Genomic DNA, 54757 nt, shown 5'->3' with positions numbered 1-54757 from the left:
CGACGACACCAACACCCACATCAGCCCAAGCCAGACCCACACCCCACCCACCAGCCCCCACACACAGACCAGTGACACCCCAACGCAGATTCGCAATAGCGGAAGTTCACTCCAGGGCGTCGATCGCGGCCCGGATGAGGTCGCGGGCGGCGTCGCCGTAGACGGCCATGGCCGCGAGGCCGGCGAACGCCTTGGCGTAGTCGGCGAGTTCGCGCGGCTGCTTCACCTTGATCTCCGCCGTCAGCGTCTCCACCACGGCCGTGGTGTCGTCGTGGAGGTAGAACGCCTCCAGCGGCCACACGGTGCGCTGCGCGGTGAACGGGATGATCCCCAGCGACACCGAGGCGAGCGGCATCACGGCCAGGAGGTGGCGCAGCTGCCCGCGCATCGCCTCGGGGGCGGCGGTGCGGTAGCGCAGGACGGATTCCTCCATGAGGACGACGTAGCGGTGCCCGCCCTCGTAGAGGAACCGGGAGCGGGCGATGCGGGCGGCGACCGCAGAGATCAGCACGCTCACCCGGGACAAGGTCCACCGCTCGTTCGGCCAGCCGTGGGACACCGCCCCGCGCAGCAACTCCTGTTCCAGTACGGCGAACTGCTCCTCGCTCACCTTCGGGCGCTTGGCCGGCCCTGAACAGTGAAGGCCAGCGATGCCCTTCTCTCTCCATGCCCGCCTCCAGCGTTCGACGGAACGCAGGCTCACCCGCAACTCCTTGGCGATATCCGTGTTCTTCTCGCCCCGCTCGAAGCCCTCGGCTGCCAGTACCGTGACCCGTTCCCGGGCCACTTGTTCATGGGGCCTGAGTCCACCCCCTTGCGCATACCGCATGACATCGGCGTAGCGCGAAGCACCCGCCGTGTCACCCCCGACAACTCTTCGGGAAGGTCAGTAGTCGCCATCGTCAGGGATGGCTGTGTCTTTCGGCTTGACTTCTCGCGCCCGCTGCGCGGCGAGCGCGAGAAGAAGTGTCACGCCTACGACGATCGGGGCCAACGTCAGGAACAGTTCGGCTGCTCCGTTCCCGCCGTCCGGTTCGACGCCGAGCCTCTCCTCAATCCATTGTTCTGGGAGAGCCCCCAGCAGCGCTCCAAGAATGATTAGCCATACTGCCAGGACCGCCAGCAACCGTGGCCTCAACGTGCTTCCCTGCCCCGCATTTGGCGTGCGTATGACTGTGAAATCACCTCGCATTCATATCTGGTCAAGACACTCTGATAACACGGATCGCAACGTTGTTACTGATGCCAGTGCGGGTGTAGTCGACGCGAATGCCGCCACCGCCTCGGAACGCGTCGCGCAGTACGTCCAGCATGCTGCGGTGGGCGGGTTCCTTGGCGTCCTGCCGAAGCTGGAAGCCGAACGCCTTGCGTGGATCAGCGTCAAGCCGGAAGACAACCTCGGCGTCGATTCGGTCGGTCGGCGGGCCGAACATGCTACCTCGCTCGTGTGCTCGAAGCTCGGTCACTCTGCCTTCCATGGCCAGCACGCTTCCTAGCGGCCAGTCTGTGTCGACGTCGAACGCGCCCCTGCCATAGGTCCCGGCCCGGAGTACGCCCGTGATCGGGTGCGCCAGGAGCCTGCGTATATCAGCAGCGGCGGGCATCCCGTCGATGTACGGCCGCCAATGCCAGGTCGTCCCACTGTCATTCGACGTGCCGTGGTACACGCCGCCTTGGACGAGGCCGACGAACAAGCTGAGCCTTCTCATCCGGTCCAGGGCGACTGTTCGCACCCGCGCGCCGCTGGGGAGGTTAGAGGTGATGTCTCGCGCAATCGCCGTGGATTCGCCGACATTCAGGCGGAAGACGCGGCCCGCGCCGTCGGCGTTGAAGGTCGCGAACATCGCGCCCGGTGTGTCGACGTCGAATTGAAGGTCAGTGACGACAGGGGAGCCGCCGCCCGGCACGGACTCGGCATAGCTGAAAACCCGGGCCCAGTCAGTTCCGGACGGCCCTGCGAACAATTCTCCACGACTAGTCCCGGCGACGTATAGGTCAGTCGCGGGATCCACTGCCGAGCGGGTAACGCTTCCGCTACCTGGTTCGAACACTCTCTTCCAGTCCCCCGGAGGCGCCGACGTCGTGGTGCGCCACAGAGCACGCCCACATGAGGCGAGCAGGATGGTGGGGATCTTCGGGTGGACGAGGAAGGGCATATCGAAACAGTCGGTCCCAATGGGTAAGCCCTGGGAGATTCCCTGAAAGCTACCGCCGTCCTTCGAGCGGGCGATGCTGCTCGCGTATTGCCCAACCCCGAAGAAGATGGCTTCATCGGTCGGGTCGATCTCAACACCCGCGCCATCGCCGCCGCGAATCTCCTTCCATGTGGTGTCCGGGCCCAGGTATCGGATCGTCCCGTTGTCTTGAGTGCCGCTGATGAGGATTCGCGAGTCGGTAGGCGCATGGGCCAGGTCGTACATCTCGGTGATGGCCATTCCTTGACCGATGAACGACCAACTGCCGCTCGAGCCGTGGTTGCTCGACTTGTAAATACCTCCATCGCAGCCGGTATAGATGATCTTTGGGTTGGTCGGATCGGTGGCGAAAGCGTGATGATCGACGTGCGGTCCGGATGCGACTGAGAAGGTCATTCCGCCATCGGTAGAGACGCGGAAATTCGTGCCGGTGGCGTACACGAAGTCGGAATCGGCCGGGTCAGCGTAGAGGAAGCTCCAGATGGTGCGCCCGACCTCAGGTCCGGCCTGCCAGCGGCGTTCCCAAGCCTGCTCAGCTCGGCCCCCCACTATGCAGCCGACTCCGGTCGTGCGGTAAAGGATCCAGTCGTCGTCCGAGGTTTTGAACGCGGCATACATTCGGCTCCCGGACATCGCCAGCCGGACCGTGGTTCCCATGTTGGCGTTGGGAAGCCGCTGCCCCGGACAGCCGGTGAGCCGGTCCCAGGTCGAGCCGCTGTCGCGCGTGGCATACAGGCCGCCGACGCCGCTGGTAGAGCCCAGCACTCCGGCGTACAGCCGTTGCGGGTTGGACCGATCCATCACGAGGTCGGTGATCACACCGCCTGCCTCGTCCAGGACTGGGTTCCAGGACACGCCCCCATCAGAGCTGCGGTAGACAGCATCGCGACCAGCCATGTACATCACACTCGCGTTAGCCGGGTCGATCAGCAGGGTGCGGCCGTTCAAACGCGAGTCGGTGGTGACCTGTGTCCAACCCGAGCCACCGTTCTCCGACAGGTACAGCCCTGCGCCAGCCCGGTCACGGTCAACTATCGCCGCATAGACCCGCGAAGGGGCGGTCGAATCGATGGCGATGTCGGCCACCTGCAGGCTCGGAAGATCGTCCGCAATCGGATTCCAGCTCGCGCCGCCGTTTGTTGTCTTCCAGACTCCGCATCCGCCAGGCTGGTCGCGCTGGGAGGAGAGCGATCCCGCATAGATCGTGGAGCGGTTCGTAGGATGCACGGCGAGGCACATGATGCGTCCGGTGGCCCCTAGCCCGTCACTGATGATCGTTGGCCCTAGGGAACGCCAGCGGCCGATCACAGCGTTTCCCGCGCGTGAGGGCTGGTCAACCAAGGTTCGTCCAGGTCGATGACGCGCGCGTCGCGGACCGCCGCAACGTGATCGTCGATGAACCGGCCCAGGGCCTGTGATGTCGTACCAAGTTGCCGGAACTGTGCCCCCTTCGAGGCGAGGTAGAGCGCTTCGGTGAATCGCTCGCATCCATGCCAGGCCACAAAGCCGCCGATCACCCCGACGGGTTCAGTCAACTCGAGAGTCTCGAGCCGTCGCAGGATTTCACTCAACCGGTTTGACGGTCCGGACCCTTGAGTGATGATCACTGCGGCGGCATCGTCGGAACCGCCGCGAAGGATGCCGGACACGCGTGTTGACTCGGCGAACACGGGTGGCGTCTCAAGATGGCGGCGACAAGCCCGCCACCATTGCTCGTATCCCGGAAGGTCGCTGGTGGTCCAAGCCGCCTCCTGCGACACGAAGCGCATCAAGAAAACCCAGTCACCGTCGGCGGACACGCCGCCGGTGCAACCCAGCCACCCCGACGCGCTCGACCCGACGTCGGCCGGCCACGCCAGGACCTGCTGGCGCACGGCATCCGGTCGGGCGGTGCGCGCTTCGACCTTGAGCACAAACATCGGTCCTCAACCTGTCCCTGGCCGGCGGATGCAAGTAGAAAGCCCAGAAGGACCCAACTCGGACGCGGTCACCCGTTGTACGAGTCGGTCATTTCAGCAAGATCACCCGGAGAATGATCCCGTTCTTCCTTCCCGCTTCGAGATCGATCGAGTACTCAATGCGAGTTTGGCATCCGAGTTGAAACGCATCACGCAACAGATCCAGCATGCCCTGGCGAACGGGACGATTCGCGTCGTTCCGGAGCTGGAAACCCATTCCCCGGTCGGGAACTGTGTCGAGTTCAGCGACTACCTCGACGTCAATCTGGTCGGCGGGAGGCCCATGTCTACTCCCCAACTCGACGACACGCAGTTCCTTCACCCTGCCTTGCGAAGCGATAAGTTTGCTCGCCATGCCTTGCTCCCACGGGTGACGGTGATCCGCGACCTGACAGCACAGTCCATCAGACTCCCTCAGGCCGGACCGTATCGCTGGATCAAGCGGTCGGGAACGCTTGGCACTGCCCGGGATTTTCTACGCTCCACACGCGGTGCGGCAGATGTACGAAAGAGAGCATGACGTACAAGGTCCGCTCCCAACCTCCTCCGTCATCTTCGATTTCGCTGTGCGAATCGTGGTAACCGATACTTAGGGCTTGCCGGGAATCAACACGTCGGTTTGATCTTGGTGTTGTCGGGGTGGCTGGAGGGCTATCAGGCCCTTATCCGCTGGCGGGCGGAGAACGAGATCACCGGCGTCTACGCCGTGCCCTACGACGTGGAGACCGAGGTCGGAGTCACGAAGGACTTCCCCCTCGGGCGGTGGGTGCACCAACTGCGGAAGGCGCTGCGGGCCGGGGGGCTGGAGGAACGGCGAAAGACCCTGCTGGACGCGCCGGAAGCCGGGATGGTCTGGGAGCCCGACGAAGCCGGTCCAGGCGTTCAGACAGGGCTCGCACAAGGCGGGCGCGGATTTGGACGCAGCGCACGGTGCCCTCCTGCGTTGCGGACAGACGGCCTCCCGCCTCTCGCAGGACGACGTAGCCGAGCGCCCGGTGGCCCCTGCGCTTCGGTAGTTGGTCGGCGCGTCGGCAGACGTCGGCGGCGATGGCGTGGGCGTGGCCGGTCAGTTGGAGGGCGATCTGCTCGTAGTTGTGTCGTGAGCATGTCCTCTGCGGTCCATGTGAGGACGGTTTTGACGAGGCTCTCGTACGCCTCGCGGTTGAGTGGAAGTTCCGCTTCGATCAGCCCGTCGAGGCGCTTGGTGACCTCCGGCGTCGGGTGCGAGTACAGCAGCCGGAACACCGGTTACCACTCCCGTACGCGGCCCAGCAGTTCCATCCTTCGCGTCTCGAGTTCGGGGCCACTGGGTACTCCGCCCCGCTTCGCGGCACCGGCGTACAGGATGCCGCTGGACGGGCGGTTCGCGGGATCAGGCCAACCGCAAGCTCATGCTGGGCCGAACGGCAACATATCAATGGGAAACCCCATCCTTCCCACCCTGTCACCCGCTTCCCGCATTGGCCGCTGGGGGGATTAGGGATCAGTTCACGAGGTATGACCCAATTTTCATCCTGTGCACGCTCTCTGTTGGGGGGATCATGGAAGCCCTCGCGCTGATCGCGACGGCCCTGGCAGCGGGGGCCGCCGCCGGAGTGCACGACAGCACGTCTGAGGCCGTAGGCAGTCTGTACGCCCGCCTGCGCCAGCGGATCCGGGAGCGGCTGGGCAGGCGGTCGGCCGAACTGGACGACGCAATCGCGGCCCAGCAGGACAGGGACACCTCCGCCCCGGACCCGGTGGCTCCCGAGCTGCGTCAGCTGCTGGAGGCTGTCCAGGCCGGGCAGGACGAGGAACTGCGGGCACTCGCTGACGAGGTGCTGCGGCAACAGCCGGGTGCGCGGGGCGGCAGCGTCTGGAACGTGACAATCGACAACAGCCCAGGCCCCACCCTCGGCGACGGAACGCGCCTGAGCCACATCTACTACAACACCTCGGCACCGCCGGTGACGCCTGAGGAGGGGCGAAGGTGAGGCTCCTGGGGTGGATTCTCGTCGGGCTTGTCGTCATCCGGGTGGGTGCTTGGGTTCTCGCGGGGGCGGGACATGTGTCCCAGGTGGCGGTGGCTGCCCTGGCAGATGCGCTGATGGACGTGGTCGTGTTCGTGGCCTGGGCGGTGGCCGCTCTGGCCGCCCTGGGGCTGTTTGTCGCGCTCGTGCACGGGGCTGACGAACTTCACGACCGGCGCAGCCGAAAGCAGCGGGCGGCTCGACACGTAGGTCCGGTCGCCGCATCTCCCTGTTCCGTCCCCGAGGAGGCGGCTCCGGCCGCCTCGCCGATGCCGGCCACCAGCGATACCGCGGCCAGGCCTGTGATCGAGGAACCTGTCCTGGGATGGCTGGAGTACCTGGCCGAGACCGGTGAGCTGCTCGACGACCGCGATCCCGGCGGGTCCGATCGTGACGACGGATGTGACGCCGGGCCGGTGATCGAGACAGCTCCCGTGGCGTTGTCGTATGACGAACTCGAGTTGAGCGGACCTGATCATGACGACGGGCCGGCGATCGAAACGGCTCCCGTGGCGTTGTCGTACGACGAACTCGAGTTGAGCGGACCTGATCATGACGACGGGCCGGCGATCGAGACAGCTCCCCTGGCGTCGCCAGACGACGAACTCGAACTGAGCGGCCCCAGTGAGGATCCGGCCGCACCGGACCCCGCGTTGCTCATCCTCGCCTGCCGTGGGGTCCAGATCGGCGACGAAAACGAGCAGTTCAACACGTACACGTATGAACTGCAGAACCCTACCGTGGACTTTGCGGAGGTTCTGGGCCGCCCAGCCGTGCGCGAGGCATTGAGCCGTCTGATCACGGACCCGGAGAACGGTGAGCTCCGCACCAAGGCGGAAGAGGCGTTGTGCGCGGGCGAATGGACCTTGAGAAACGACGAAGGGTTGCTCGATCTCGGGCCGGTCGGCAGGCAATCCCCGCACTCCGATGTCACCCGTGATCTCAAGGCGATGCAGGGGTTCATCACCGTGCGCAACTGCCAAGGAGTCCAGACGGGGAGCAGTTGCTACCAGCGGAACGACTTCATCTACGTCTGCCGTCGGGCGACCGTCAACACCTCTTCCCTCCTCAAGGCACATCCAGAGGTGGCGAGTTCGCTGGTCGAGGCCATGGTCATGCCATCCCAGAAGGGGTGGAAGGAACCGGGCGAGAAGCTGAACGCCGCGGTGCGTGCCGCGCTCAATTCACCCGAGTCACTCGAGGCGATCCCGGACCGGTCGATCAACGTCAGCCCCCGGAGCGCCGGTGTCGTACGCGACCGTGACGGGGTCAGCATCGGCGACAGGTGCCACACCGCCGACTTCAAAGCCGTCATGGTCGAGCTCAGGAAGCCACGTAACCTGCCCAAGTGCGTGGTCGAGGAATCCAGGAGCCTGCTCCGGCGACAGGCCTCTGGGAGGAGGGAGCCTCCTTCCCCGCCATCTGCGCCGCCTGCACCGCCCGGGCCGACCAGGCCGACCAGGCCGACCAGACCGTTCGGGCCTTCTGCGTACGCGCCGCGCCCGATCGCACCGGACGAACCGCGCCGGAGGTTCACGAGCGCGCCTGACCTGGACAGACTGCTGCCGCCCCCCGCACGAAGCCCGAACCGCAGGCCGGAACCTCCGTCGGGTCCCAAAAGCCCCTCGTCGGGACGCGGGTTCGGTCTCTAGTGCTGTGACTGCATGGGTTCGCCAGGTGGGCGGTCATGGCGATTGGATGTGCGGCGACGTCCGGTCTGGCCGTTGAAGGTGCGGTGGCACAGTTCCTGCGCAACCGGGCTCCCGGGACCCTCACGGTGGATTTCTTCCACATCGACACCGTGCTGCTGCGGCGCCTGTACAGCACGGTGGCCATGGCAATCTCTACCCGCCGAGTGCATCTCTTGGGCGTCACCGCCCATCCGACCGGCAGCTGGGCAGTGCAGCAGACCAGTGACCTCCTCATGTCATTGGACGACCACGTCGGCCGAGTAGGGATCCTGATCCGAGACAGAGACGCGAAGTTCATTGCCCACACCGTGCTCGACGGGATACACGTCCGTCACAGGCGCCGGTTTCAGCCACCACCTGTCGGACCACACAGCACACTGATGATCCTGCCGGCCCTCTGTGAGGTCCCAAAGGCCACGCATCTGTCTTCATCCCCCAGGCCCTTGGCCGCTCCGCCGCGTACTCCCCACGCCAACCGGGCGCATTCTTCTCGTAGTGCCGCAACTCCAGCGGGAGTTGAATGAGTGCGTCGCGCAGAAGGGGGGTGCTCTGTGATGGTGGCTGCTCCGGAGCTGCTCCTGGGTGACCCTTCGGTGTCCTCGGTCGGCGGTGATGTGGATGCGCCAGAGCACTCCTCCGGCTCCGCCGGGTGATGCCTCCGCAACACCTGCAATCTCCATACCCAAGGGCGGCGGCGCGATCCGTGGCATTGACGAAAAGTTCACCGCCACGCCCGCCACCGGCACCGGCTCCTTCAGCGTCCCGGTCGCCACCAGCCCCGGCCGGTCCGGCTTCGGCCCACTGCTGTCCCTGTCGTACGACTCCGGCGCGGGCAACGGAATGTTCGGGTTCGGCTGGAGCCTGTCGCCGTCGGCCATCACCCGCCGGACGGACCGGGGACTGCCCCGGTACGACGATGTTCACCCCGAGAGCGACGACTTCCTGTTCAACGGCGAAGAACTCGTACCCGAACTCGCCCGGCAGCCGGACGGAACATGGACCCGTCCCGTCGAGTACCGTCCACGCGAAGAGGAGCCGCGCTGGCGGGTGGAACGCTACCGGCCTCGTGTCGAGGGGAGCTTCGCGAGGACGGAGCGCTGGACGGACCTCGAGTCGGGCACCGCCCACTGGCGAGTGATCTCCCGGGACGATGTCACCACGCTCTACGGCAGCACGCCGGAATCCCGCATCTTCGACCCTGCGGACCCCCGGCGCACCTTCAGCTGGTTGATCTGCGAGAGCTTCGACGACCGCGGCAACGCGATCCTCTACCGCTACAAGCCGGAGGACAGTGCCGATACCGACCGCAACCGGCCGAACGAACGCAACCGCAGCCGGGGGACGGCCAGGCACATCAAGCACATCCTCTACGGCAACCGCACCCCGCGCGCCGCGGACGAGAACCTCGCGCAGCGCACCGACTGGATGTTCCACGTCGTCTTCGACTACGGCGAGCACGGTCATGACGCCCCTGATGAGCGGGACATCTGGCCACGCCGTGCGGATCCGTTCTCCACCTACCGCGCCGGATTCGAGCTCCGTACGTACCGTCTGTGCCGACGGATCCTGATGTTCCACCACTTCGAAAACGAACCCGGGGTGGGCAAGAACTGTCTGGTGCGCTCAACGGATCTCAGCTACGCGCAGGATGCCGTGGCCTCGTTCCTCACGTCGGTCACAAGCACCGGGTACGGTCCGGGTCTGGTGCCGCGCTCCTTACCGCCGGTCGAATTCGACTACAGCGTGGCGAGGATCAGCGACGAGCTGCGGGACCTTGACGCGGTCAGTGCACGCGCTCTGCCGGACGGAGTCGACGGCGGGCTCGTCCAGTGGACGGACATCGAGGGGACGGGTCTGTCCGGTGCCGTGCTCAAGCAGCCGGACGGATGGCTGTACAAGGCCAATCTCAGCCCTCTCGATCCCGATCCGCAACGCGCCGCGCTCGGGCCCGCCGTCCCGGTGGCGACCCGGCCGACGACGAGTGGCGGCATTCCCTTCGGAGCCGACGGCTACCAGTTCATGGACCTCGCGGGCGACGGCCGAATCGACCTGGTCCGCCTGGAGAACCCGTCGGCCGGCTTCCACGAACGCACCGGCGAGCGCGGCTGGACCCCGTTCACCGCATTCGACACTCTGCCCGCCCTCGACTGGAGCGCCCCCGAACTGCGCTTCGTCGACCTCACGGGAGACGGCACCGCCGACGTCATGCTGACTGAGGACACGGCCCTCACCTGGTATCCGTCCCTGCACGAGCACGGCTTCGCGGCTGCCGAGTCGCTCGCCCCGTCCTACGACGAGGAAGCGGGACCGACAGTCCGCTTCGCGGACGGCACGGAGAGCGTGTTCACCGCGGACATGTGCGGGGACGGGCTGCCCGCGCTGGTCCGGATCCGCAACGGGGAGATCTGCTACTGGCCCAGCCTGGGCTACGGCCGATTCGGTCCGAAGGTCACGATGGACGGTGCGCCCGTCCTTGACCCGCCTGACCGCTTCGACCCACGCAGAGTCCTGCTCCTCGATGTCGACGGGACCGGCGCATCCGACCTGTGCTACTTCTCCGACGACGGTGTGCGGCTGTACCTCAACCAGTGCGGTAACGGCTGGAGCGAAGCGAGGGAGTTGACGGCACTCCCGCCCGGGACCGACGCCGCCGACGTGACGGTGACCGATCTCCTGGGCAACGGCACGGCTTGTCTCGTGCTCTCCTCACCGTTGGCGGCGGATGCGACGCGACCGGTGCGCTACCTCGACCTCACGGGAGGGGTCAAACCGCATCTGCTGACCGGGATACGCAACAACCTGGGCGCGGAGACCACCATCACCTACGCCTCGTCGGCCAAGTTCGCACTCCTCGACGAGGCTGCGGGCCACCCCTGGATCACCCGACTCCCGTTCCCGGTCCATGTCGTGGAGCGGACACAGATGTACGACCGGATCGGCCGGTGCCGCTTCGTCAGCCGCTACGCCTATCACCACGGTCATTACGAGGACCGCGAGTTCCGCGGTTTCGCGCGGGTCGAGCAGTACGACACGGAGGAGTTCGACGTCGGGGGCCCGGCCGCCGACAACATCGATGCGGCCTCACACGTTCCCTCAGTACTCACCACCACGTGGTTCCACACCGGGGCATCGGTCGAGGGGGGCGCCGTCTCGCTGCGGCTGGCGCAGGAGTACTACCGGGAGCCCGGCCACTCCCCCGCCGATCTGCCCGACACTCCGCTCCCGGACACGGTCCTGGCTCCAACAGGGCGCCTGCCGTTCCCTCTCGGTCCGCCGGAGGAGCGGGAGGTGCGTCGGTCACTCAAAGGGTCGGTGCTGCGCACGGAGCTACGGGCACTGGACGGCAAGGCGATGCCGTACACCGTCACGGAGCAGAACTTCGGCATCGAGCTGGTTCAGCCGGTCGCCGGCGGCAACCGGCACGCCGTCGTCTTCGTCCGACCGCGGGAGACCATCGAACTGCACTACGAGCGCCGGCTGCGCGAAGTCGACGGGAAACAGGTCGCCGATCCGCGAGTCAGCCACACGCTCGTCCTCGACGTCGACGCCTATGGCAACGTCCTCACCTCGGTCACGACGGCGTACGGCAGGCGCCACGAGGACCCGGACCTGCCCCAGGAAGACCGGGCCCGTCAGGAACGCTCCCATGTGACCTGTACGGAGCGCAGGTACACCGACGCCTTCGACACGGATGACGCCCACCGTGTCCCGCTGCCGAGCGAAAGCCGTACGTACGAGCTGCTCAACGTGGCCGCCGGTGCCACGCCGCTCACCCTGGAGACGGTCGTGGAGCGGGTGGCGAAGGCCGGACAGGCAGCCGAGGTCCCGTACGAGAACCATGAGGCGAAGAACATCGGTCCCGGACCGCGGCGGCGCAGGATCGAGCAGGTCCGCACGCTCTACCGGGCCGACGACCTGTCCGGGCTGCTGCCGTTGCACCGCATGGGACGGATGGCGCTGCCCGGCGAGACGTACACCCTGGCCTTTACTGCGGGAGTGCTCGCCGAGCAGTACGTTCGAGGCACCGAGTCCCTCGTCCAGCCGGGCATGCTCACCTCGGGCGGCTACCGGTCCGGCTCGAGCCTGAAGCCTCTGTTCCCGCTCCAGGACGCCGACGACGACTGGTGGCTGCCTTCGGGCACGGTCTTCTACTCCACCGACCCCGGTCACAGCGCTCAGCAGGAACTCACCGTGGCGCGGCAGCACTTCTTCCTGCCGCTGCGCTTCCGCGACCCGTTCGCGGCCGACACGGTCGTCGCCTATGACACGCCGCACCGCCTGCTGGTGCGCGAGACCCTCGACGCGGTCGGCAACCGTGTCTCGGCCACCCTCGACTACCGGGTCCTGCTGCCGAGCGCGGTCACCGACCCCAATCGCAACCGCACGGTCGTCGCCTTCGACGGCCTGGGCATGATCGTCGCAACGGCCGTACAGGGCAAGGACGGTGAGGGCGACTCCCTGGACGGGTCGGTCGTGGACCTGCCCGGGGCCACGGTGACGGCGTACCTGAACAAGCCGCTGAACAGCCCGGCGGCCATTTTGAAGCGGGCGAGTACGCGCCTTGTCTATGACCTGTTCGCCTATCACCGCACGCGCCATCTCTCCGATCCCGCACCGCCGGTGGTGGCGCTTCTGACGCGGGAGACCCACGACGCGGACGATCCGGTCACGCGCGTCCAGCACCGGTTCAGCTATTCGGACGGGTTCGGCAGGGAGATTCAGAGCAAGGTACGTGCCGAGTCCGTGGGCTCAAGCCCCCAGTGGGTGGGGACCGGGTGGACGATCTTCAACAACAAGGGAAGTCCCGTCCGCAAGTACGAGCCCTTCTTCACCCCTGTGCACACCTTCGAGTTCGCGAAGGTCGCCGGAGTGAGTTCGATCCTGCTCTACGACCCCCTTCAGCGGGCCGTCGCCACCGTGCACCCCCACCACGCGTACGAGAAGGTCGTGTTCGACCCCTGGCACCAGATGACCTGGGACGTCAACGACACCGTGGAGCAGGAGGATCCGCGCACCGACCCCGACGTCGGCGGGCTGATCGCGCGCCTGCCGCAGGGCGATGTGCTGCCCACGTGGTACACGCTGCGCAAAGAAGGGGCCCTCGGTGGCCGGGAGCAGAGCGCCGCCGTCAAAGCGCTCGTCCACGCCGGCACGCCGTCGCGCGCCGACCTGGACGTGTTGGGGCGTACGTTCCGGACCGAGGCCCCCAACCGGTTCACCCGCAACGGCTCCACCGTCGAAGAACGTTATGTCACAAGGGAGATCACTGACATCGAAGGCAATGTCCGCGCGGTGCGCGACGCGCGGAACCGGCTGGTGATGACCTATGGCTACGGCCTGCTCGGCAACCGCATCCAGTCGGCGAGCATGGAGGCGGGTACGCGCTGGACGCTCAGCGACGTACTCGGCAAGCCGCTGTTCACCTGGGACAGCCAGAACCGCCGCCTCGAGACGCGGTACGACGCCACTCGCCGCCCCCTCGAAGTCCGGCTGCGCACCGGAACGTCCGGTCCGGACCGGGTGATCGAGAAGACGGAGTACGGCGAGTCCCTGGGTGACTCGGAGAACCTGCGGGGCAAGCCGCACCGAATCTTCGATGCCGCCGGGATCGTCACGTACGAGCGCTACGATTTCAAGGGCAATCCGCTCCGCAGCCACCGCAGGCTCTGCGCCGACTACCGCGAACTGCCGGACTGGTCGGGCAACCCGCCGACGGAGCCGGCGCTCCCAGCGGCCTCCACGATCTTCGACGCGCTGAACCGGCCGGTCTCGCAGACCACGCCGGACGGCAGCACGACCCTCCTCTCGTACAACGAGGGCGGCCTGCTCGAGGCCGTGTCGGTGCGGGTGGGCGGGGCCCCGGCCAAGGTGTTCGTGAGCAACATCGACTACGACGCCAAGGGGCAGCGCCAGAAGATTGTTTACGGCAACGGCGTATCGACGACGTACCGGTACGACAGCGCGACCTTCCGCCTCGCCGAGCTCAGGACCCGCCGCGACGCGGCTTCGTTCCCCAACGACTGCCCCAACCCGGCAACGACTCCCTGCGGGGTGCAGTACCTCACGTACACGTACGACCCTGTGGGCAACGTCATCGACATCCGGGACGACGCACAGCAGACCGTCTTCTTCAAGAATGCCCGTGTCGAACCGCATACCTCGTACACCTATGACGCCGTGTACCGCCTGATCGCCGCCGAAGGGCGGGAGCACACGGGCCAGTCGGGCGCTGCGCCGCGCCCCCCGACCGACGCGGACCTCCCGGTCGTGCCGCATCCAGACGACGGCACGGCGCTCGCCCGCTACCGCGAGGAGTACACCTACGACGCCGCCGACAATTTGACCCTGCTGGCCCACCGCGGCACCGATTCCGCGCACGCCGGCTGGACCCGTCACTTCGGCTTCGCCGCACCGAGCCAACTCAACGCCGCCGATAAGAGCAACCGCCTGTCGGCCTCCACCCTGGACGGCGTCACCGCTCCGGAGACCTACCGCTACGACGACCACGGCAACCTGCTCGAGATGCCCCACCTGTCAGTCATGCGCTGGAACCACCGGGACCAACTCCGAGCCACGGCACACAATGTGGGTCCGACCGGTGGCGTACCGGAGACGACGTACTACGTGTACGACGCGGCGGGCGAGCGGGTCCGGAAGGTCACCGACAAACAGCGCGCCAGCTCCTCGGCTGCCCCTGTCCCACTGAAGGAGCGAGTGTATCTGGGCGGTGTCGAATTCTACCGCGAGTACAACGCCGACGGCACGGCAACAACCCTGGAACGGTGGACCCTCCACGTCGCGGACGACACGGGGCGCATCGCCCTGGTGGGGCGCCGCACGAAGGGCACGGACGGCTCTCCGGCGGAGCTGACGCGGTATCAGCTGGGTAACCACCTGGGCTCGGTGTCAATCGAACTGGCTGACAACGGGACGGTGATCACGTACGAGGACTACGTTCCGTACGGCGGCGCGGTCTTCCGGTCGGCGGGGGCTCAGACGAAGCTTCCGAAGCGGTTCCGCTGCATGGCGATGGAGCACGACGAGGAGAGCGGACTCCGCTACCAGGGTGCCCGCTACTACGTTCCGTGGCTGGCCCGCTGGACGAGTGCGGACCCGACACCGCCGGCATACGGGGCCAATTCCTTCGACTACTGCGGCGGGAATCCCGTAGTGCTCGTCGACATCGACGGGAGGGCACCCAAGAAGTTCAACGTGAACAGCTCCCGCAATCGGCGTCAGCAGAATCTCGCCGTGGAGGCCACCGGAGCCGTCATCACGAAACGCGGTGACGTGGAGGTGGGGCGAGAGGTCGTTACCGGCCCGGATGCGCGCCTGGACAGTCTGTCCATTCCCGCCTCGGGCAAGGGACCCGCCACTTCCGACGAGACCACGACCATGAACGTCTCTCGCTACCTCAGCGGTGGCGAGACGGACGAGGCAAAGGTCCAACAACGGGCCGATCGAAAGACCGACCAGGTCGTGAAGCATGAGCAAAGCTCCGGCCTGATCGAAACGCTGCACGTGTGGCTCACCGGTAAGTTCTCCAAGAAGCAGGAGAACGTCATCAGGAAGGTCTGGACGGAGACAGCGAGCAAGAAGGGGATAAAGGTCAACGTCCGGGATCTCGCAGCATTTCTCACGTCTCAGAGCAAGACCAAGTCGGTGCTCACCGCACTCGCGTCTGCCTGGGCCTTCCTCTCGTCCGAATCGGCCCAAGCCGCCAAGCCGGGCTCGGAGTTAACGGGGCTCCTGGGGGAAGCACTAACCGACTACCTGGTGCCCGACACGGCAGCGCTACTGATGCAGGGAGCAGGTGCCGCTGTCGAAGGCGATCGTCTACTGGGGACACACAGCGCCCACATCACCATCATCGGTTCTCAAGCACGCAATCCCAACATGGTGCAGATCCACGGCCTTCCCCTGCTCCTCAACATTCAGACAGGCCATCTGTACGGCGTGGAAGATTCCACGCTTTCCCAGCACGAGGGGCTACCGGGACAGCTGTACGACCTGGGGGAACTCGACAGGAATCCCTTTGGCGTCCTCATAGGCGTCAGTTCATTCGAAAGCGCAGACCACGAATTCTATTTCTATTCTAAATCCGGGCAGTGGACCATGCGCGTCATGGGCCCCGACGGCTGGCAGGACGCCGTACCGAATCGCCGCTGAACGCGTAGGAGTCGAGATGAGCCAGGAACCGATGTCCGGCGATCAGTGGTGCGTCCAGGGCCGGATATCACTGCTCGCGGGAGCGCCGGTCCCCCATGCCCGGATCCGGGTGCTCGACGTGAATCTCACCGGCAACGTCCTGCTCGGCGAGGCGGCTACGGACGCCTCTGGGAAGTACACACTGCGCTATTCCCCGGACCGTCTAGGCCGCCGCGGCAAACAAGCCGCAGACCTCAAACTCCTCGTCCTCCCCCCGGACAGCGACCAAGTCCTCGGCGAGTCCCAAGTCCTGTACGGCGCCGGACCGGACGAAACCGTCGATCTCCAGATCGAGGCCGCCTCGTGGATGCCCTCGGCCTTCCACCGGCTGGCCGACACTCTCGCCCCGGCCCTCGGCCGCCGCCCCGCGCACGGGCTCACCGACGACGAGATCAACTACCTCGCGGCCAGCCTCAAGCTGGACACCGAGCACATCCGCAGGGTCCGGGAGAGCGCCGACTGGGCGCGCCGGACCGGCCTGCCCGCGGAGGTCTTCCACGCGCTGCAGCACGCCGGGTTGCCCGCCGACCCACTGGCCGTCGCGGCCGAGAACCGTGACCGGGTGGCAGACGCCATCAGGTCGGCGGCGCGCGCGAACGTCATCCCGTCCCATTACGAGGACGACGCCGACGACCTCGCGGACACCCGGTTGCCGGATCGCGCGGAGGACCTCCTGCTCGCCGAGGCACAGGACGACCAGCCCGCCTCGCTGGGCGACCTGCTCCGCAGGGCGTCACTCCCGGACACGGCGCAACGCACCTTCGCCAAGCTGGCGGCCAAGCGCCCCCAGGAGGGCGAGGCTTTCTGGAACACCGTCGGAAGGCAATTGGACCTCACCCCGGCCAGGCTCGCCGAAGTCCGCACCGTCCTCGATGTCGGTGCCCTCAGCGGCGGATTCCTGCCCATGGTCGACCGGCTGCTGAGCGAGCCGCTGCGTGCGGGCGTCCGGGACCTCGCGCACCTCGCCCCGGACGACTGGCAGACGCTCGTACGCGAAACGGGCGTACCGCCGGAGGTACTGCCCCGCGCCGACGAGCCTCGCCGCATCGCGTTCTACGCCGACCAGTTGCACCGGAGCCTGGAGGAGCGCTGCCCCACCGCGGTGATCGCGGCCCGGATCGGGCAGGGCGCCGTACCGGTGGGCCAGCGGGTCAAGCCGCATCTCGAGCGGTTCTTCGCCCAGAACACCGTCTTCGAGTTCGACGAGCACCACGTCACGGGCTTCCTCGCCGAGGGAGGCGGCGCCGATCTGCGAGGCATTCCCACGGCGTCCCGGCTGCCGCTGCGTCAGACTCTGCTGCGGCTCGACCGGGTGACACGGGTTGTGCCCCGTCAGCTCAAGCCGGGGCAGCCGCCGCGTTACGGCATCACGGCCGCGCTGCTGGCCGCCGGCTACGACTCGGCGTACAAGATCACCCGGGTGGGGGGTGCCGACTTCACCGCGGCGATGACCGACGCGCTCGGGGGCGATCGGGACCTCGCCGAACTCCTGTACGCGCAGGCCGAAGACGTCACCGCCCTGGCGTCCTCACTGGTCACGGGGTACGGCACCGCGGCCGGCACGCTGGGCACCACGGTGGTGCCCGCGACGTCCTCCGAGGCCCTGTCCGCGGCCTTGCCGAAACCCGGACTCGACGTCCCGGATCTGCGCACGCTCCTGGGTAACCTGGACTTCTGCGCCTGCGAGCACTGCCGCTCCGCCCACAGTCCGGCCGCCTACCTGGTGGACGCCCTGAAGTTCCTGGCCGACCGCCCACTGCCGGCGGGTACCGGCCCGAAGAACGCCCTGGAGGCCCTCACGGCGCCCGGCCGGCGCCCCGATCTGGCCGAGACCGAGCTCAGTTGCGAGAACACCAACACCAAGCTCGAGCAGGCCGACTTGGTGTTGGAGGTCCTCGAGAACGCCGTCTACCCCCGGCCCACCGGTCCGTATCCGCAGACAACGTGGACCGAGCAGGAGCTGCTCGCCAATCCCGAACATCTGCACGAGCCCGCATACGACAAGCTGCGCGACGCCGAGACCGTCTATCCCTGGACGCTGCCCTTCGACCTACGGCTGGCCGAGGTGCGCACGTACCTGGGCGAACTCGGCGTACCCCGCCATGAGTTGATGCGGACCCTCGACGAGCCCGCGTACAAGGAGCAGTTGGGACTCGCGCCGGAAGCGGCCCAACTGATCACCGAAGCCGATCCGGCCGCACCGTGGAAACTGTGGGGCCTCGACGAGACGGTGAGCGACCTGCGGGACGCACGCGACGGCAGTACGATCTCCGGCCCCTGGGTCACCGTGCTCACCGGGCGCATCTCGCTCCTGCTTCAGCAGTCCGGCCTGGACTTCGCTGAGTTGCGCGACCTGCTCGACACCCGCTTCGTCAATCCGGCCGGGCACCGGCCGACCGTCGAAGGCGCCGCCTGCGATCTCACCCAGCGCAGCGCCAAGTGGCTCACGACGCAGCACCTGACCCGCATGGTGCGCTTCGTACGGCTGGCGCACACCGTCGGATGGCACGTACACGAGCTCGACCGCGCCACGACCGCCTACGGAACAGCCGAGCTAACCCCGGAGTTCCTGCAGTGGCTCGCGCACACGCAGCACCTGGCGGCGGCGCTGAAACTGCCCGCCGCGGACGTGGTGGCCTGGTGGTCGAACATCGACACGCGCGGCTACGTCGACCACAGCGGCGCATCCGATGCCACCGCGCCCTCTCCCTACGACGTGCTGTTCCTGAACCGGACCGTGGTGAGCCCTGTTCCGCAGGCGCTGGCACTGAACGCCGACAGGAGCGAACTGGCCAAGCCCTACCGGGCACCCGACGGCACGGTCGCGAACCCCGGCGCGACCATCACCGCACACCGCGCCGCCATCGTCCTCGCGCTCGGCATCGGCACCGGCGATCTCGCCCGGCTGCTCGCCGCGGGACTGCCCGACGAGCTGGGGCTGACCAATCTCTCGGCGCTGCGCGGGGCCACCTCACTCGCCCGCGCGCTGGGACTGAGCATCCGTGACTGGCTGCGAGCCAAGGCCATGACCGGCCTCGACCCCTTCCCCGGCCCCCCGGTCCCGATGACCGCACGGGCAGCGGCGACGGTGCGCTTCGTGGCGGAGATCGGGTACATACGGGCGTCCGGATTCACCCTGTCCGAGCTGGACTACGTGCTGCGGCATCGGCCTGCCCCTGAGGTCGAGCGCAGCGCCGCGCAGCTGTCGGTGGTCCTCGGGGAGATCCGGGACGGGTTGCGGAGCATCGCCGCCCGTACCGCTGCCGCCCCGGACCCACAGGGTGACGCGCTGGGCGGGTTCCTGTCCCAACTGGGCTGGGACCCCGAGTTGATCAGCGGGGCCCTGGGCGCGGGAGCACTCGGCGCGGACGCGCGTACCGAGGTGCCCCTCGCGGGGCTGCCCAGCGGTGTCGTCTTTCCCGACCGACTGCCTACAGCGCTCAAGGACAAGGTGTCCTTCGGCGCGGGGGCTCTCGTGACCCTTGGTTCACTCAGGAAGTCCGAGCAAGACCAACTGCTCGACCTTCCCGCCGACAAGTCGACCCCGGAGTACGCGACATACGCCACGGCCGTCCAGTTGCTGCACTCGACGTCGCAAGCCCGTGCCGCCGGTCCGCTCGACTTCGTGACCCGGCGGATGCAGTCCCTGACGCTGCCCGTGTTCCGTTCGGAGCTGGTGTTCCAAGCGGACCTGCAACAGCTGCCGGCGGGAGTTGTCCTGCCCGACGATCTCCCGGACCGACTGGTGGCCAGGGTCACCTTCCAGAGCAAGAAGCTGCGCTGCGCCGGTCTGATGTCCGCGGGCGACCATGGCGCGTTGCTCGACCTTTCCGCAGCGGCCGAATGGCAGAAGGCGGTCGACGAGCTGTACGTCGGCCTGGGCATTCCCGCGACCCTGGCCCCAGGCTTCGGCTACGACGCTGAGAGCCGCAGCCTGTACTTCACCGGCTGGATGACGGACTCCCTGCGGGAGCGGCTGCTCGCGCTGTCCACCGCTCCCGCCTTCACCACGGCCGTCCGCGCCCTGTTTACCGCCTCCAACAACTATGTGGAGCAGGACCCTGGAAACTCGTTCCTGGGCGCTGCGACACCCGAGGAACCCGCCGCTCCGCTGCGGCTGTTCGAAGACGCGCGCAGCGCCGCCGACCGGTTCGGCATGGTCCTGGACCTGTTGCTGCCCGCGCTGCGCCGGCGCCTCAGCGCCGAGTGGGTGGTCGGGGCGCTGGCGCGGTCCCTCACCGTGCCGCCCCCGGTCGCCAAGGAGCTGGCGACCAGGGTGACCTGGCCGGGGCACCCGACGCAGAACGTGCTGTCCGCGTTCCTTGACCCGGTGTTCGTGGCCACGACCGGCGCCGTCTCCGAGAACGCCTGCCCGGACCAGTACAGCGCGTTCGTACGGGTACACAAGGCCGCCCTGATCCTGGCCAGGTTGCGGTGCACCGGCGAGGACGTCGGTCTGCTCCGCGAAGGCGACTGGGCCTTCCTCGCGGGACTGCCGGTCCACGAGAGCAGGGTCCCGGTGGGCTACGCGGACTGGCTGAAGCTCACCGGCCTCATGGCGCTGCGGGACCGCTTGCCCGGCCGCGGCACCACCCTGCGTGAGGTCTTCGCCCTCTCCCGCGCGCAGAACGTCACCCTGGCCGCCGTACTCGCGCGGCTCGCCAAGCTCACCGGCTGGGACGCGTCCGACCTCACTCAGGTGGCCGGCAAGCTGGGCGTTGCTGCGGCCTCCGACATCCGCGACGACGCCCGAACGACCCGGCTGGCCGACTGCGTCGAGCTGTTCCAGCGGCTCGGCTCCTCCGCCGAGCAGTGCCGGCGCTGGGCGGCGCACCCCGTCCAGGCTGCCGACGCGCACGCGGCCAGGCAGGCCGCACGGGCCAAACTCGGTGCCACGGCGTGGCTGGAGCGCGCCCGTCCGCTGCGGGACGAGCTGCGTGAGCGTCAGCGCCTCGCACTCGTCGACCACCTCGTCCATCGGGATCAGCTGCGCGACGCGGACGACCTGTACGGCCGGTTCCTGATCGATGTGCAGATGTCTCCCTGCGCCCTGACCACCCGGATCAGGCAGGCCATGAACTCGGTGCAACTGTTCGTGCAGCGCTGCCACATGAATCTGGAGCCCGACGTACCGCCCTCGGCCATCCCGGCGAACCAGTGGACCTGGATGAAGAACTACCGGGTCTGGGAGGCCAACCGGAAGGTTCTCTTCTACCCCGAGAACTGGATCGAGCCCGAGCTGCGCCGTGACAAGTCACCGGCCTTCGTACGCCTGGAGAGCGAACTCCAGCAGGGCGAGATCGACACCGACAAGGCCGAACAGGCATTCCGCGGCTACCTCGAGCAACTCGACCAGGTCGCACGGCTCGAGACCGTGGCGACCTGCGTGCAAAAGACCGGCGGCCGCGAGATCCGTCATGTGTTCGGACGTACCTTCAACACCCCGTACGCCTACTTCTACCGGCAGCGCGTGGACGCCGTGTGGGATCCGTGGCAGCCGCTCGACCTCGACATCGAGGGCGACCATCTGCTCCCGGTCGTCTGGGACGAGCGTCTCCTGTTGTTCTGGCTCAAGTTCCAGAAGAAGGCTGATGAGCCGAAGTCGCTGAAGCAGGCCGACTCCGGTACCCGCCCGAAGGAGTACTGGTCGGTACAGCTCGTCTGGAGCGAGTACCGGGACGGAAAGTGGTCCACGGCCCAGTTCCTGGACCCGCCGTTGAAGTCGGCAGGGGTCCAGTTCGCCAAGCCCAAGGACTTCTTCCTCGCTCCCCTGCTGGAGAAGGACGCACTGACGATCGCGGTCGGCTCGCCCGGGGACCCGGCCCCGGACTCCACGGCCTTCGACAGCGTCGTCTTCACGTACGACTGGAAGATGGTGCGGGCACCCCGCGGCAAGGGCCGACTCGCCCTCGGGGCGGACCGCGTCCAAAACGACTTCCCCCGTCCGTTCCGCATACTCACCCCGTTCACGGAGCTGAGCTTCAACGCCGTCCAGGAGTGGGACGGAACCGGACAGCGGCCGGTGACGGTACTCCCCGTGGAACCCACCGGCCCGGCGATCCAGGCCGACGAACTGCTCACCCGCCAGCCCAACGGCGCCCCCAACCCCTACCGGCTGACCTTCCCCGTCACCCCGGAGATGGTGACCAGGTACCCCAAGCTGACCGTGAGCTTCCTCAGCCGGCACTCCTTCTTCTACTCCGACCGGCGCAGGACCTACCTGGCGAGCCCGGTGACGTATGCGATCCGCTTCAACGTCCCGTTCCCGCAGTCGAGTCGGGGCATTGTCGCGCCCCTCTTCCGACTGCAGAAAGCCATGTACTTCGAGTCCCATTTCCATCCCTACGTCGCCCAGTTCGCCACCGCACTCACCAAGGGCGGCGTTCCCGGCCTGCTCTCCCTGGAGACCCAGCGCCTGAGCGACTCCGGCATCATCACCGGGCCATTCGGCCCGGCAGGCCCGGTGGACGCGGGAGCGGCGTTCGTCAGCGAGTACGCGCCCCGCTGGGACAACGTCTACCCCTTCGACTGGCCGAAGGAGACCGTCGACTTCTCCCCCGACGGCGCCTACTCCTCGTACAACTGGGAGCTGTTCTTCCATGCGCCGCTGCTGATCGCGACGCGCCTCGGAAAGAACCGGCGCTTCGCGCAGGCACAGGAGTGGTTCCACAAGATCTTCGATCCCACCCGCAGTTCGCCCGAGCCGAGCCCGGCCCGCTACTGGCGACTGCTTCCGTTCCACACCGCTGCCATCGCCCCTCCCATCCAGGAACTGGCGCGGCTGCTCGCCGACAAGAACACGCCCGCGAAGGAACGTCAGGAGATCGCCGCACAGGTACGGCGGTGGCGCGACCATCCGTTCGACCCGCATGCCGTGGCCCGGCTCCGTCCCAGCGCCTACCAGCGGGCCGTCCTGATGAAGTACCTCACCAACCTGGTGGAGTGGGGCGACCAACTGTTCCGGCAGGACACCACCGAGTCCGTCAACCAGGCCGCTCAACTCTACGTTCTCGCAAGCCAATTGCTCGGGCCACGCCCTGAGCAGATCCCCGCGCAGGCGAAGCCGAAACCGCTGACCTACCGAGAGCTGGAGCCCTCCCTGGACGAGCTCTCCAACGCGCTCGTCGCCGTGGAGAGCCTGCTCCCGCCGGCCACCGCCACTCCTGGCGTCGGCGTCGACCGGCCGGCCGGGGCGCAGGCCCCGCCCACCCCGCTACCGCTCACGCTGTACTTCTGCGTCCCGCACAACGACGCGCTGCTGCGGCAGTGGGACGTCGTCGCCGACCGGCTCTTCAAGATCCGCCACTGTATGAACCTCGCGGGGACCGTGCGCGAACTCGACCTCTTCGGTGCGGCCATCGACCCCGGAGCCCTGGTGCGCGCGCTCACCGGCGGAGCCGACCTCGACCAGGCGCTCTCCGACGGGGCGGGCAGCACACCCTGCTACCGCTTCGGCGCGCTGGCCCGCAAGGCCGCCGAACTGTGCTCCGATGTGCGGTCGCTGGGCTCCCAGCTCCTCGCCGCGCTGCAGAACCAGGACGCGGAACGGCTGTCCCTGCTGCGCTCCGGTCACGAGCTAACGCTGCTGGACGCGACCCGGGCCGTACGGGGCCTGCAGATCCAGGAGGCGCAGAAGCAGGCGGACGCGCTGGTGAAGTCCATGGCGATGGCCCACGCCCGATGCCTGTTCTACGTCGACCAGTTGAAGGCTCTGGAGACCATCACGATCCCGCCGCCCACCGGGCAGACACGCAGCCAGATCCTCAGCGCGCTGCGCGAAGTGGTCGACGGACTCCGGCCGCGTACACCCGCGTCGAAAATCACGGATCAGATCACCGCGCTGTTCAGGTCCGAGATGGACGGCATTCTCACCAAACTGGAGGAGGCGATCTCCCACAAGGACCAGGACGAGGGAACGAGCGAGGACTTCACGCTCCCGATGAACAGCTTCGAGCGCCGTCAGCTGACCGAGCTGAAGACCTCGAACGAGAAGCAGCTCCGTGCCATGGATCACGAGGTCGCGGCCCAACTGTTCGCCCTCATCCCCGACTTCACACTGGGGCTACAGGGCTTCGCGGCAAGCCCGGTCGTCCAGGCGCAGATCGGGGGCACACTCCTGTCGACCGCGGCTCGGCTGCACGCCAGCGAACTCAACTACGCGGCGAACGAGCATTCCTATCGCGCCAGCCTCCACTCCCTCCTCGGAGGATACCGGCGGCGCGCGGACGAATGGCTGCACCAGGCGGATCTGGCACGCCTGGAAGGCGAGCAGATCGGCACCCAGCTCGCCGCCGCCGGGCTGCGTCTCGCCATCGCCCGGATGGAGTTGATCAACCATGACACCCAGGCGGCCAACGCCCACGAGGCGGACATCTTCCTGCGGGACAAGTACACCAATGAGGACCTGTACGGGTGGCAGGTCGAGCAGATCTCGGCTGTCCATCACGCGGCGTACGAACTCGCCTTCGATCTGGCCCGCCGTGCCGAGCGCGCGTATCGCTTCGAACTCGGCATCCAGGACAGCGACTTCATCCGGCCGGGCCACTGGGACGGCCTCAAGCACGGACTCCTCGCCGGGGAGCGGCTTGCCCAGGACCTCCAGCGGATGGAGGTGTCCTACCTCGACCAGCACCGGCGCGAGTACGAGATGACCCGCCATGTGTCACTCGCCCAGCTCGACGCGGCGGCCCTGATCCGGCTCAAGGTGACCGGGGCATGTGAGGCGGAGATCCCCGAGGGGTATCTGGATCTCGACTGCGCAGGCCACTACGCACGCCGGATCAAATCGGTGACCCTCAGCGTCCTGGGCGTGGCCGGGCGCTACACGAGCGTGAACTGCACCCTGACGCTGCTGCGCAGTTCCGTGCGGGTCAGCCCCGATCCGAGCGGGGGCTATCCCCGGACCGGCCCCGGCGACACCCGCTTCGTCGACGATCTCGCCGCCGCCCAGTCCGTCGTGACCAGCCGCGGCAATGAGGACGCCGGGCTGTTCGACGGGCCGAGCGCCGCCGACGAACGGTACCTGCCCTTCGAGGGGTACGGTGCGATCTCCCGCTGGAGTCTCGAACTCCCCGCACAGTTCCGCCAGTTCGACTACGGAACAATCTCCGACGTCGCCGTCCACCTGCGCTACACGGCGCGGGACGGTGGCCGCCGCCTGGCCGACGCGGTCCGTGCGGCGCAACGCGCGGACCTCGGCGCACTGATGAAGTCGGCCGATGGGAAGGGTGGATTCACCCGGGTCCTCAGCCTGCGCCACGAGTTCGCCGACTGGCACCGGCTCACGGCGGCCACCGGCGACCGCGAGCTCACTCTCGAGATCGCGGACCGGTTCCCCTTCCTCTTCCGCGGCGGAACGATCAAGATCGACGAGGTCGGCGTGTTCATCAAGGCCCAGGATCGACTGGCGGACACTCACGTCCAAGAACTACGCAAGGCGACGTTCGACGGCAAGTCCCTGACCAACCTCAGCGGCTGGCTGCGCCGCACTGACGTTCTCCAAACCAGTATCTCCATCCCCGATCCGGGGTGGAATCCCGACGAGGGCAAGAAGATCACGCTCTCGAAAGTCTCGCCGGCCACGCTTCCGCGCATCGACGACATCTGGCTGCTCTGCCATTACACCTTCAAGATCGCAACGGTCTGAGGCTCGGCGAGCATCCTCACTCGGGTTGACCACAGATCCGCCGGATCGCCCGACAGGTCGTATCGGGTGCCCAGGGCGGCTCCGAGGTCCGACAGGACGTAGGAAGCGGTCGTTGTGGCCGCCGAGGTCGGATCGCTCGGTCGCAGCCCCGCCACCAATATGTAGAGGCGGATGGACTCCTCGATGTCAGTCATCCACGTCCTTTCGCCTCGTTCCTTTCATGGCGATCCCGCAGATGGCCAGCGAGCATGGTGCGCCGGGCCGCGAGGTCGAGAGTATCCTCGTCGGCCAGCGTCACCGCGCGCTCCCCGCTGCGGATGCATCCGTCCAGCGCCTCGTCTCACGGGTCGAAGAAGAACTGGCGCTCGTAGGCGGTGCTCGCGCTCTCCGCAACAATGCAACGGAACCAGGCCAGCGTTTTCGGGCACGCCGGATGGTCTCGAGCAGCGCCAACCAGGTCCGCGCGGCCTCAGGCCCGTCCAACGGCATGCTGCCTACCCGCTCCTCTGTCTCGCACGCAGTCCGGAAAGGCTCTTCGAAGTGGGGCGGAATCGTGCCGGGCAGCGCCCCCTGCTGCTCCTCGCCCTCCTGCCCACTCTCCGCGTCCTCCAGTCCTTTGACCACTCCGGTGCCGATCTCCCGGTGACGCCAGAGCAGCCTGAGGTGACCGGCAATTCGGTCCGCGTCCCCCTCCAGGGCTTCGGCGTAGTTGTGTGACGCCCGTTTTGTGATCATGCGAGGCCGAGGAGTGCGAGCGGGCGGCGGGGGTCACGGGCGTTGCGGCGAAGACCTGCCGCGATGTTCTTCGCTCCGGCTGCCCGGAGTGCCCCGATGGCGAGGTTGCGCCAGGTGGCCATCGCACGGGGCGCGTTGCCGGTCCGCAGCTGAGAGGCGTCCTCGGCGAAGGCGGTGTCGCGGACGTGGTGCAGGGCTTCGATCGTCCAGTGGTCGCGGACGAGTCGGGCGAGCTGGACCGGAGTGGCCTGCTCGGCGGTCAGGCTGGTGACGGCGTAGACCGTCTTGACGGTGGTCTTGCCGGTCCTGCGGTCGGTGCGCCTGCGCTTGATCTGGACTGCCTGGCGGGCTCCGGGGAAGAGGAGGCTGTTCACGGTGGCGAACTTGATCCGGCGGATCTCGGAGCGGCCGTGGCCCGTTCCCCGGGTGCGCCCCTGAAGCGGGATGTCCTTCCAGGGAAGGGACTTGAGTTGTCGGCGCAGCTTCTTCTGGTTGCCCTTGACGATCACGATGTAGTGGGCGGCCCGGACGAGGAGGTAGTCGGTGTGCTCGCGCTGGGTGTGCATGGCGTCGCTGGTCACGACGAGTCCTGCCAGGTCGGCGATGGTGTCCAGCAGAGGCTGGAAGCAGGTGGTCTCGTTCGTCTTCTCGCCGACGTCCATCTGGGCCAGGACCAGGCCGGTGGCGTGTTCCAGTGCGGCGAGCAGGTGGATCTTGCGGCCGTTCGCTTTTGCCGCGCCGCGCAGGCTTTTGCCGTCCACTGCGAGGCCACGCAGCCCGGTCGTCTTCGGGAGACGGTCGGCGAGCCAGCGTCCAACTGCCCGGTCCAGCGCGTCGCCGTCGACACGGGCCAACAGCCGGCGGACCGTGCTCTCGGCGGGCAGTACCCGCATGGGCAGGAGCGGATCGGGGTCCGCACCGACCTGTTCCAGCACATGCCCAGGGGCATCGGCGATCCATTCGCCGACCGCCAGCAGCGAGGTCGCTCCGGCCAGCACCGCGCACGCAGTGAGAGCGAGCACGACGGCCAGGCGGTGGCGCACCCCGCGTGGGTCACGCGGGTCCGGCACCTCGGCCAGCCGTTCCAGCAGACCCGGGACCTCCTCAGGTCCGACCTGCGGATTCTCGCGCAGTTGGTCAAGGGCAGGCGGGATCAGAGATGATGCGTCGGCAGGCATGGTCTTCCACTTGGATCACGGGCCGTAGAGAACTCCATGATCTTGGAAGCCGTGCCTGTCACGTTCCGAGAACACAGCCGCTGAGCTGACAGTCCGCCACGAACCAGGTGCCACGCAACTACGCCGAAGCCCTGTCATGAACCGGGCGTCACTTGACTACGCCGAAACCCTGGGCTCGAAAGCGACACGCTGACTCCACAGTTTTCGCAGGTGTACGCCGTTTGACAGATTATGGCCACAGGGTGCTGCATCAACTGTCGTAGGTTCTCGTCGTGCGCAGCATCCCGCTTTTCTGGCTGATACGCTGAATATCTTCGCATTCTGTGGCGCGGGAGCTATCAGGGGGAGCCGGTGCGCACGTTCGATCGGCTTGCCAGCCTTGTTCCCTTAATCTTCGCCATCTCCGGGACTATACAAGGTGCGGACTGGCGCCTGCTGTTCGTGGGACTTTTGCTGGGCGGTGCAATGCGGTGGGAACTCGCTGGCCTGCGCGACGTCTCACCTATGGGGATGATCGTTTACCGGGTCAGCCTGCTGTCAACGACAACTGCCGCGTGCCTCGTTTCACAGACTGGTGCTGCCGCATGGCTCGCCAAGACCGCTTTTCCAGCCGTCGAGGTCGTGGGAGGTATCGGTGGCGCGTGCGCCATGACGGTGATCGGCTGGCTGGCAATGGAGAAACTGGTTCCACTCCCCATACTGCCCATGGCAAAGCGCTTCTTTCTGTTGCTTGCCCCACTTGATTTCACCTTGCGACTTGCAGTCTACCTCTGTGGTCTCGTGCGTTGGTTGACGATGCGGGGGCAGTTGGTGTTCTATTCTGGGGCACTTGCATACCCGACGAAATGACTTGTCGGACTTTCCCTTGGAGTCGCGGCGACGGAGTATATTCTCGCCGCCTGCTCCGCTAGGGTATTGTCAGCGCAAAGAAGGCGCGAGAACGAACTGCTGTTTGTTAAGCACTGTCCGCCGGAAATGCGCGGGGCGCTTTTGGCGCTGTGGGCTGAGTTTCTCGTGCGAGACTTCCGAGCTTGGCGCAGTGCGCGACTTATAAACGACTGCATGTGGCAGGCAAGCCTCTCCCTGCGGCGCAACGACACCTGGGCAGGCAAGGCTCTGGGAGGGAGCAGAGCCTACGGCGAGTGGCTGGAGCTCGCCGACGAGGCGATGGAGGCTTTGCTGGCCGCCAATCGCCGGGCCGGAAACACACGCGATTTGTGGGTCGCGGAGGTACAAGCAGGCTGGGCCAGCCGGAGAGCAATGGCGTACTTTCTGGCCCGCCAGTGGGACCAGGCGGTACGGCTGCAGTGTGTCGCGATGGAACAGTTCACCCGGGCCGATATGAGGAACAATGCGGCACATGCAGGACTGCTCCTGGTCGACATGCTTGAGTCGGACCAGGTGAACCGCTTGGACGAGGCACAGGACACCCTCGATGCCGTCCGAGCCGACCCCGTTCTTCACCCGCAGCTCGTCCGCAAAGCACAGGAGTCGCAAGTGCAGCTGCTCCTGGCACAGGGGCGAGTGGAGTCAGCTCGGGCCTTCTGGGAGACGATCGAGCAGCGGCAGTCCTGCGACGACGGAGGGATAGGCGCTCTCACAGGAGAGAACAGGCTGTTCAAGGCGGGACGGTTCACCCGATGGATGGCGTCCTGGTTTGGCACCCGCCTGGAGGAGCGCATACGTTCCGGGTTTGCCGAGAGGCTCCAAGGCGCCAGGCCAGCCTCTGAGGGGCCCCTGACCAGACAGGAGCAAGAAGTACTGCAAGGAGTGAACTTCGGCGTAGCGGCGACCACCGCCGATGCGGACGCTCTGGTGAGGCTATATGTTCCCGAAGCGATCGGCCTTGAGCGACGTGTGTCGAGATTCATGATGCGCCGCGCTCTCGTCCGTGCCGGCCGGAGCGATTCAATGAAGAGCGGGCGCTCCTTTCCGGAGCGGCTTGTGGCTGGCGCGCAGGGGACCGCATGGGCGTGGGACATTGGCAGGGTCCAGGAGGACGCCTTCAGCCTGGCCCGGGCGGGAAGGATCACCGAAGCCGATGCTCTACTCGTCGACAAGGCGGCCGCTCTCGGCCTGCACGGCAACCTCTGGTTCGAAATTCCGAACAGAGTTGCCCGTGCCGGATTGGCCGTGCGGAACAACGACAGGCCTGGCGCCTACCAGCACCTGCTCGCGGTGTTCGTCATTCTCGAGCAGAGGCGTCTGCGCATCAGCGACCCGAGCTATCGCACCCAACTCGGTGTCGAAGATTTCGCGTTCGAGCTCGCGGTGGACTTGCTCACGCAGGACCTCGAGCTCCGAGAGATCCACGATGCTCCTGCCACGGAGGCGTTTCGTATCAGTGAACTCTCCCGCTCGCGGGCCTTGCTCGATTTGTTGTACGAGGCATTCGATGCCGAAGAGGCGCGCAGGCCCCCCGGTCCTGTGGAGCATGCTGCGGAAGCCTTCTCACCGTTGGGTTGCGCGCAGATCCAGCAGCTACTGCCGCAGGATCGGGGGGCGGCACTCGCGGAGTTCTTCATCGGCCACAATCATGTGGCAATCCTCGTGGTGCGGCAGAACGACGCTGAGCCTGTGGTCATCAGACACGACCTGACGCCAAGGGAGACCGCACTCGTCATGCGCAGGCAGTCAGAAGACGGGCCGACGGACGAGTCAGCCGCCGAAAAGCTGATGTCGCGGGTGCTGGGCGCGTTGCTACCGTACGTGAAGCCTGGCGAGCTGCTCTGGTTGGTCCCCCACCGGCAGCTGCACTATCTCCCGCTGCACGCCATTACCTTGGACGGAGGGCAGACACTCGGAGCGCGACATCCGGTCTGCTACACGCCGAGTGCTTCGGTGATGCATTTCTGCGCGCGGCAAGGTGAAGGGCCGTACCAGTCGGTGCTGACGGTGGCGGACACGGTCCCCGAACGGCCCCTGCTGCACGCGCGGGCGGAGGCAACAGCCGTCGCGGCGTTTTTCGACGACGCGGTAAGGATCAGGGAGGAAGCCACACGGGCCAGGGTCGAAGAGCTCCTTGGCGGGCAGAGTTTCGACGTCATCCACATTGCGACACACGGGTTCTTCGACCGTGGCCGACCTCTGGACTCGGGCATCCATCTCTCCGGAAACGGGAAACTGACCGCCCGGGACTTTTTGGGGATGCGGCTGGATAGCCGGCTCGTCGTGCTCAGCGCATGCGAGAGCGGTCTCGGTGAACAGCGCAGCGGAGATGAGCTGTTCGGACTGCCCCGGGCGCTGCTGTATGCAGGGGTCAGTTCGGTTCTGGTCAGCCTGTGGAAGGTGGACGACGCCTCAACCGGGCTGCTCATGCGGTCCTTCTACCAAAGGCTCATGGATGACATGCCGAAGGCGGATGCGCTGTCGGCGGCACAGCATGAGGTGGCTACGTCGACACTCGAACAGGTGATCGCCTACTGCGAACAGGTACGAGCCGCCTCGACCGATCCGGTGGAGATCAGAAGCCTCAGCCGGGATATCGCGGATCTCCACGCACGCGCCGGAAACCACCAGGCCGCCGCCAACGCGCTCAGCCAAGTCCTGGAAAGCCTTGACGACGCCCCGGAGGCCCTCGAGATCAGCCGCCTCAGGGCCCGCTGCCTGGCCCGGTTGCGACGGACTGGCGCGTCGCAGCCTGACTACACCCGACTCCGTTACGAAGACCGCTACTACTGGGCGCCATTCCTACTCGTCGGCGACTGGCGCTGATCGTCCGAAGGAGCACCGGATGCAGTCCGTACTCAAGGCCTACTGGAAGCAGACGCGCAACAGTTTCACCCGATTCCCCGTATGGCTGCCGGGCACTCCCATGGCCCTGGGCGACGTCGGGGTGCTCACCCCGGCTGGCTGGCGCAAGGTGACCGACCTCTCCCGAGAAGGCGTACCGGTGTTGCCCGACGAGGACGGCACGCCGACCGACTACAACTACAGGGCCGGTGCCTCGATTTCCTTCATCACAGGCGGTTCCATTGGCGAGGTGACCAACACCAGCTGGCTGCCGTCCGGGCATGTGGGCGTCCTCATGGACTTCAGGCGCAGCGGGGCATTCGTCCTCAAGGCCAAGACCGTGCGGGTGACCCGGATCAGCAACCTCGCCGAGGTGCAGGCAGCGGTGCTCGACCTGTACCGGAACAAGAAGTGGGAGCGGGAATGGGTGATCGTCACGGAGGTGGCGGTTGGCGGGCCGTTGGTGGTGTTCGTCGCCGGCCAGTCCGGCGCAAAGGCGGGAGTGCACTTGGGGGCCGATGCCGTTATAGGGGACTTCGACCTCGGACGGGTCCGTGGCAACCTCAGCGTCGGGTTCGAACAGGGACTTGCAGCGAAGTTCGCCACGCGGGAAAGGAGCGCCATCCTGTGGCGCGGCATGTACGTCGACGACGGCCTGATCGGCTCCACCAAAATGAAGGAACGCACGTCCGGAGCCGAGGGAACACAAGAACGTCGGCCACCGGACGACAGCTACTCTCTGGAGCCCTGCGTCGCGGAGGCGAGAGGTCTGGATGAGATCCTGGCCGCTCCACACAAACCCGACGATGGCAGGGAGACTGGCTGCGATCGCCGGGATGGCCAGGAAGAAGCCCGTGAGGAGGGGTCCGGCCAGGTAGACGGTGACGGTTTCTCATAGCGGGCGGTGATGCGTAAGACCGTGTGCTGCGGCGGTCACAGCCGCGGCTAGATCCGCCGCATCACGGTGTGCGCGGTGAATAGTCTGCTCTTCCCTGGCGCCCGCCAGGCCGTCCAGCTCAAGCGGAGTCGCGTGAACCGCAAGGTCAGCACCAAGACCGTCTACGCGGTCACCAGCTTGAGCGCCGAGCAGGCCACATCCGCTCAGCTCGCGAACATGATCCGCTCGCACTGGCAGAGCGAGGCCCTGCACCACCTGAGGGACACCACCTTCACCGACGCCTCGCAGCTTCGGACCCGGCAGTGCGCCCCGCGCCATACCTACCTGGCGCAACCTCGCCATTGGCTCCCTGCGCATCGCCGGCGCCCACAACATCGCCGCTGCACTCCGCCAACGCCCGCGACCCGAAACGCCCGCCCGCCCTATTCAGCCTCATGTGATCACGAACCAGACATCACGCCACTACGCCGAAGCCCTGCGTCCCCCTCCCACTCCTCTCGGCGCGTTCGTCGAGCAGTTCGGGGTGATCTGCGATCACGCGCCCGGCCGGTTCCCAGAGTTCGGCTTCGAGGTAGTCGTCAAGGAGCTGGGCGAACCGGGCCGTTTCCACGAAGGTTGTGGCGGCGGTTTCCAGGTCGGGACGGATCAGGTCGGTGAACAGCTCGTCGGCGACCTGGCTCCCCCGAGACCCGGCCCACTGCACCGGCTCCCTCTTCTCCTCGTGCCCGAGCCGCTGTGCGTCGGGCAGGAAATCGCGAACGCTTCCCAGCACGCACACCCAGCCGCAGACTGCGAACAGACGGCACGGACGATCGCTTCGTTCAGCAGTCTGCGTACGTCTTCACCCAGTAATTCCGGATGGTCGGTGACCGTTTGGTCGACCTCTCCGCGGTTTTCGCTGACGAAGACCCGCTGAAGGAGCGCGAGTTCCGGCGCTCAGTTCTCCTCGTACCCTTCATCGCCTAGCACGCCTCGTGCTCGCTCTCTGCACCACGGATGCGATATTCGCCGACCGAGTGGGTGAGTTGGTAGGTGACCGTCCACAACGTGCACGTCTCATCCGGATTCGGCATGGGGCCGTAGCCGGGGCTTTGTGTGCTTCGGAAGGTCAGCGTGGCCAGCGTCCTGGTGTCGTCCCCCTCGGGATCGCTGCTCTCGTCGCTCCCGCCGGTTTGGATGCTCCGGATGACGACATCTGCGTCCGTGCTGGTGGACACGGCCTCGACGAACCGCTGCACCACCCCGGGCTTGGACGCGTCCACACCCGAAGCCGGGTCGTACACCGAGAGCGCCCGCGCATAGTCGCGTTCGTTGATGCCCGAGAAGTAGGTGTCGAACATCGTCGCCACCGCAGTCGCGCGGGGATCGTCAGCCACCTGGCCGATGTCGACGACACCCACGACGGCCGGTGCGGGAGGGGTGGCCGTGTCGGGCGATGCCGTCACCGGTTCTTCCTCGACGCCCTCGTCGGCGTCATCGGGCTGCGCGCGTTCCGATGCCGAATCCGGCACGAGAGTTCCCGCCGCCGGGGACTGCTCCGGCCTGGCTGACTGGGCGACCGTGGCTGTCACCAGCCCGCCCAGCGCCAGCACGGCCACCACACAAGGCGTCGCGGGCACGGCGACGCCCCAGGTCAGCGGATTGCTTTCGGGTACGTCGGCGTTGGCCTTCCGCAACCGGGCGATACGACGCTGGAGATCCGGGTGAGTCTCCAGGAGGTCCCGCCACCAGCGCCCGGTGGTCCCGGCTCCGGCGATGGACGACTCCTGTGCCCAACGGCCGCCCTGGGACAGCCGGGTCGGCGAGTGGTCCAGCCGGTCCAGCGCCTCGCAAAGGTGTTCCGGTTCGTCGATGATGCGCGCCGCCGTGGCGTCGGCCAGCCATTCACGCTGCCTCATGAAGGCGAGATGGGTGAGGTAGGCGATGCCGAACCAGACGATCAAGAGCAGAAAGAGGGAAATCCTGAAGCAGAACAAGGTGATCCTGACACTCAGCCACCAGGGCCACCAGACCATGTTGGTTTCATGGTCATCGACACTGTCGACCACCGTCTTCCCCACGGAGAAACCGATTTCTATGAGGGCAACGCAGGCAATGGCCAGATACAGCACCCATCCCATCACTGCGGTCGAGAACGCGACGACCCGCGTATCGCCGTTCGCGATGTGCGCGATCTCGTGGGCGGTGATTGCTTCGAGTTCCCTGTCGGGGAGTTCGTCGAGGGTCCCCGACGTGTATTGGATGTACGAGTGATCAGGTGTTCCCCTGGAGCCGGCGTTGAGGCAGCCGTCTTCGATCACGGACACCCGGGGCGGCGCGATGCCGGCTCGGTCGGCCAGTCGGCCGACCAACTCCTGTACGGCGGGCAGCCGCTCGTGCTCCTCTATCGGAACCTTCATGTTTGGCGTACTCCCAAGGCGCCACCACAGGGCAAACGAGCAGGTGGTGAAGCTGAGGAGGACCACGAACACGGCGACCGCGGAATGTGCGACGGCACCGATAACGACCGCGACCAACACGCCGTTGAGCACCGCCGACGCGGCGATGGCTCCGGTCCACCACCGGTTCCGCAGGGCTTGGTTCTCGAGGAGTGCGCGAACCTGGCAGGCGGCGTCACTGTTGTCTGCTGCAACCATGGAGCATCACCGCCACGCCCTGCGCCCGACCGGGTCGGACGAACGCACCCAGTGTCCCACCTGAGGCCCCCATTCAGGAGCCCTTGGAACGCAGGCGAAAAAGCATGCAGCCAGATTCAAAAGACGACAGAAAGAGGCAAATTGCAGAAGAAATCCAATTCTTCCGCCGGGCAATCTCACCGCACGATCCGGTTACGCATGCGGCAGGCGCCCCTGCACCAGCACCAGCCCAACGACCCCTCCTGCTCCGACACCCAGGATCGACGTACTGGGTGACCCCGCGTCACTTGGCCGGTGACGACGGCATTCTCGCCGAGCGGAACCACGACACTTGACCGCCCTCGGCTGGCGCACGTGGCCGACCTCCCGCAACACCCTGCTGTACGTCCGGACGAGCTGTATGGTGCCGAGTGGGTCCTCGCGGCACACCCATTCGAGTTGGACGGACTGCCGGTGGCCTGGCAGCTGGGCACCTGCCCGCATGCCGCCTCCGCGATGACGGCATGGACTGCGTACCCCGCCGGTGTCCCGTGCGAGGCGCGGACGTCGCTAGAGTCCATCGGCCTTCGCTGCGGCGGTGCACTCGGCCGGTATCGCCACCTTCCGAGTCTCGAAAACACCCGAGCTGTCGGGCGTCTCCTGCTGAGCCTGCGCCTCCTCGCGGGCCTGCCGGATCTCCGCTGTGAGCTTGTCGCAGTCCACGGTCAGGGCCGGGCTGGCGAGGAGCCTCGGAGGTCATGCCCAGGCCCAGAACCAGACGGTCGGTGAGCCGAGCCCTGCGGACGTATGTCTCAGGGGGGGACCGGCACGCTGATGCTCAACCTCTTCCTGTCCCCACAGATCTCCCGCTTCCTGCCCTTCTTGGCGGGCGATGCGCTTCTCGGCATCGACTCCGACACGGATACCCGAATCGATCGCCGTCGCTCTGACCAGGACACAGGACGCGCTCGTCTTCAGCGGCTACACCGCATTCGTTCTGGTCGTCGGAACCGTCCCGCTGCACCGGCGCGGCACCAACTGCGTACGTGTGTCGCTCAGCTCGCACACCAGCCTGACCTGCCCTTGCCCGGTCAGGTGGCCACTGCGGCGGCAGCCGCCCGTTATCCAGCGAGTACCTCACTTACCGGCCTTCATATAGCTGACGACTTCACAGGACGCTCCCTGCGGAGGAGGCTGTCTGTTGAGCGGTCCGGCGTCTTCGGGGTATGAACGGCCCCGTGAGCCGGGCCCGGCCAACCGTCGCGGCGGCCCTGGCTACCTGCTCGATCGAGGGGGGCGCCATGGCTTGGCCGGGCGACGGCAGAGCGGCTCGAAGGCACCGCAGCGCAACCGCCTATCAGGATGATCCACTGCAATTCCTGGCGGCAGAGTTCGAAGGTACCCAGGATGTGTGGCGCTCGGCGTCTGGCCGGCTCTGCGTGGCGAGCCCGCAGGTGGCCCGTGACGTGCTGGGCAATCGGCAGGGCGCGTTCAAGGAAACCTCGGACTTCTTCCACACCCGCACCGGGGTCTTCGGCCCCAGAACAGCCCAAGTCGAAATCGGGCGTGCGGCACGTGATCTGATCGGACGCCACCTGGATGCCCGCCGCGCGGACCTGCCCCGCCTGGTCGGCACGCGGCTTGCACCCACCAGCACCTGGCCGGATGCGGGCAACCTGCTGATCCACGAGCACCTGCAGGACGTGCTCCTACGCCCGGACGCTCCCGCAGAACTCCACGCAGTGGTCGATGGCATCATCGCCCGCGCGGTACTGGCCGGCGCGCGAGAGCGCCATGCGGTCCTGTCCCGGCTGCGATTCCGCCGCAGGGCGATGCACCTCCTGATCCAGAACATCGAGGCACGCCGCAGCGCTGGTCTCCTCGAACCCCACGATCTGCTGGACGTTGCCATCATCGGCGCCGGGCTGTCGGCGGACTCCCGCCAGGTAGCCGAGGTCTACCTGTCGTTCCTGTTCGCCACGGTCGGCTCGATCGGCTTCGCCCTCGGCTGGTCGGTCTATCTCGCCGGTACGCACCCGTCCACCAGCGGCGACGAACCAGCCTGGATCGTCCGGGAGGCGCTGCGACTGTGGCCGGTGGCCTGGTTGTTCGCCCGCACGACGAACCGTACACACGAACTGTCCGGCGTCACGGCCGGCCCGCACGACGAGGTGAACGTGTGCCTGTACCTCGTACACCGCCATCCTCAGCACTGGGAGCGCCCGAACGAGTTCATACCGCGTCGCTGGGCCGCGCCGCCTCGCGATCCGGCCTACATGCCGTTCGGGTTCGGCCCGCACGCCTGCGCCGGGGCGACCGTGACGATGACGCTCCTTCAGGACCTGATCCGCGTCATCACCCGCAACTGGCAACTCTCGATCAGCGCGAGCGACGGCGGCCCCCAGGTGGGGCCCGCGCTGGCTCCGCCTCGTTTCACCGCGGAGCTGCACCAGCGAGCCGTCGGCCAAGAGAGGAGGTGAATGACATGAGGAAGCTCATACGCACGGCCAAATCGGTCCTCAACATCCGGTCCGGTTACGGCGGGGTCCACTTCTGGTACGTCTACCACCACATCTGATCGGAATCGGTGTGGGCGGCCCCCGACCGGCGGCCGCCCACACCGGCCGTGAGAGGCAGTGCCATGACCACACCACATCACGGCGAGGACTTCCTGCACGATCTACGGCTGCGCAGCGCGGCCGAGGGCGGCGTCTTCTGGCTGGACGACGATCTGCTCGCCGTGTTCGAACCGGACGCGGCACGCCTGGTGAGCCGTGCGAACTGGAACGGCCTGGTCATGACCGACCGACTCGTCGACATGATCCGGCACCGCCACAGCACAGAGGTCCCGTGGACCCGCATACGCACCGCCTGGCTCACCCAACTGCACACACTCACCACCGGCGCGCACACCGCCGAAATGATCACACGGATGGAACGGATCATCGACGCCCGGCTCGGCGACGACATCGACCTCGTCCTGCTCGCCCAGGACATCGCCGTGCAGTCCATCCTGCCGGTCGCGCTGTCCGGCCTCACCGCCCGCGAATCAGCCCGCATCACACAGGACTTGCATCAGAAACTGCTACGCCTCATCGATCGGCACCCCGGCCGCGGACTGCGCCATCACGCACGCTTCGCCGCCGTTCAGATCCGTGCCGGCCTCGTCGTACGAAGGGTCCTGCGCGACCGCGCCTCGGGCCGCCGCGCCCGCGAACTGGACCTCACCGACCCCATCGTCGACATGCTCCCCGAACTCGGCATGGACCGCGCGCTCGACGTCGTCACCACCGTGCTCACCGCGATCGGCGGACCGCCCGGCTCCGCGGCCGCGAGCGTACTCTACGAATTCGTCCGCAACCCGCAGTGGGCACAGCAACTCACCCTCGAACTACAAAGCGTGGACCCGGTCGTGTTCTGCACCGCCCCGAGCAAGGCAGCACCGGTCACCCACCGGTTCGTCAAGGAAGTCCTGCGCATGTGGAGCCCCCCGCTCCTGCTGGTGCGCCGTGCACAGGTCTCGTCCGACCTCGGCGCCACCCGGCTGGAGAAGGGACAGAGCTACCTGGTCAGCCCGCACATGATCCACCGCGATCACCGGCTCTGGAAGCAGGCCGACACCTTCGACCCCGACCGCTTCCTGCCCGCCGCACCGCACGGCCCAGCCGACCGGACGTGCTACGTACCGTTCGGCTGGGCACCGAAGAAATGCATAGGCGCAGACATCGGCACCACCCAACTGATGGCACTGTGCTACCTGATGTGCACCCGCTACCACCTCACCGTCCCCAACGCCGACACCATCACCATGGACTGCCGCTTCGCCCCAGTACCGCAACACTTCCGGGGTCACCTCACCCGGGCGTAACCGTGGCGGGCGAAGTCATGCAGCAACCGCGCTGTACATACTTCTGTATCGGTATCACCACTCAGAACTCCCACGGCCGGTTCCAAGATCGGGCCTGTCAATTTAACGGTGTAACTGGGTTGTTTGATCGGTCAGTTGTGGGCTGTCGAGAGGCGTCCATCGAAGGCGATGTCGAATGCCTGGAGGGCTCGCTTCCAACGGCTGGTCCACCGTTTGCGGCCCTTCCCTGTGGGGTCCAGGGACATCACCGCGAGGTAGACGCACTTCAGTGCGGCGGCCTCGGAGGGGAAGTGGCCGCGAGCCCGGACCGCCCGGCGGATGCGTGCGTTCACGCTCTCAATCGCGTTGGTGGTGCAGACGATCCGACGTATCTCGGCGTCGAACTGCAAGAACGGTACGAACTCGGCCCAGGCGTTCTCCCAAAGCCGCACGATCGCAGGGTATTTGTCGCCCCAGACTTCAGAGGTCGTTTCATCCTGTTGTTTCATCCCGAGATGTGGCTTTGGTGTGTGCTAGTGCGGGGTTGCGCCAGGAGGTGGTGTTCTCGCCGGTGAGGCGGCGGGCCATGAGGTCGGTCATGGCCAGGTGGATCATGGCTTCGGAACGGGCCGGGAGGGTCTCGTAGTCGCGGGCCAGGCGGCGGTGCAGCATCAGCCAGCCATAGGTCCGCTCGACCGCCCAGCGTTTCGTGATCGGGGTGAATCCCCTGGCCCCGGGGGGACGTTGGACGATTTCGAGGTCGATGCCGAGGCTGGCGGCGTGCTCGATGAAGTGTTTGCGGTAGCCGCCGTCGACCCAGACCTTGCGCAGGCCGGGATGGTCAGCGGCCGCATGCTCCAGGAGAGTGCGGCCGGCGGTGGAGTCCTGGACGCCGGCCGCGGCGACCAGCACCGCCAGCAGCAGACCGAGGGTGTCGGTGATGATGCTGCGTTTGCGGCCGACGATCTTCTTGCCCGCGTCGATGCCCTGACTCCGGGCGGGGACACTGGTGGAGGTCTTGACGCTCTGCGCGTCGATCACGCAGGCCGACGGGTGCTTGTCGCGGCCTTCCTGTGCTCGTTCCAACTCCCGCAGCAGCCCGTTGAGCTGGGCGAAGATGCCATCCTTCTGCCAGTGGGCGAAGTATCCGTAGACCGACTGCCAGGGCGGGAAGTCGTGCGGGAGATAGGCCCACTGGCAGCCGGTGCGGTCCACATACAGGATCGCGTTCATGATCTCTCGCAGATCGTGCCGGGGTGGCCTGCCGAAGTCCAGGGCCCGGCCGCGGCGCTCGAACCGCCACGCGGACAGCACCGGCTCGATCAACTCCCACCGGGCATCGGACAGATCACTGGGATATCCACGACGTTCCGTCATGACTCGGGGATACCGCGGAGTGGGGCGTGCGCCCAGGCGTGTGTCCGGCCTCGCCGAAGCACGGCCCAGACCAGGGCGTCCTTGGATGAGACAGGCGCAAGACGCCCCCTGCCTCAGACGCCACACCATCTGGCCCGGCGTGCACAGCCAGACCGACAGCCCCACAAGCACCAAACTCCCGCCTTACACAAACAAGGCGATATCACCGCACTGCAGAGGAAAATGACCTCTGATGCTGCACCGCCGCCTGGCCCGCGACTACGAGACCCTCCCGGCCCGTTCCGAAGCCATGATCCACCTGGCCATGACCGGCCTCATGGCCTGCCGCCTCACCGGCGAGAACACCACCTCCTGGCGCAACCCCTCACTAGCACACACCAAAGCCACATCTCGGGATGAAACAACAGGATGAAACGACCTCTTAACCGCGCCGGGCTGCAAGACCGGCGGCCGCGGAGTCTGCTGTGAGCGGGAGGCGGTTGCGCGGCACACCTCCTTTCCATCCCGAAAGGCAGGTGTCACGCTCGACTGGCACGGCAAGGCAACCTGGCACGGGGGGACTTGGTGAGGACGGATCTCTCGGGAAACGGGGACGAGATGGCTCTGACGGTGCGCGAAGTGGTGCACGACGTTGTCTGCGACGCAGCACCAGATGAGACACCGATCCTCGACGCGCTGGCGGAAGTAGGAGACGAGCGTGTGGTGCGGCGCATGAAGCGGCGTCGCAGGGAGCAGCTGGGCTTCGGCGTCTCGGAGATGGCGCCCATTGTGACCGCGGTGGTGTGGATTGCGGTGCATGAGTTCTGCCGTGCGGCTGCTGATTCCAGCGTGATGACGCTACGGGCCCGGGCTGCGGCAGCTGTGCGCAGGCTGCTGCGCCGGCCTTCGCCTGAGCTCACCGTGCCGCCGCTGTCCCCCGAGCAGTTGCAGGCCCTGCACGGCCGGGTCATCAGGGATGCCGTCTCCTCCGGAATGGAGGCGGCAGCGGCGGAGCAGCTCGCCGACCGGGTGGTGGCTCGCCTGGTCCTGGAGGAACAGCCAAGGGATGCGGAGGAGCCTGAGCTGCAGTGACCGGTTCGCCGCGCGGCAAAGCCGGACGATTCCGCGAGCCTGCCAACCCCAGGGCTGTGCCGTCGGGCACAACCCTGCGCTTCCTCTTGCTTGTTCTCGCCATGATCATCGCGAGCGTCGGGATGCTCCAGACGACGCTCGAGACCCTGGCTCCTTCGCTGAGCAACGGCTATATCGATTGGGACTGCCTGTATGCACGCGGCCTGGACCCCCATGCACCTTTGGGGTCCAATCTCCACAATTTCAGAAGGCACAACTGGAACGCGTGCATGAGAGCTAACAGCTACGGACCCGGTCTGATGGGCACAGCAGGCATGGCCGTTCTGGCACTTGCGCTGTATTGGGTCCTACCCCGTTGGCGGAGCAGGCGCGGTGGACTGGTGGTCATAGGAGAACAATGGGACCCGAACGGTGAGATCAGGGCGGAACTGAGCACCTGTGTGCAAAAAGCCAGGGTGACGCCGCCGCGTTTCTTGGTGGACGCCGCGGCCACCGATGCCAGCGCGGTCGTCTTCGGGCGCACGAAGCACCACACCGTCTGCCTGCATGCGGGGCTCCTGGCGATACGGCAATCGGCACCAGACCGCTTCCGGGCCGTGGTGCTTCATGAGCTGGCACACATTCGAAACCGGGACGTGGACATCGGGTACGCAGTTGTGGCGTTGTGGCGCGTATTCGTCATCATGGTCTTGGTTCCGTCCCTGCTGATACAGGCAGCCGTTGTCGTCAACGGCGTCACCCATATCTGGCCTGCACTCGGCGGTAGTGACCTGCTGCCCAGCACGCTGCCCATCAACACCCGAGCCTTGATCCAGACCTTCTTCCTGTTGTTCCTCCTCACGCTGGCGCGGGCGGACACGCTGCGCCACCGGGAACTGCAGGCCGATGCGGACGCCATCGCCGCGGGTGCAGACCCAAACGCTTGGAGCATCGAAGCCCCGGCGGAGCGTTCAGTGGTGCTCAGGTCTCTCCGTGAACTCTGGTACCCACATCCGTCCTGGCGTCAACGGCGGCGCGCATTACAGCACTCCGATGCCCTGTACTCCCTGGCCGCCCTGCAGATGTTTTTGATTGGTTGCGCCGCGCCAGTCCTCACAGGCACTCTCAGAACCTATTCGAGCACAAACACGTATACATGGGTGGCGGCAGCACCCGCAGCGTTAATCATCTCCCTTTCCGTGTGGCGCTCGCTCCTTCACGCCCAAGCCGAGGGCCGGCCAGAACCCACGGGGATCAGATCGGGACTCTGGCTTGGGCTGGGCCTGGCGGCAGGTGAGTTGATATCCCAGGTGTATAACTTCTGGGTGTGGATGCCCGAACACCCCGAATTTCTCCTCCTGTTGCCCCTTGCACCCGCCGCGTATGCGGCATGGACAGCGCAGTGCGCGTCCCTGGTGGTGCGATGCGGGATAAGCGTCCGATGGACGCTCTGGCCATCCGTAGCAGCTTCGTGCTTACTGGCAGGAGGGGGGCTCATATGGTGGAATTCGTTCGGCTCTCTTGCGCTGACCGGCAACATATGGGAAGCGATAGGTTCCAAGCAGGCTATCCAGCAGCTGTTCCCGGGCTCATGGAGCGATTACTCAACCGAGCTGGACCTGTTCGCCCCAGCCTTCTGGTACCTGGTGACCCTGGGAGGCCAGCCGGGGCCTGCGGGAGCCGCGCTCGCGCTATGGGCCATCCCTCTCCTTTTGTGGCTTTGGCCGCAGACGGCACGAAGATTGAGTGACTCGAGCAGCAGGAGCGCCGGCAGAGAAACGAACGCAGTCTCTCCTGCTGAATTTGGTGTTGTACATGCGGTCAAGGCTGGGCTCGCAGGTGCAGCCGGCTGCTGGCTCGCCGTGGCCGGTCTCATGGCCTGGGCGCACACCTCCAGGCCCGCAAGCGGAAAGCGGGACCTTGCCTTCCTCTTCGTTTACAACGGATGGCTGACCGCCGCCATTTGGGCCGTCACTCTCATTCTCGCCGCTTCGGTAGCAGTGACGGCCCGCCGGTTACCGCTGGTGCAAGCAGTCATCGCGGGCGGCCTCGCCCAGACCTTGGCCGTCCTCGGATTCTTCGCAGCCAGCTCTGCCGATGGCTGCCTGGGCCCCTTTAACGTCGTCTATGACTCCTGCAGCTGGCGGCCAAGAGCAGCTCTTGAGCTGGCCAAGTGGCTCTCGCTCACGGTCCTCCCGGCCCTGTATGGCTCCGCGATCGCTGCGGCTGCCGTGCTCGTGCTCGCCGAGTCGGTGCGGCGTGCTCGCCCGGGCTGCACGCGTCCGGGACCCGACACGCTCCGCGACGCCACGCCTGGCTTCTACTCGCGCAGGCGCAGGCATCTCTGGCGTGCGGGAGCGGCAGGTCTGCTGAGCACCGCTGTCGTTGTCCCGCTGTGGTCCACCAGCCTGTTGCACAGCGGGGCGAATGACGTGAGCTGGTCGGTGCCGGAACAATCAGCACCGGCCAATGCCCGTGACCGCGCACGCCAGGCCGGAGCGTGGTGGAACGACCCCAGCGGAGGAATTCATCTCTACTACGTGTCATCCGACTACAACGAGTACACAGAGAAGTTCGATACCTTCATACGCGGCAACCCCAAGGAACTCTGGACCCTCGATGCTCCCAAGCTGCGACCCGTCTGCCGATCCCTGACAAGGCACGCACGCCAGGCCCAGCGTGGCCTCCCATTCCCAGATCCCGCGCTGCAGAAATCCTGGAGCGCAGCATTGAAGTTCACCGTTCGGGCCGGTCAGAACTGCCTCAAAGTGTTGGACCACCCCACACTCGACGATGAGCCGGTGCTAGACCTACTCACTGATGGAACAAACAAAACCAACAAGATCTACAGCCGCATCATGGCGAGAGTGGAAGAAGCAGACCGGTACTGGCCCGGAACGCTCTGACAGTTTGACGGGCCACTTCCCCCGTTCCGGTTGGGGAGTTCTCGTGTGCCAGGCGGCTGTTCGCCCCGATGGCGCTACCGGTAGTTCGTTAAATCCGGCGGTAGAGGTCAATGCCGTGTCCGGTGGTGACCGCGTCGATCAAGTCCTGGAGCTCGGAGGGTGGATCCTTCTCTGTCCAGGCTCGCCACCATCGACTGAGGGTGACTGCGGGGTCGAGCCATGAACGGATCGCCCGTCGGTCCACACCGTGGTCACTGTGACGATGCCGTTGTCGGTTTTGCCCAGGCGGCCCAGCCACTGCCGGCCCACGTTGGCGGTGGCCGTACCGTCGGTAGCGGGGCGGTGGCGCACTTTCAGGGGCTGGGGTGTGCGGGCTGCGTTCCCGTTACTCGACTGATCTGTCCGATCCGGAATGGGAGATCCTCTGTCCACTGGTTCCGGCGGTCAAGCCCGGTGGTCGGCCGGCGATACACATGCGGCGGGAGATTCTGAACGCGTTGGCGTACTGGCTGCGGGCCGGCTGTGCCTGGAGATTGTTGCCGCATGACCTGCCGCCGTGGCAGACCGTCTATCACTACTGGCGGCGATGGCAGCAAGAAGGTGTGTGGGAGCGGCTGTTGACGGCTCTGCGCGAACGCGAGCGGGTGCAGCTCGGCCGTGATGCCACTCCTAGCGCGGCCATAGTGGACAGTCAGAGCGTGAGGGCCAGTGAACGCGGTGGCCTGCACGGGTACGACGGCGGCAAGAAGGTCAACGGCATCAAGCGCCACCTGCTCGTCGATACCTGCGGCACCGTCCTGGCCGCTTGCGTGAGCCCGGCAAGCGTCGGCGATCGTGATGGCGCCGCGGTGCTGTTCTCCCAGGCTGCCGGTGTCTTTCCGCGCCTTCGGCTCGTGTGGGCGGACCAGGGGTACCGCGGTGCCGACTTCCATGCCTGGGCCCGGGAAACCACCGGCATCACCGTGCAGGTCGTGCAGCGCCGCGACGGAGGATTCCGCTCGACCTGGGCGAAGGCAGGGACACCGCCTCCGGCCGTGCCCCTCTTCGCAGTGGTCCCGCGACGTTGGGTGGTAGAACGGACCATCGCCTGGCTGGGACGGTGCCGCCGCCTGTCGAAGGACTACGAGTACCTGAGCGTGTGTTCAGAGAACGCCATCTACCTCACCATGGCCATGCTCCTCGTGCGGCGCCTCGCAAGACCAGCCCGCTGACCGGCTTTTCAGACGCCCTCTAGGCCGCGCGGGATTCGCACTCCTCCACAAACGGGTTCTATTGACGTGACTGAACGTCACCAGACGACAGGCAGGATGCTGTTGGCGATCTTGCAGTGACCTCGTGGAACCGCGCCGCTACGCCTTGTGCGGCGTGCTGGTTCGGCAGCCCGGAGCTTGCCCACAGGCGGTCCTCGGCCAGCGCCCTTGCTGCGGGGCCGTCGACGGCTCACCAGCGCTTCCTGGAATGCGACTGCGGCCCCGCCGCAGATCGCCAACAACATCCAGGCAGTGGACCAGAGCCCGCTCAAACCTCCACAGCCAGTCAGGCTGAATCCGGTCACCTCGCTCAGTTGGGGCGCGGTGTCGTCGATGGAGACGACAGTGCTCCCGCACTCGACGCGGAAGCCGCAGTGGAGGGTGGGGTACGTCGATTACCAATTCGGCTCACGGCCAGGTCCGGTCCAGGTCAGGGAATTGCTGCGAAAGCCGCCCCGGAGGACGTCCGCCCGTCCCTGATCCTTGCATCGTGCTCGCTCGAGCAGAGATGCGGGTCGATCGGATCGCCGACGACCTGGTAGGCGATGTGGAGGCGCCGGTGTACGAGGAGTTCGCCGCGGCGGCAGGGCCGCCGTCCACCCGGGTGGCGTGCCGCCTCCAGGTGCGCCGGCAGAGGCGTGGGGGGACGATGGAAGGGCGGTCGCTGTCGGAGGTACGGTCAGTCGGGGGAGCCCGTCAATGCCTTCGGTGCCCCGCCCCTCGACTTCTCCCACTTCCAAATTTCACATTGCCGTCGACGTCGGTCGCACCGACCCGAGGCCCGAGCTGGGTTACCTCGGGCAGCCTCAAGGACGAGGCCGGTCCTAGCCCGTCGAGGACCCGGAGTCCCTGATCTGGGGCGCACGGGAGGTGAGAAGGCATGTCACTCGAGTTCTACACCGAGGCCGTGGACGACAGCGGCAGCGCTGCGGGCCAGCTGTCCCTGGCGGTTGACGAAACGAACACTCCCTGGATCGCCTACGCGACGACCGGTGGCTCCGTGGTGTTGGCCAGGCGGGAGAAAGAAGGATGGATCAGGCAGGTGCTGTCGGCGGAGGCGGAGGCGGAGGCGGCACATGACGCATACCGCATCGGGCTGGCGATCTCGTCCTACCCGAGCCTGAATCCGCATGTCGCCTACCAGAGCAAGGAGACCGATCACCTCATCTACAGGGTACGCAGCACCGAGTGGACTTTCGAGAAGGTCCCCACGCAGGGAGGTATCTTGACCGGCCCGGTCCGATTCCTCTCGCTGCGGCTGAATCCCGGCCTCGTCGTCGCGGCGAACAAGGACACCCCGGACCTCTCCTACCAGTCCGGGTTCTCCCTCTGGCATGCCGCGAAGGCTCCTCCGTCGATGGGGCAGCCTCCGCGGTGGAAAAAGAACGTGCATGAGGTCGACAAAGGAGGCCTCGTCGAAAAGGGGTGGTTCTCCACGTCGGCCTTCACCCGCGATGGGCTCTATCGCATCGCGTACTTCGATGACCTGGCGCCCGCCGGACAGGCAGTGCGCCGACTGCGGGTGGCCCGGCTCGCGGGAGGGGCCGGCACGGGCCAGCCGGAACAGTCGCAGGTGGGGGTCCTGCACGGTGGTCAGATCCTCGGTTCGCGGCCTTCCATGACTTTTGCGGACTCCGGAGAGGGGCTCGTCTCCTACTACGAACGGAACGAGCGCGCGGTCCGCTTCTGCATCTTCGGCGGCACCCTCGAGCAACCGCCCACGACGCAAGTCTTGAGCGATGGCGTGGAAAGCGAAGAGGAAGCGTACTCGGCCTGCGGTATCGGTGAGCACCCTCCGATCTATGTGGTCTACGGCGCCGGAGGTCAGCTGAAACTCGCTGAGGGAGACGGCGCCACTTTCGCCATCAGCGACATCGAGGCCGGCGGGGCGTGGAGCGACCTTGTGCTCGACCGTGAGGGGACCGTACACGTGGCGCACATGAATGGCAGCGAGGTCCGGTACGGCGCGGCGGCACCGTGAGGGCCTCCGACAGCCGGAAGGAAGTGGGTGAGGAACGATGGCAGCGCCGGTCTATCTCATCGTGCGCAGCGCGGACTTCGTCGTCCTGGCCGTGGAGTGGAACGGGTTCGAGCTGCGAACGGACGGGCACTCGCAGGCGCCACGGCTGGTGGCCACCGGAGCCGACCCCAACCTGACGCTCACCTTCCCCCCTCAGGCGATCCTTGAGCAGACGACAGCCTCCGAGTTCCACACGGCAGGTCTCGTATTCAGCGACTCACGGCTGTCCAAACCCAGTCGGCTCGTCTTCCGGGTCGGCTCGGGGACAGTGATCGAGTTGAGCGCGCAGGGCATCCTCGACGTCCTCGCCCGCGACGGGCAGGCGCACGTCGATGGCCAGTCGTCGGGGATCGAGCTGCCCTGGGGGATCGACGCACTCCCCCTGGCCCGGCACGCGAGCGCTCTCGTCCGGTCGGACCACATGCCGCACCCCGTGCCCTCGGTACGGTCTGGTGCCGTGGGCCTGTGGGCCGCCCCGCTGCTCGCGAGCGACGCGGACCAGTCGGACGCGCTCCTCTCGTACCGACCAACGGGGTACCGGGAGGCCGTCGGTATCCCGGAAGGAGCACAGTTCCAGTCGCCGCCGCTGAAGAACTGGCGGGACGAAATCGTGAGTTGGAGCCAGCACGCGCAACCGGACGTCACCCGGCTGGAACTGACCGCCCTGGGCGGAGCCCTTTCGGCGAAGGCGAAGTGGCCCTCATCCTCCTGGACCCACGACATGGCGCTCGGCCGAGACAACGTGGCGGACGCCACCGCGAAAGGAAAGCTCTGGCCGTTCGGCATCCCATGTGTGTACCAGGACTTCACTCGTAGGTCGTTCCTGCGCGTGTACGGCGGGGACGCGGTCCGCTGTGTCGCGGCCCTGCGCAAGCGCAGGGTCCTCGTGATCCCGCACCCGCTCGTCACGGGGCTCCGCACACCGACCTTCCCGTTCGACGAGGCGGAGGTTTTGGAGCAGGTCGTCGACCTCTCCGGCACAACGACCCCGGACTCCCCGGTGAACTTCCTTCCCGGGGGTGCCCCCTCGCCGGTGAAGTTCCCCGTGCGTTGCCGCTCCGACGGGACCACGGTGAGGTTCGACATCCCTCTGGTCTTCGTCGCAGACACGGAAGCGGGCCCCTCGCAGACGGTACTCAACACCTGGCGCCCGCACGCCAAGGTGGAGATCCCCGGCGTCGACATCGACCTGATCGGAGCGGACGGGAAACCCGGAGACGTCCAGGAGGTCCATTCCCTGACGTTCTCCGGCACGACGGCGGGTCCCGAGTACCACCCGGACCTCGCCGGGTTCGGGGTCGTCCTGGCCTCGCTGCGTACGCTGCTTCCCGGCGTAGGGGGGCACGACCTGCCGCGGCCCATGGCCTATGCCGACGAGATGCGCACCGGTTCCACGGGGGCGCACCTCCCCGCAGTACCTCTGGTTTTCGACGCGTCGTCCAAGGTCCCGGTCAGTTTCACGGCCAATGCCGATCGCTCGGGCGGACTGGTGGCGCCCAAGTTTCTCGCCGACGGGATTTCCCGCGAGCTGGGCCCCGTGACCACGAGCATCATCCGGGAGGGCGCCGACCTGTCGGCGGCGATCGAGAGTGCCTTCAGCGGGGCGACGCTGTTCGGTCTCCCACTGACCTCACTGATCGACACCGCCGGGAGTCCCAAACCGACTCCGCCACAGATCGTGCAACGGCGGGTGGGAATGGAGATCCACTCGGAGATGGCGTGGAAGGGGCTCCGGCTGAAGGCATACAAGACCTTCCAGCCTAGAGAGACCGGGCCGCCCCCGGCCCTCGACCTGTTCGTCGGCACCCGGCCCCCTGCCACCGAGGCACTGCCGGGCGCAGCCCAGCCGCCCCCTCCGACCTGCGCCCTCAAGGACTTCGCCCTGGTGCTGCCTCCCCCGTCGTCCGCACAGGCGTCGGCCCCACGGCTGCTGACGCTCTCGTTCGCCTCGGTCGCGTTCAACCAACGCCCGGGCCAGCCGGCGGACCTCGTCCTCAACAAACCAGAGATCGCCTTCCATGGTGCGCTGAAGCTGCTCCAGACATTGCAGAACGAGCTGAAGGCGATCCTCGGCGACAAGGTCACCAGCAGGGTCTCCACCACCGGGATCACCATCGGGTACGAGGTCGCGCTGCCCAAGGCCGCGGCCGGCATGTTCGTCCTGCAGAACATCGCCGCGCGACTGGCGGTGACGGTTCCGTACACGGAGAAGCCGGTGACCGTGGTGCTCGGTTTCGCGAGCCGGGAGCATCCCTTCGGCCTCTCGGTCACCGGCTTCAGCGGCGGCGGATACGTCTGCGTGGAGATCGCTGGGGACGCGGAGCCGAAGGTGGAGATCTGCATGGAATTCGGTGCCATGCTCTCCGTCGACTTCGTGGTCGCGAAAGCCGAGGTCCACGCTCTGGGCGGAGTGCGGTTCCTCCGTCGGAGTAACGGCACCCTGGAACTGGAGGCGTTCATACGCATCGGCGGAAGCGTGCAGCTCCTCGGCCTGGTGACCGTCTCGATCGAGCTGCGCGTCTCCCTGATCTTTGAGGACACCCCGCCGCGGCTGGTCGGCCGCGCGACCCTCGTCATCGAGCTCGACCTCACGCTGTACTCGGGGTCCGTGACGGTCGACAGCGGAAAGTTTGAACTCCTGGGCGGCGACTCCTCCACACGTGCGCCCGAGACCCCCGCAGAGGCCAGGGCGCGCGAGGCGACGGCGTTCGCGGCCTGGGAGGAGTACAGAAGGGCGTTCGCATCATGAGCGAATTGCTGTGGATACCCGTACCCGGCGGCTTCGTGCACGGCAAACCGCTGCTGCGAGTCCTCGTCGTGCCGAGGCTCGACGGCGGTTCGCTGGCGCAGCACGGCATGGCGGCCTGGCCGCCGACGGCCCTCACGACCGGCACGGTGCGCGCTGAACTGTTCCGGCCGGACACCGGAGCGTCCGCCGCGCCGGACGCAGTGCGCAACCTCACCCCTGTCGTGCCGTTCGAGCAAGGTGTCTGGAAGCGGGTGGTCGCCGGACTCGCCGTTGAGGACGCCGCCGTGCGGCAGGACGCGGTGGACACCGACCACCTGGTCGTGTCGGCCACCTCCGAACAAGCGGCAGCGGTGGCCCAGGCGTTCCGCACCGCGGCGAAGGCCGAGGTGACCCCGGAATTGGGGCCGCAGTCGCAGGACTTCGCACAGCGCGTACGGGACGTCCTGAGCAGTACGTACTGGCTGCGCCCTGAACAGCCGCTCGCGGCACCGGAGGCGAAGACGGAGGCGCAGTCCCCGCCCAGCAGGCCGGGATTCCACCGGGCCCTGTCACTGCTGCGGGAGCATCCGGCCGTTCTGCGGGCGTTGGGACTGCTCCTCGAGCTGACACTCGCTCCGGCCGACGTCACCCATTACGCCGGAGGGTCGGTGCGTGTGGTGTGGCCCGGCAAGCCTGCTCCCCTGCCGGTGATCGTGTCGCCGCGCACGAAGTTCGGCGCCGACTTCCGTCCCGGCTCGACGTCCCGGATCAGCGGCGGCATGGTGGCGCTGGACCGGACCGACGACGAAGGCGTGCCGCTCTGGCAGGTCGTGACCGTGGACGTGGACGTCGCGGTCCAGCGGCTGCGCGAGGCGGCTCGCGCCGAAGTCGCCCGCCCGTCGGAGCCCTCGACACTGCCGGCCCTGCGCTCCAACGGCCTGCAGCTCGTGCTGCGGGGCCGTGGCGAGGAGATGCGCGAACGGCTGAGCAGAGCGGCCACCCGGCGCGGAGCGCTGCCGGACGTTCTCACCGCGGATGATCTGGTCCTCGGTTACCGGATCGACGTCTGCCCGACGCTCGGCGGCGCCGACTGGTTCTCACTCCACCGGCGCCGTGCCACCTACACGATCCAGCAGCCGCTCGCCGAAGGCCTGCCGGCGGGCGATCCTCTCGTGATCGGAGTGCCGGACGGACCGGAGGAAGGACACACCAAGACCAATGCCGCGATCAGCGACTGGACGGGGCTGCACGCGGACGAGATCATGGCAGGCTGGCGGGGCGGGAGTCTCGCGGTGCCCAGACCGCCCCTCGACGGGTCACCGCCGGCGACGCCGCCCACCGATCCGGGCCTCGACCTTGGCACGTCCTTCCGTGTCGAGCCGGGGTCGCTGCCGCCGCTGCGCTTTGGACGCCACTACACGTTGCGGGCGCGCGTGGCCGACCTGGCGGGCGGAGGACTCGAACTCGGCGACGTGGTAGCCGACCAGCACAGTACGCAGCCGGAGATATACGCCCGCCACGAACCGCTGCCGTCGCCCGTCGTCGCGTACCCCGTGACGACCGACCTCCGCGGCGTTCCGCCCGGCGAGGCCGCGGAGCACGTGGTGATCCGCAGCGACCCCATGACAGGGCTGGACGTGGCGGCGTACTCCGGGAACAACGGCTACCCGCTCAACGACAAGCGGCTGCTCCGGCCGCCGGACGGCACGCTGGACCTCGCCGAACAGCACGGCATGTTCGACCTCGACGGCGATCCGGCCGTGGCGACCCACGTTACCTGGCAGTGGGTCCGGCGTGCGCTCTTCGCTGCGACCTCGGAGGCGACCTCGGACGAGGCCTTCGAGGCGGCCGAACAGCCCCGCCTGCCGGATCCGGCGGCCGGCGGGATCGTCGTGACGCGTAGCGACACGAACCCTCCGACGATCCTGACGCGGGCCTGGGCAGACCTGGAAGCGTGGCCCGACCTGCCGGCGAAGACCCTCCACTTGACCACCCCGAAGTCGGGGAGTCCCCTCGTCGCGTGGGAGGCGGAACGGCTTGTCGCCCGCCTGGAGCCGGGACGGCAACTCGCCCTGGACCTTTCGACGTTCCCGCGGGAGGGCATCACCGACAACTTCGCCCTGCACCTGGCCGATCCGCCGGAGAACTCCTCGAAGGCGTTCGGCCTCGGACGTCATCCCCTGGCCACCCCGGCACGGCGCGTCACTCTCGTACACGCCGTGCAGCATCCGCTGCGCGTGCCCGAGACGACCCTGACTGTGACGCGAGCCGCCGACTCCACCTTCGCCGAGTTCAAGCCGCAGTCCGACGTCTTCGACCCGAAGAGCACCGCGGAGCTGCACGTCACCGCCCGGTGGGAGGACCACGTGGACGCCCAGCGCCAGGAGGCGACCGACGTCCCCGTCCAGACGCTCACGATCGATCCATCCGGCCCGGCGCGGCCGACGACGCTCTTCCGCCACGAGTTCGGAGACACCCGCCACCGCACCGTGACGTACACCCTCAAGGCAATCAGCCGGTTCCGGGAGTACTTTCGTAATCCCGAGCTGGTCGACGAGTTCACCGTGGCCAAGGAGTTGGTCTCGGTGAAAGTGCCCAGTTCCGCACGTCCAGAACCGCCGGTGGTCGCCTCCGCCCGGCCCGCGTTCCTCTGGCGGCAGTCGGGAGACCTCGACGCCCCGTCCCACACCCTCACGCGGGAACGCTCGGCGGGCCGCATCCGAGTGGCCCTGCGACCGCCGTGGCACAGCTCCGGTGCCGGAGAACTGCTCGCGGTGGTGACGCGCCCGGAGGGCGCGAACCTGGACGACAACCTCTCGGCCTACGTCTCGGAGGCGGGCAGCGACCCCCTCTACCCCACCCTGGGCCTGCCCGCCGGCTCACCGTTCGCGCCGCAGGTCTCCAGCGCGATGGGACCGGACGCGCGCCTGCGGCTGCCGGAGGCGGGTGCCGAGGTCATCGGCAAACCGCACCAACCGGAATATCACGAGGACGAAGGACTCTGGTCGTGCGACGTGGCCCTGACCGGGGTGGACGGGCGATCGCTCCACAGCGTGCTGGTGAGCCTCGCCGTAGCCCGCTACCAGCCGAACAGTCTGGCCGGCCTCTCCCTGTCACCGGTGATCAGAACGGACACCGTGCCCCTGTTGCCCGACCGGACCGTCCGTGTGACGCGCCTCGCTGATCGGTTCCGAGTCACGCTCACGGGAACGGTGACACAGGCATCCGCCGTGAACAAGGTCGACATGGTTCTGGAGCGCTGCCTCGCGCCGAGTGGCGTGACGCCGGGCCAGGTGGATCTCGTCGGATTCGGCACCGCCGCCACCGGTGTCCCGGCCTGGCACCGCGTGGATCTGCGGAGTCCCTCCCCAAAGAAGGTCGGTCTGTCCCGTGAGAGGGAATGGACGTCCGAGTTCGTCCCGCCGACGGGTCCAGAGGCGCTCCGCGTACGTATCCGTGAGGTCGAGCTCATCCCCAACGGCCCGTCGCAGCAGGGCACCTCACTGAATTCAGGTACCCCTGACGAGATCAAGGAGCGAATCGTTTTCACCGATACCGTCATGCTTCCCGGAATCTAAGCGGGCCCGTCTCCACTAAGTCTGTGGCACACAGGCCCCGTTCAGCACCGGAACGACGGAACCTCATGAAACGGCACGTCACTACGGAGGACCTCATGAACGCCTACAACGGCTCGATTCTGTGGCCGAACGGAAGCGCGTACTTCTTCCGCAGCTCCGACTACTACAAGTTCGACATCGCAGCGAACAAGGTCCCCACCGGCTACCCGAAGCAGACCGCGACGTATTGGCCCGGCCTGGGCGACGCCTCCATACACGGCGCGATCGTCTGGCCCGCCGGCGGCAAGGCGTACTTCTTCGACCGCGACGACTACTACAGCTACGACATCGCCGCGGACAAGGTCGATGACGAGTACCCCAGGCCGACGGCCCTCAACTGGCCCGGGGTGCTCGGCGGCTTCCAGGATCACCGCATCGACGCCGCCGTACTCTGGCCCAACGGAAGCGTCTACTTCTTCCAGGACGACAGGTACTACCGGGTGAATGCCGCCACCAAAAAGGTCGACGCTGGCTACCCCAAGAAGATCAAGGACTACTGGCCCGGCCTGTGGACAACCGGGCAGAATCTGAGGGGAGGGTTCGTGTGGCCCGAAAAGGTCGAGGGCCGTCAGGTGGCCTATTTCTTCCTGAGCGCCGCCTACATGAGGTACGACATCGAGAACGACAAGGTGGACGATGGATATCCGAAGCCACTGGCAGGAAACTGGCTGGGATTGTGATCTGGTCCACGTCATCAAACCTGCACCACTCAGGCAAGGACTGAACTGCTGTGAAGACTCCAAGTGATCAGGGACAGCAGGGGGGACCCATCGGAGTGATGCGCGACGGAACCACAGATTTCTGGGCCGTCTGGTGCCCTCAGGAGGAATGCTTCGTCGGGCAAATCTGGTACTACGAAAGCGAGGCTCAACAGGACGCGGCGCAACACAACGCTGGCTTCGATCCACGGCACACCGCAAAGGCGTACCACGTCACCCACGAATCGAAGACCTGACCACGCCCCGACATGGCAGGTTTCCGCCTGCCCGGTGCGCCGGCCCCTAACGACCTCGTGCACAGTAAGCCGTGGCTTGGTGCCCGGGCGGCTCGTTGAACTGTTCATGATGGGGGTCGGGGCACGTGAGTTGATCGTTGCG

At 66.8% G+C, this 54757-nt stretch carries 25 protein-coding genes and 5 pseudogenes; 19 read left to right on the top strand and 11 right to left on the bottom strand.

The window, feature by feature from the left end; genetic code table 11:
- Positions 1-106: 106 nt before the first annotated feature.
- From ACWGI2_RS41350 to ACWGI2_RS41335, 4 genes are all read right to left on the bottom strand, one after another.
- Positions 107-787: a Scr1 family TA system antitoxin-like transcriptional regulator gene (locus tag ACWGI2_RS41350; RefSeq protein ID WP_453701184.1), complete on the bottom strand. Its 681-nt coding sequence runs from the start codon at positions 785-787 to the stop codon at positions 107-109.
- A 415-nt stretch (positions 788-1202) separates the two neighbouring features.
- Positions 1203-3434 (bottom strand): WD40/YVTN/BNR-like repeat-containing protein, encoded by a 2232-nt coding sequence (locus tag ACWGI2_RS41345; RefSeq protein WP_453701183.1) that lies wholly within the window; start codon positions 3432-3434, stop codon positions 1203-1205.
- 65 nt (positions 3435-3499) lie between these two features.
- A complete protein-coding gene (locus ACWGI2_RS41340) occupies positions 3500-4114 on the bottom strand; it encodes a hypothetical protein (RefSeq protein WP_453701182.1) in 615 nt (204 codons plus the stop codon).
- Positions 4115-4202: 88 nt separating this feature from the next.
- Positions 4203-4508, bottom strand: coding sequence for a hypothetical protein (locus ACWGI2_RS41335; protein ID WP_453701181.1), 306 nt, complete (start codon positions 4506-4508; stop codon positions 4203-4205).
- 285 nt (positions 4509-4793) lie between these two features.
- On the opposite strand from ACWGI2_RS41335, the pseudogene ACWGI2_RS41330 reads away from it, so the two are divergent.
- Positions 4794-5021: pseudogene (locus ACWGI2_RS41330) on the top strand (helicase associated domain-containing protein); the annotation flags it as partial.
- Here the strand turns inward: ACWGI2_RS41330 and ACWGI2_RS41325 are convergent.
- Positions 5020-5386, bottom strand: a pseudogene (locus ACWGI2_RS41325) (hypothetical protein); the annotation flags it as partial. The pseudogenes ACWGI2_RS41330 and ACWGI2_RS41325 overlap by 2 nt on opposite strands.
- 308 nt (positions 5387-5694) lie before the next feature.
- Here ACWGI2_RS41325 and ACWGI2_RS41320 point away from each other — a divergent pair.
- From ACWGI2_RS41320 to ACWGI2_RS41305, 4 genes are all read left to right on the top strand, one after another.
- Positions 5695-6126: a hypothetical protein gene (locus ACWGI2_RS41320; protein WP_453701179.1), complete on the top strand. Its 432-nt coding sequence runs from the start codon at positions 5695-5697 to the stop codon at positions 6124-6126.
- Positions 6123-7814: an RIP homotypic interaction motif-containing protein gene (locus ACWGI2_RS41315; RefSeq protein WP_453701177.1), complete on the top strand. Its 1692-nt coding sequence runs from the start codon at positions 6123-6125 to the stop codon at positions 7812-7814. The genes ACWGI2_RS41320 and ACWGI2_RS41315 overlap by 4 nt, the downstream gene beginning before the upstream one ends.
- A gap of 657 nt (positions 7815-8471) precedes the next feature.
- Entirely contained in the window at positions 8472-16022 is a 7551-nt protein-coding gene (locus ACWGI2_RS41310) for a SpvB/TcaC N-terminal domain-containing protein (protein ID WP_453701176.1), read from the top strand.
- A gap of 16 nt (positions 16023-16038) precedes the next feature.
- A complete protein-coding gene (locus tag ACWGI2_RS41305; protein ID WP_453701174.1) occupies positions 16039-25707 on the top strand; it encodes a Tc toxin subunit A-related protein in 9669 nt (3222 codons plus the stop codon).
- Here the strand turns inward: ACWGI2_RS41305 and ACWGI2_RS41300 are convergent.
- Positions 25680-25901: a hypothetical protein gene (locus ACWGI2_RS41300; RefSeq protein WP_453701173.1), complete on the bottom strand. Its 222-nt coding sequence runs from the start codon at positions 25899-25901 to the stop codon at positions 25680-25682. The genes ACWGI2_RS41305 and ACWGI2_RS41300 overlap by 28 nt on opposite strands.
- Before the next feature lie 346 nt (positions 25902-26247).
- On the opposite strand from ACWGI2_RS41300, the gene ACWGI2_RS41295 reads away from it, so the two are divergent.
- On the top strand, positions 26248-26424 hold the full coding sequence (locus ACWGI2_RS41295) for a hypothetical protein (protein WP_453701172.1): 177 nt from the start codon (positions 26248-26250) through the stop codon (positions 26422-26424).
- A gap of 173 nt (positions 26425-26597) precedes the next feature.
- Here ACWGI2_RS41295 and ACWGI2_RS41290 read toward each other — a convergent pair.
- A pseudogene (locus ACWGI2_RS41290) lies at positions 26598-27620 on the bottom strand (ISAs1 family transposase); the annotation flags it as partial.
- Positions 27621-27971: 351 nt separating this feature from the next.
- On the opposite strand from ACWGI2_RS41290, the gene ACWGI2_RS41285 reads away from it, so the two are divergent.
- The 3 genes from ACWGI2_RS41285 (at position 27972) to ACWGI2_RS41275 (ending at position 32250) form a co-directional block, all read left to right on the top strand.
- Complete coding sequence (locus ACWGI2_RS41285; RefSeq protein ID WP_453701171.1) at positions 27972-28469, top strand: hypothetical protein; 498 nt, start codon at positions 27972-27974, stop codon at positions 28467-28469.
- A 66-nt stretch (positions 28470-28535) separates the two neighbouring features.
- Positions 28536-31334: a CHAT domain-containing protein gene (locus ACWGI2_RS41280; RefSeq protein ID WP_453701170.1), complete on the top strand. Its 2799-nt coding sequence runs from the start codon at positions 28536-28538 to the stop codon at positions 31332-31334.
- A gap of 19 nt (positions 31335-31353) precedes the next feature.
- Positions 31354-32250 carry a hypothetical protein gene (locus ACWGI2_RS41275; protein WP_453701169.1) on the top strand — a complete coding sequence of 299 codons (897 nt, stop codon included), beginning with the start codon at positions 31354-31356 and terminating at the stop codon, positions 32248-32250.
- Positions 32251-32704: 454 nt separating this feature from the next.
- Here the strand turns inward: ACWGI2_RS41275 and ACWGI2_RS41270 are convergent, their stop codons facing one another.
- Both ACWGI2_RS41270 and ACWGI2_RS41265 read right to left on the bottom strand, forming a co-directional pair.
- Positions 32705-33022, bottom strand: coding sequence for a hypothetical protein (locus ACWGI2_RS41270; protein WP_453701168.1), 318 nt, complete (start codon positions 33020-33022; stop codon positions 32705-32707).
- 190 nt (positions 33023-33212) lie between these two features.
- On the bottom strand, positions 33213-34886 hold the full coding sequence (locus ACWGI2_RS41265) for a M48 family metalloprotease (RefSeq protein WP_453701167.1): 1674 nt from the start codon (positions 34884-34886) through the stop codon (positions 33213-33215).
- Between the two features lie 1217 nt (positions 34887-36103).
- Between ACWGI2_RS41265 and ACWGI2_RS41260 the strand changes: the two genes are divergently transcribed.
- Positions 36104-37345 carry a cytochrome P450 gene (locus tag ACWGI2_RS41260; protein WP_453701166.1) on the top strand — a complete coding sequence of 414 codons (1242 nt, stop codon included), beginning with the start codon at positions 36104-36106 and terminating at the stop codon, positions 37343-37345.
- 161 nt (positions 37346-37506) lie between these two features.
- The gene (locus ACWGI2_RS41255; RefSeq protein ID WP_453701165.1) at positions 37507-38733 is read left to right on the top strand and encodes a cytochrome P450; all 1227 of its coding nucleotides are present in this window, start codon (positions 37507-37509) and stop codon (positions 38731-38733) included.
- A 131-nt stretch (positions 38734-38864) separates the two neighbouring features.
- Here ACWGI2_RS41255 and ACWGI2_RS41250 read toward each other — a convergent pair.
- A pseudogene (locus tag ACWGI2_RS41250) lies at positions 38865-39194 on the bottom strand (transposase); the annotation flags it as partial.
- Between the two features lie 10 nt (positions 39195-39204).
- Positions 39205-40089, bottom strand: coding sequence for an IS5 family transposase (locus tag ACWGI2_RS41245; RefSeq protein WP_453701163.1), 885 nt, complete (start codon positions 40087-40089; stop codon positions 39205-39207).
- A 229-nt stretch (positions 40090-40318) separates the two neighbouring features.
- On the opposite strand from ACWGI2_RS41245, the pseudogene ACWGI2_RS41240 reads away from it, so the two are divergent.
- The 8 genes and pseudogenes from ACWGI2_RS41240 to ACWGI2_RS41205 form a co-directional block, all read left to right on the top strand.
- Positions 40319-40501 (top strand): annotated as a pseudogene (locus tag ACWGI2_RS41240) (hypothetical protein); the annotation flags it as partial.
- Between the two features lie 185 nt (positions 40502-40686).
- Complete coding sequence (locus ACWGI2_RS41235; protein WP_453701162.1) at positions 40687-41160, top strand: hypothetical protein; 474 nt, start codon at positions 40687-40689, stop codon at positions 41158-41160.
- Positions 41157-44045, top strand: a complete 2889-nt coding sequence (locus ACWGI2_RS41230) for a M48 family metalloprotease (protein WP_453701161.1) — start codon at positions 41157-41159, stop codon at positions 44043-44045. Before ACWGI2_RS41235 ends, ACWGI2_RS41230 begins: the two co-directional genes overlap by 4 nt.
- Positions 44046-44410: 365 nt before the next feature.
- Positions 44411-45256, top strand: a complete 846-nt coding sequence (locus tag ACWGI2_RS41225) for an IS5 family transposase (protein ID WP_453701159.1) — start codon at positions 44411-44413, stop codon at positions 45254-45256.
- A gap of 919 nt (positions 45257-46175) precedes the next feature.
- A complete protein-coding gene (locus ACWGI2_RS41220; RefSeq protein ID WP_453701158.1) occupies positions 46176-47276 on the top strand; it encodes a hypothetical protein in 1101 nt (366 codons plus the stop codon).
- Between the two features lie 37 nt (positions 47277-47313).
- Positions 47314-50064, top strand: a complete 2751-nt coding sequence (locus tag ACWGI2_RS41215) for a hypothetical protein (RefSeq protein ID WP_453701156.1) — start codon at positions 47314-47316, stop codon at positions 50062-50064.
- Positions 50061-53621: a hypothetical protein gene (locus tag ACWGI2_RS41210; protein ID WP_453701154.1), complete on the top strand. Its 3561-nt coding sequence runs from the start codon at positions 50061-50063 to the stop codon at positions 53619-53621. Before ACWGI2_RS41215 ends, ACWGI2_RS41210 begins: the two co-directional genes overlap by 4 nt.
- Positions 53622-53716: 95 nt before the next feature.
- Positions 53717-54340, top strand: coding sequence for a hemopexin repeat-containing protein (locus ACWGI2_RS41205; RefSeq protein WP_453701152.1), 624 nt, complete (start codon positions 53717-53719; stop codon positions 54338-54340).
- Positions 54341-54757: the final 417 nt, after the last annotated feature.

The organism is Streptomyces sp. NPDC054866 (assembly GCF_053610745.1).
Note: the sequence above shows the minus strand (reverse complement) of the source record. Positions and strands in the feature narration are given on the sequence as shown.

Excerpts from the sequence above, each read along its gene's own strand:
- ACWGI2_RS41345 (WP_453701183.1), bottom strand. The coding sequence starts at position 3,434 with ATGTGCCTCGCCGTGCATCCTACGAACCGCTCCACGATCTATGCGGGA.
- ACWGI2_RS41340 (WP_453701182.1), bottom strand. The coding sequence starts at position 4,114 with ATGTTTGTGCTCAAGGTCGAAGCGCGCACCGCCCGACCGGATGCCGTG.
- ACWGI2_RS41335 (WP_453701181.1), bottom strand. The coding sequence starts at position 4,508 with ATGGCGAGCAAACTTATCGCTTCGCAAGGCAGGGTGAAGGAACTGCGT.
- ACWGI2_RS41320 (WP_453701179.1), top strand. The coding sequence starts at position 5,695 with ATGGAAGCCCTCGCGCTGATCGCGACGGCCCTGGCAGCGGGGGCCGCC.
- ACWGI2_RS41310 (WP_453701176.1), top strand. The coding sequence starts at position 8,472 with ATGCGCCAGAGCACTCCTCCGGCTCCGCCGGGTGATGCCTCCGCAACA.
- ACWGI2_RS41305 (WP_453701174.1), top strand. The coding sequence starts at position 16,039 with ATGAGCCAGGAACCGATGTCCGGCGATCAGTGGTGCGTCCAGGGCCGG.
- ACWGI2_RS41300 (WP_453701173.1), bottom strand. The coding sequence starts at position 25,901 with ATGACTGACATCGAGGAGTCCATCCGCCTCTACATATTGGTGGCGGGG.
- ACWGI2_RS41275 (WP_453701169.1), top strand. The coding sequence starts at position 31,354 with ATGCAGTCCGTACTCAAGGCCTACTGGAAGCAGACGCGCAACAGTTTC.
- ACWGI2_RS41265 (WP_453701167.1), bottom strand. The coding sequence starts at position 34,886 with ATGGTTGCAGCAGACAACAGTGACGCCGCCTGCCAGGTTCGCGCACTC.
- ACWGI2_RS41255 (WP_453701165.1), top strand. The coding sequence starts at position 37,507 with ATGACCACACCACATCACGGCGAGGACTTCCTGCACGATCTACGGCTG.
- ACWGI2_RS41245 (WP_453701163.1), bottom strand. The coding sequence starts at position 40,089 with ATGACGGAACGTCGTGGATATCCCAGTGATCTGTCCGATGCCCGGTGG.
- ACWGI2_RS41235 (WP_453701162.1), top strand. The coding sequence starts at position 40,687 with ATGGCTCTGACGGTGCGCGAAGTGGTGCACGACGTTGTCTGCGACGCA.
- ACWGI2_RS41220 (WP_453701158.1), top strand. The coding sequence starts at position 46,176 with ATGTCACTCGAGTTCTACACCGAGGCCGTGGACGACAGCGGCAGCGCT.
- ACWGI2_RS41215 (WP_453701156.1), top strand. The coding sequence starts at position 47,314 with ATGGCAGCGCCGGTCTATCTCATCGTGCGCAGCGCGGACTTCGTCGTC.
- ACWGI2_RS41210 (WP_453701154.1), top strand. The coding sequence starts at position 50,061 with ATGAGCGAATTGCTGTGGATACCCGTACCCGGCGGCTTCGTGCACGGC.
- ACWGI2_RS41205 (WP_453701152.1), top strand. The coding sequence starts at position 53,717 with ATGAACGCCTACAACGGCTCGATTCTGTGGCCGAACGGAAGCGCGTAC.